Here is a 56,232-nt window from a genome sequence, read left to right on the forward strand (position 1 = left end):
GCGCGCGACCATTTAAGCCATGATCGCGCGCATGGTCCGCCGGGGCTAGGAGGCGGACCGGCCGTTCGGCTGCGCGGCCGCCGGGGCGGCGGGCGCCGCCGTGCTGGCAGGCGGCGGCGGGGGCGGCGGCATGTCGTCCGCCGCCATGTCCGGGCCGCCGGGGCCGCCGCGATCGTCGCGCGGGCCGTGATGGCCGTGAGGCGGCCCGTGCGGCCCGCCGAGCGGACCCAGCGCCGTCACCGCGCCGCCCGGCGCGACGAGGAAGGCGGCGTGGATGAAGCCGTCGTCGTAGCGGCCCTGCACCGTCACCGCCTCGCCCGGCTTCACCAGACCGCCCTCACCCTCTCGGCCCGTGTCCACCAGCGCGCGGCCGGTGCCGTCGGCCAGGATGAACTTGTTGCCGTATATCTCGGCCACCTGCCCGCGCACCGTCACGATGCCCTCGCTGGCCAGCGTGCGGATCGCCACCGGCGTGGCGGGCGCCATCGTCACGCTCGGCCGGCTCGTCTGCACCGCCACGGCACCCGCGGCGCCGCCCACCGCCAGCAGGCCGGCCGCCGCCGCGATTAGCAGGGTGCGGCGCGGGCGCTGCGGGGTCGTCTCGTCGATCATGTCGGTCATCTATCGTCTCCTCTTGTGCGATGAGCCCTTCTACCGATTCGTCCGCGATCCACGCTGAACCATGCCGTTCAGTTTCGGTTCTGGCTGAGGGGCTAGGCGCTCCGGCGGAGGAACCAGCATGCGCATATTGCTCGTGGAGGACGACACCCGGCTGGCGGAAGGCATCGCGCGCGCGCTGCGCGCCGAGAATTTCGCCGTGGATGTGGCCGACAATGGCGAGGATGGCGGCCATCTGGGCGCCACCGAACGCTACGACGCCGCCATCCTCGATCTCGGCCTGCCCAAGCGGGACGGCATCGCCGTGCTGCGCGGCTGGCGGGCCGAGGGGCGGGATCTGCCGGTGCTGATCCTCACCGCGCGCGACGGCTGGTCGCAGAAGGTGGAGGGCTTCAAGGCCGGCGCCGACGATTATCTGGTCAAGCCGTTCCGCATCGAGGAGGTGGTGATGCGGCTGCGCGCGCTCGTCCGCCGCGCCGCCGGCCACGCCGCCGCGCGCATCGCCTGCGGCCCGCTGGTGTTCGATGCGCAGCTCGGCACGTTCGAGCTGGACGGTCTGCCGCTGAAGCTGACCGCGTTCGAGTGGCGCGTGCTCTCCGCCCTGATGCTGCGGCGGGAAGTGGTGATCGAGCGCGCCGACCTGATCGAGCGGGTCTACGAAGGCGATGCCGACGTCGATTCGAACTCGATCGAGGTCATCGTCGGGCGGCTGCGCCGGAAGCTCGGCGCCGAGATGATCGAGACGGTGCGCGGCCGCGGCTACCGGCTGACGGCGGATGCCGTGAAGGTCGCGCGGTGAGGCTCTGGCCGGCCTCGCTGTTCGGCCGGCTGCTGGCGATCGGCCTCGCCTCCACCCTCGCCGCCCTGCTGTTCGCCGGCTTCGCCATCGGCCATGTGCTCGAACGCTTCGTGCTGCGCGGGATGGACGAGCGGCTGGATGCGCAGGTGGCGGTGCTCGCCCGCGCGATCGGGCCGGACGGGCGGCTGGACGAGCGGCGGGTTGTCGACCTTCCGGGCTTCGACGAGGCGGGGACGGACTGGACGTGGCAGGTCGCCGGCCCCGGCGGCAGCCTGCGCGCCAGCACGCCGAACGCCGCCGCGATCGCGGTGCGCGCGCCGGAGCCGCCGCCGCCCGACCGGTCGGATCGCCACCTTCGCCAGCACCGCCCGGCCCCTGGCGACGGATACGGCAGGCGCGGCGAGCCGCTGCACGCGCGCACCCTCTCGGTCGAGACGGCGGCCGGGCCGGTCACGATCACCGCCACCGGCCCGCGCCGCATCGTCGCCGCGCCGGTACGCGAGGCGATGATGCCGCTGCTGGGCTCGCTGGGGCTGATCGGCCTCGGCCTGGCGGGGGCCACCCTGCTGCAGCTCCGCCTCGGCCTGCGTCCGCTGCGCGCACTGCGCGACGGGCTGGCGGAGGTGCGTGCCGGCCGCGCCCGCGCGGTGCCCGGCGGCCAGCCGCGCGAACTGGCGCCGCTGGTCGAGGAACTCAACGCGCTGATCGCGCAGAACGAGGCGGGCCTCGCTTATGCCCGCCAGCACGTCGCCAACCTCGCCCACGGGCTCAAGACGCCGCTCGCCGCTCTCGCCCTGCGGCTGGCGGAGGGGGATCGCGATCCGGACGGCAGCCTCGGCGAGGCGGTGCGCCAGATCGACAGCCGGGTGCGCCACCATCTCGGCCGTGCCCGCGCGGCGGCGCCAGGCGGCGGCCGCGTCCACACGCCGCTGGCCGTGGCCACGCTCGATCTGGTCGCCGTGCTGCGACGGGTGCACGCCGATCGCGGCATCGCGGCATCGGTGGCGATCGCCGCCGGTCTCGCCGTCGCGATCGATCCGCAGGATCTCGACGAGATGCTCGGCAACCTGCTGGACAATGCGTGGCGCCACGCGCGCCAGGCGATCCGCGTCGAGGCGGAGGCGCGAGGTCCGGTGGTGGCGCTGACGATCGAGGATGACGGGCCGGGGCTGGACGCGGCGGCGATGGCCGAGGCGATGCTGCCCGGCCGCCGGCTGGACGAGCGTGGCGATGGCCACGGCTTCGGCCTGCCGATCGCGCGCGAGCTGGCGGAGCTGAACGGCGGCAGCCTGCGTCTGGCGCGGTCGACCGCGTGCGGCGGCCTGCTGGCGGAGCTTATCCTGCCGGCGTGAGGGCGGCGATCGCGCCGGCCCGCCGGGGCGGCGCATCGGCCAGCAGCTCCCCGGCCAGCGCCGCCCAGCGATCGAGATTGGCGGCCAGATCGAAGGCGGCGGCACGATCGCCGGGGCGGATCGCGGTGGCGGGGCGGAGCTGGAGCGCCAGCGCATCCGCCAGCGCCTGCGGATCGGCCGGATCGACCAGCCGGCCGTAGCGGCCGTGATCCAGTATCTCGGCGGCGTTGCCGGCGGTGCGGGAGGCGACCACCGGCACGCCCGTGGCGATCGCCTCCAGCAGCACGTTGGGCGATCCCTCCCACCAGGATGGCAGGGCGAACACGTCCGCCCGCGCCATCCAGGCGAACACGTTGGCGACGGTGCCGGGCAGCGCCACGCGATCGCCCACGCCCAGCCGCGCGGCCTGCGCCGCCAGCGCCTCGCGCGCGCCGTCGCGGCTGCCGCCCAGGATCAGCAGCCGCGCCGGCACCTGCCGCTGCAGCAGCGCCGTCGCCGCGATCAGGGTCGCGAAATTCTTCTGCCGGTTGAGCCGGCCCACCGCCACGATCAGCGGCGCCTCCCCGTCGAACCAGGGATGGTCCGGCGGCGCCTGCGCCGCGATGCGCGCGCCCGCGACATCCACGCCGTTGGCGATGATCGTGCCGCGTCCGTCGGCGATCGCGCGGGCGTAGCACGGCCGCGCGGCAAGCGTGGCCGATACGAGCACCAGCCGCGCGGCGTCGCGCGCGATCAGCCCGGCCATCGCGGCGCGCAGCGACCGGCCGATCGGCGTGCCCGGCGCGTGCGTGCCGGCGCGCACCGTATCGTTGCTGATCCGGTAGATGCGGCGCGGTCGCGCCAGGCCGCGCGTCGCCGCCCACACGGTCGCGTGGCCGTGATTGCCCGCCGAGACGATGATCGCCGCCTCCCCGCCCGCAAGATGCCGGCGCAGCGCCGCCACCGCCAGCAGCTGCTCGGCCGCGCGGGATCGGCGCGCGGGCGCCAGCAGCACGGTGTGACGCACGCCGGGGGGCACCGCCTCATGCCCCCCCGGCAGGGCGGTGACGAGGTCCACGCCATGCCCCTCCCGCGCCAGCCGCCCGGCGATGGCGAGGGCGTTGCGCACGACGCCGGTCGCGGCGATCTCGTGGACGTAGATGGCGATCATCGCGCGTGCCGTGGCTCGCGCTCGATCGGCCGGGCGGCGCGCCACCGTGCCGCTGGCAGGCGCGCCAGATGGTGGCGGTAGAGCGCGCCCAGCCGCGTCCGCCCGAGCCCACGGCCGGCGACCAGCTGCACCACGTCGGTTCCGGGGTTCCAATTGCCCTCGATCAGCACCGGCCCGCCCTCGGCCAGGCCGATGTCCCAGCCGATCACGGTGAAACCGTTGCGGAACACCGCGTGCGCCGCGACCGCCAGATCGATCGCGGCGGCGAGATCGGGCACCCTGCGCCCCACGATTTCCGCGCCCGTCGCCGGGTGGTGCGTCACCGTCTCGATCGCGGCGCCGGCGCGGATGAAGGCCGGCCCCAGCCGCCCGTCATCCCCTACTGCCGCCACCAGATTGCCGGCGTTGAAATTGTCCACCGGCGCGCGGCCCGCCCCCAGCCGCAGCAGCACGCCGCACTGCTCCACCGCGCCTTGCTCGTCCAGGCAGGTCATGATCCGCAAGGTCGGCAGCGCGCCCGGCGATAGCGCGGCGAGATCGGCGTGCCCGGCGAGGCATGTCTGGATCACGCCGCCCCGCCCCAGCCGCGCGACCAGCGCCTCCGTCGCAAGCGCCCGCGTGCCGTCGTGCCAGCCGCCGTCCGCACGCAGGTAGCGGACGATCCCCTGCCCCTTGGAGCTGTAATTGGGCTTGGCGATGATCGCCGCCTGCCGCGCCAGCCACGCCGGCAGCGCGGCGGCGTCGCCATCATCGGCGAACGTGTCGGGCACCGGCAGGCCGGCCGCGCGGCAGCGGGTGGCGAACAGGCGCTTGTTCTTCAGCGGGTTGGCGGCACGGGGAAAGGCGCCCGGGTTCAGCAGCCGGTGCACGCCCTTGCGCGCCGCCATGCCGAGATGCGCCTCCCCGCCGGTCGCCCCGCGCACCAGCCGCTGCTCGCGCGCCCCCCAGCCGTTGCGCCACGGCGCCGCCCCGCCGCCCCCGATCGGCCAGCGCGCGGCGGACACGGCGGCGAGGATGATGGCGAGCGCCCGATCCGTCATTCGCCAGTGACACCAGAGCTGGCCGAAATAATATCCGGCCAGATCGCCCCGGTCATCGCTCCGGTCATCGCCCCGGTCATCGCCTGCGCCGTCGCCCGCGCCCGGCGCGGTGCGCGCCAGCATGCGCGGCGGCGCGATACGCAAGGTCAGCATCGCGGCCGGCCAAGGCGGCTCATTCGGCGGGTCTCACTCGGCGGCGATCGACCATTGGTCGCGCCCGCGCAGCAGCCCTTCGGCCACGCCCAGCGTGCGCGCATTGTCCACGTCGATCGCGACCGCGCCGTCCGCCAGGATCACGGGCGCGATGGCCAGGCCGAAGCGGCGCGAGAAACGGCGGAACGCCGCCTCCAGCGTGCCGATGCCGTAGCGGAAGCGGATCAGGTTAACGAGGCCGAACGCCCGCACGATGCGCCACGGATGCTTGGCGAACTGGCCGCCGCGGCGGAACACCTCGGCCGCCGCCAGCGCGCCCGGCCGGCCGATCCAGTAACTGTTGCAATTGGAATAGGCATCGTCGGCGAAGCGATAGAAGCGTCGCTGCCCGTCCGGGTGGGCCGCCAGCACCGATGCGCGGCGGGTGAACGCCACCGCCACGTCCGCGTCCGCCGCCCGCGCATCCCGCGCGATCGCCGCGATCGAATCCGGGCCGAGCAGCACGTTGTCGGCCGTCGTCACCAGCACCGGGAAGCGCGCATCCGCCAGGCCCGCGGTGACGCTGTCGACCAGATTGGCGTGGGCCGGGACGATATCTAGCCGCCCCTGCGCGATCAGCGCCCGCACCTCCGGCACGGCGGCCACGGCCGCGCCGTCGTTGGTGGAAACGATGATGCGGCCGATCAGCGGGGCCGCCGCCAGCGCCTCAAGCACATGCACGATCATCGGCCGCCCGGCGACGGGCACCAGGCATTTCAGCGCGGTGCCGGCGGCGGCGGCCAGCGGATCGAGCGCGCCGTCGCGCCGCCCGGCGAGCACCAGCGCCGTCGCCGTGCCGATGGCCGGCGTCACGCTCATGCCGCGAGCCTTGCCACGCCCGCGTCGAGCAGCCCCTGCCGCCCCATGCTGTGCGCGACGATCGATTCGACGAGCGACGCGTGATCGATGCCGAGCGACGCCGCGGACCGCGAGATCGTCTTCTGCGACCAGAGATTGCACGACAGGTTCACCTCCATGAAGTGGAGCGCTCCGGTCGCCGGATCGAAGCGGAACTCGATGCGGCCATAGTCGAACGGCCACAGCTCGCGGACCAGCGCCCGCGCATGCTGCTCCAGCCGCGCGACGAGGGCGGGGTCCTCCACCGGCACCAGCGGATCCGGCCCGCTCGCCACGAGGCTACGCTTCTCCTCGTAGGAGCGGGGGCCGCCCAGCGCATCGGGCAGATAGGCCATCGGCGGCAGCAGCCACGGCTCCGCCGCCGCGCCGCCGATCACCGGCACGGCGATGTCGAGCAGCGGGGCGTACCGCTCCACGATCACGTCGTGGCCGGCCTGCTGCAGCGCCTCCACATGGTCGCGCGCCTCGGCCCAGGCGGAGACGATCCGCACCCCCCACGATGCGGAGGAGGCGTTCGGCTTCACCACCAGCCGCTCGGCGCGGAAGGGCGGCGGCAGGATGGCGCCGGTGCCGCGACGATAGACCTGCCAGTCCATCGTCGGCACGCCCTGCGCGCGCGCCGCCACCTTCGCCAGATGCTTATCGTCGGCCAGCCCGCGCACGATCGCGCTGGCGCCCAGGCATGGCAGGCCGTGGCGGGCGAACAGCAGCGGCGCCAGCATCTCGCTGTTCTGGAAGCCGGCGCGGTTCAGCAGCGGGATCGCGAAATCGGCGTCCGGCCGGTCCAAGATCGCCGCGTAATCGTCGCGCGGGATCACGTGCAGGCCGATCCGCTCCAAGGTGGTGCGCAGTTCGTGATGGTAGACGGCGTGGTTGCCGTCCGTCGCATCCGGCCGGCCGTCGCCGCAGGCATGCTTGGCCAGGAACAGGATGCGCAGCCGCGCCTTGGCCGCCGGCGGGATCGTCGCACACTCGAAGCGGGGAAGCTCTGGCATCCCCGCTTCGTAGCCCGCCCGCGCTACCCGGCGGCGACATGTCGGTTGCAGCTTGACGAACGGACGGTTGCAGCTCGGCGAAGCCCAGGTTGCGCCTCGATTACAGCGACCAGTGCGGGAAGACATCGTTCATGCGCAGTCAATCTGTCACAATGCCGATCTATCGCGCCCCGATTACTGGGGGATCATCAATGAAAACGTCTTCGCGCCTGCTGGCCGCCGCCGTCCTGCTCGGCTCCACCACGTCCGCCTTCGCGCAATCGCGCAGCTACACCACGCCCAACATCACCACCCAGGCGGGCGCCGCCTCGGCCACTCTGGGCGGGCAGACCTTCGTCAATCAGGGTCTCGTCGGCGTCGGCCGGCTCAGCGCCAACACTCGCGACTTCGCCGGCGAGACGCTCGGCTCCTTCTCCGGCATGGCGCTGGATCTCGCCTCGTGGCGGCGCAACGCGGACGGCACCTACAGCGGCAAGATGCGCACCACGCCGGATCGCGGGCCGAACGACGTCGGCCCGTTCGTCGGCTCCACCGACTATCGCAACCGCGTCCACATCTCCACGCTCACTCTCGCGCCCTATACCGGCACGGCCAATCTGCCGCAGGCGACGTCGTCGCAGAACCAGCTGACGATCACGCCCGCCGGCGGCTTCTTCCTGACAGACGCCAGCGGCGCGCCGATGACGGGCAAGGATCCCGGCACCGGCGTGGTCGTGCAGAACGGCGTCTCGCTGCCCAGCCCGCGCAGCGGCGAGGGCGCCGGCCGCATCAGCCTGGATGCGGAAGGCATCGCCTACGCGCCGGACGGCACCTTCTACGTCTCCGACGAATATGCCGCCGGCCTCTATCACTATGATGCAAGCGGCAAGCTGATCGGCGCGATCCAGACGGTGCCGGCGCTGCTGCCGCGCACAGCGGGCGCGATCAACTTCAACAGCGTCAACCCGCCCACCACCGGCCGCCGCAACAATCAGGGGCTGGAGGCGGTGTCGATCACGCCGGATGGCACCCGCCTCGTCACCATCCTCCAGTCGGCCACCGTGCAGGACACCGCCGGCAGCAACCAGGCGACGCGCAACAACACCCGCGTGCTGGTGTACGACATCAGCGGCAACGCCACCCCGGCCAACCCGATCGGCCACTACGTGCTGCAGCTGCCGATCTTCACCCAGGCCGGCAACGGCGCCGCGCCCGATCGCACGGCCGCCCAGTCCGAGATGCTGGCGCTCAACGACAGCCAGTTCCTCGTGCTGGCGCGGGACGGCATCGGTCGCGGCGCGGGCGCGTCGGCGACGAACTCGGCCGTGTTCAAGAGCGTGCTGCTGATCGACACCACCGGCGCCACCAACCTCGCCGGCACCACCTACGAGACGAGCACCACGCCGATCGCGACCAACGGCACGCTCGCCAGCGGCATCGTGCCGGTGCAGCAGGTGGAACTCGTCAACATGCTGAACCCGGTGCAGCTCGGCCGCTTCGGCATGAACCTGAACACCGCTCCCTCCTCCGCCACCTCCCTGTCCGAGAAGCAGGAGGCGATGGGGCTGGCGCCGGTGCTGCTCGATTCCGCGCCGCAGGATTTCTTCCTGCTGATCGGCAACGACAATGATTTCCAGGCGAGCGAGGGGTTCATCAACGGCCAGCCGTACAATGCCTCGCTCAGCGGCGCCGGCGGCACGGGCGTGAACGACAGCGTGGTGCTCGTCTACCGGCTGACCCTGCCGACCTACATCGATCCCACCGCGCTCGCCGCGATGAAGGTCGGCGCGCCGATCGTGCTGAACACCGCCCGCACGATCGCCAGCGACATCGGCACCGTCGCCGCCACCCCGGCGATGGAGCGGCTGGGCAGCCTGCGCCGCCTCTCCGATGCCGGCGGCTTCGGCACCGGCATCTCGCTCTGGGCGCAGACGGCGTGGCAGCGGATCAACACCACCACCCGCCGCGGCGTCGATCTCTCCCGCGCGGACGGCCTCGCCATCGCCGGCGGCGTCGATTACGGCTTCGGCCCGGCGCGGGTCGGCGTGGCGGTGGGCCACCAGTCGGCCGACGACAATGGCGGCCCGCTCGCCATCGACGCCAAGGGCACCAGCGTGGCCGTGTACGGCGGCGTGTCGCTGCCGTCCGGCCTCTACGCGCAGGCCGCCGCCGCCAAGACGGTGCAGCTGGATCTGGACAGGCTCGATCGCGCCGGCGCCTACGGCCTCACCGGCCGCGGCCGCACCGGCGGCGACGTGTCGACCGCGTCCGGCGAGATCGGCTGGCTGGTGGATCTCGGGCCGGCGCGCGTCGGCCCGTTCGGTGCGGCCGACTATGTCGATACCGAGGTGGACGGCTATACCGAGACGGGCGCGGCACTCGGCAACGTGGCCTATCAGGATCTCGATTATCGCCGCCTGCGGCTGACGGCCGGCGGTGAGGCGCGGGCGCACCTGTCCGACATGTTCATCCCCTCCGTCCGCGTCGGCTATACCTGGGAGGACGAGCGCGGCGATCGCGCGGCGATCGTGAAGCTCGCCTCCGCCCAGCACAGCCTGGCGACGCAGACGGTGGCGCTCGCCTCCACCGAGCGCGACCATGTCGTCGCCGGCTTCGGCGTGCAGGGGTCGCAGGGACGGCTCGGCTACCGCTTCGGCGCCGAGGGCCGCTTCGCCCGCGGCGAGGACGATGCGCGGGTGAGCATCGGCATCGGCTTCGCCCTGTAGCTGTAGCTATAGCTACGATCGGCGGCTCAGGACGGGCGGCCGGCCGGGCCGCCCGCAAGCGCCGCCGCGCCGCCCCGCGCGCGGGCGATCACCGCCGCCACCGGCACGCCGTCCACCATGCGCCGCGCGATCAGGCTGGTGAAATGCTGCGTCGTGTCGCCGATGGTCACGCTGGCGGTGACGCGGAACAGGCTGGAGGTGAAGCCCGCCTGCTGCGGCACGGCGACATGCGCGTCGGCGAAGTCCTGCGGCGTCAGATAGGTCTGGCGGGTCCGCACCGCGATCAGCTCGTGCGCCTTCATCGGATCGTCGAGCAGGATCGCGAGCAGCGGCTCGCCGACGGCGTTCAGGTTGATCTTGCCCTCGTGGGGCAGCGCCGTGATCATCGTCGAGAGCCGCGCCGCCACCGTCGGATCGAGGCCGGCCCGCGCCAGCGGCCGCAGATCGGCGATCGGCCCGGCCAGCCGGATCAGCTCGATCGCGCGGGCGATCTGCTCCGGCGTGAGGCCGGCCGAGAGGCCGATGCGGGAGAGCAGCTCGATCGGCCCCGCCTCGCCCGAGATCACCGCATTGACGTTGAAGCGATCCTGCGCGTCGGCGATCGCGAGGGAGAAGGTGCCGCCATCGATCGCCACGCCGCGATCGCCGGCGGCCCAGCGCTCGCCGGCATTGTCGCTGTCAGGCCCGGTCAGCAGGTCGCGCCGCAGCGCCACCACCGCCGATGTCTCGCCGCCGCGCGCGATGGCCTGCGCCCGCGCCGCCTCGCGCATCCGCCCGGCCCGTTGCAGCGCGCCGTCCTCGCCCGAGATCATCAGCATCACGATGCCGCTGGCGATCGCCACGAACAGCAGCACGTTGACCAGGATCATGCCCCGCTCGCCGGCATCTGCGCCCCGGCTCACGCCGCGCCCCCGCTCACGGCCGCGCCGGCAGCAGCACGACGCGTCGCAGCGTGCCGCTCGGCCCGGGCAGGCCGCCGGCCACCACCATCTCGCCGGCGATGGCGACGGGCCACTCCTTCGCGCGGGTGGGATCGGGCGGCCAGCGATCGATCCAGCCGGCGCCGCGTTCGTAGAAGCGCCAGCGCAGCGCCGCCACGCCGCCGAGCAGCCGCTGCGGCAACCCGCCGACCTCGCGCCCGAACATGCCGGCGACCACGCCGTAGCGCACGGGCACGGCGGCCCCGCCGATCAGCGGCGCGGTGCGGCGGAAGGCGAGCGTCGCGCCGTCGCCCGTCACCGGGCCGTCGGCGATCTGGTCCAGGTCGCTCGTCAGCACGAACATCGCCCGCTGCATGTCGGCCAGCCGCGTCAGCCGCCCGTCGGTGCGGCTCTGGATGCCGAGCAGCCCGTCCACCATCGCCAGCCCGGCGACCGCGATCAAGCCGAACAGGGCAAGCGAGATCATCAGCTCGATCAGGGTGAAGCCCGCTTCGCCGATGGGCAGGCGCGCCGCCATCATGCCCCCGTCAGGCGATCGACCACCTCATACCCGTCCCGCCCGGCGACGAGGATCGCGAGGTCGCGCGCGGCGCTGCCGTCGGAACGGAAGCGCAGCGCCCCGGCCACGCCCTCGAAGCGCGGCTGCGCCAGAATGGCGGCGCGGTCGATCGGCCCGGCGGCACGCAGCGTCTCGGCGATCGCCATGCCGTCCCGCGCCAGCGCCGCGATCAGGCCGGGCGTGCCGCCATGGGCCGAAGCGAACGCCTCGGCGAAGCCGCCGAACGCCGCCGGATCGGGGGCGGCGATCCACGCGCCGGCGATCGCCGCCGGTGCCGCATCGTTGGCGGCTAGGCCCAGCAGCTGCACGCCGCCCGGCCCCTGACCCTGACCCTGACCCTGACCCTGACCCAGCGCCGCCGCCGCGCGCACCAGCGCGTCGCCGCCTTGCGGCACCAGCACCGCATCGGCGGCGACCGCGCCGTCCGCCGGCACCGCACCCGCCAGCGTGACGATCTCGATCCCCAGCGACGCCTGCAGCGCCTGCGCCGCCGCCAGCGCCTGCCGCCCCTGATCGTCCGTCGCGGCCGGCATCGCCACCCGGCGGATGCCGCGCTTGCGGGCATATTGCAGGATCGCCGAAGTGGTCTGCGCCGCCGTCAGCCCCAGCAGGAAGGCGCCGCTCTCTCGCAGCGCCGCATCGTTGCTGAAGGCCAGCACCGGCACGCGCCCGGCCACCGCCGCCACCACGGGGCGGACATCGGCGGCGAACAGCGGCCCCAGGATCAGCCGCGCGCCGCGCTTCGCCGCCGTCCGCGCCGCCGCCGCCGCGCCGTCGGCGGTGTCGATCGCCAGCGGCGGATCGGCGCTTTGCACGAGCATGGTCGCACGCTGCATGCTAAGCCCCAGCGCCGCCGATGGGCCGGTGAGCGGCACCAGCAGCGCGACCGGCTGCCGCTTCGCGCGGGCGGCCGATGCCATTGGGGGAAAGAGCGACGATGCAGCGGATAGCGAGAGGGTGGAGCCCAGCAGCCGCAGCAGGGCCCGCCGGTCCGCCAGCCAGTCCCGTTCTCGCTCAGAGCGTTCCCGCTCAGCGGCCATGGCGCAGGCCCTCCCGGCGGATCGGGCGCTTCGTCGCGCTCGGGATCGTGACGTACGGGATCGCGCTGCTCGCCACCTTACCGGCCTCGCTGGTGGTGCCGGCCGGCGCGCCGGTGGAGGCGATCGGCGGCACCGTGTGGCGCGGCGACGTGGCGCTGCCCGGCGGCAACCGGGTGGCGTGGGCGTGGGCGCCGCTGCGCTCGCTCGGCCGGCTCGGTTTCGCCGTGGATCTCGCCGTCACGGGGCCACGGACGGCGCTGGGCGGGAGGGCGCTGCTGCGGCCGGGCGCCGTGCAGCTGGACAATGTGGCGGGTCGGGCGGACGGGGCGCTGCTGGCGGCCGCGCTGCCCGGCCTGCCCTTCTCCTGCGATCTGGCGCTGGCGGTTGACGTGCCGCACGCGGCGATCGGCGGCGAGGCGCCGGCGTTTCTCGGCCGCGTGCGCGGCGATCCGGGTACCTGCCGGCCGAAGGCGGGCGGCGCCGCCACCGCCACCCCGGCGCTGATCGCGACCGGCCGGCAGGAGGGCGCGGACGCACGCATCACCGTGTCGCCGCAGGGGCAGACCCGCACCCGCTTCGTCGAGGTGCTGCTGGCGCCCGGCGGCGCGCTGAACGTGACGGTGACGGCGGAGGGTGCGCGGGCGCTGCCGTTCGCGGCGCCGGCGGGCGGGATGAGCGTCTCCACCGAACTCTGAGGCATCGTCACATCGCCACCAGATTGTTGAGGTTGATGATCGGCAGCAGGATGGCCAGCACCATCAGCAGCACCAGCCCGCCCATCATCAGCAGCACCCCGGGCTCGACGAGGCCGACGATCGTCGCCACCAGCGCCTCCAGCTCGCGCTCCAGCTCGGCGGCGGCGCGGGCGAGCGCGGGGCCGAGCCGGCCGCTGCTCTCCCCGCTCGCCACGATCGCCACCAGCATGGAGGGGAAGATCGCCGCCTCCGCCATCGCCGCCTGCAGGCTCGCCCCCTCGCGCACGCGGGCCGCCACCGCCAGGCAGCGCGCGCGGATGCGGCGGTTGGGCACCACGGCGGCGGCGGCGGCCAGCGCCTCCACCAGCGGCACGGCGCTCTGCACCAGGGTGGCCAGGCTGCCGGCGAAGCGCGCCGCATTGTGCTGGCGGCTGAACCGGGCGAACGGCCAGCGCGTGGCGAGCACCTCGTCCGCCCGCAGCCGGTTCGCCGGCACCGTCAGCCAACGCCGCGCGACGAGGCCGCCCACCAGCAGCGCGATCAGCATGACGAGGCCGTAGCGCTGCAACCCGGCGCTAAGGCCGATCAGCGCGCGGGTGAGGAACGGCAGCGTCGCCCCGCGCGAGATGAACACGCGGACGATATCCGGCACGACGTAGACAAGCAGCAGCCCCATCATCGCCATCGATACGACGGCCAGCAGCGCCGGGTACAGCAGAGCCAGCTGCACCTTCTGCTGGTTGCGGTGGCGCCCCTCGACGAAGTCGGCGAGGTGCGCCAGCACGTCGGCCAGCCGGCCGGAATGCTCACCCGCCGCCACAGAGGCGCGATAATATTCGGGAAAGGTGCCGGGGTGCAGCGCCAGCGCGCCGGCGAAGCTGCGTCCGTCCAATATGGCGCCGCGGATGTCCACCAGCAGCGCGTTCAGCGCGGGCGCATCGCCCTGCTGGGCGGTGAGGCGCAGCGCCTCCTCGATATTGATGTCGCTGCTGACCAGGGTGGAGATCTGCCGCGTGACGGTGGCGAGCGCGCGCGCGCCGATCCGCCCGCCGCGCCGCCGGAACAGCGGCCGCGCCGTGGCGGAGCCGGCGCCGCCGCCGGTCGACGTCGCCTCCACCGAGAGCGGCAGCAGCGCCCGTTCGCGCAGCGCGGCGCGCGCGGCGGGCGCGCTCGACGCCTCCAGCACGCCGCGCCGGGCGATCCCGGCCGCATCCACGGCGCGCCACGCGAAGGCCGGCATCAGTTGTCCTCGCGCACGACGCGGGCGACTTCCTCTACGGAGGTCAGCCCCTCGCGCAGCTTGGCGAGGCCGTCGTCGAGCAGGCTCGGCCCGCCGCCGCGCGCCGCCCGCGTCAGCTCGGCCTCGGATGCGCCGTCGTGGATCAGCGCCTGGAAGCGATCGTCGGCGACGACCACCTCGTAGAGGCCGAGGCGGCCGCGATAGCCCTCGCGATGGCAGTGATCGCAGCCCGCCGCGCGCCACACCGGCTCGCCCACCGCCAGCGCGCGGCCGAGCAGCAGGCTGTCCGTCTCGCTCGCCACGTCCTCCCGCCGGCAGTGGCCGCAGAGCCGGCGCACCAGCCGCTGGGCGATCAGCCCCACCACCATCGGCGCCAGCAGATACCGCTCCACCCCCATGTCGATCAGCCGGGTGACGCTGCCGACGGCGCTGTTGGTGTGCAGCGTGGAGAGCACGAAATGCCCGGTCATCGACGATCGCACCGCCACCTGCGCCGTCTCCTGGTCGCGTATCTCGCCCACCATGATGACGTCGGGGTCCTGCCGCAGGATGGCGCGCAGGCCGCGTGCGAAGGTGAGCTCCGTCTTCGGGTTCACCTGCGTCTGGCCGATGCCCTCCAGCTCATATTCGATCGGGTCTTCCACCGTCATGATGTTGCGGCGGCGATCGTTGAGGCGGGTGAGCGCCGCGTAGAGCGTCGTCGTCTTGCCCGAGCCGGTCGGCCCGGTGACGAGGACGATGCCGTGCGGTCGTTCCAGCAGCCCGGCGAAGGTCGCCACGTCGCGCAGGCTCATGCCCAGCCCCGCCAGGTCCGGCTGGGTCGATCCGCGATCGAGCAGGCGCAGCACCACCCGCTCGCCATGCTGCGTCGGTATGGTGGAGACGCGCGCGTCGATATCGTAGCCGCCGATGCGCAGGGTGACGCGGCCGTCCTGCGGCACGCGCTTCTCGGCGATGTCCAGCCGCGCCATCACCTTGATGCGGCTGACGAGCAGCGGCGCCAGCGCGCGCTTGGGCTCCACGATGTCGCGCAGCACGCCGTCCACGCGGAAGCGGACGATCAGATGCTTCTCCTGCGTCTCGACGTGGATGTCGGACGCGCCCTCCTTCACCGCCTCCAGCAGCAGCGCGTTGATGAGGCGGATCACGGGCGAATCGTCGCGCTGGTCGAGCAGGTCGTCCACTGCCGCCGCGCTGTCTGCCAGGCTGGCGATGTCGCCCTCGGCGGCGGCGAAGTCGGCAGCCTCGCTGGCGCTGTCGCGATAGGCGCCGCGCAGCGCGGTGTCGAACGCGGCATCCTCAACCGCGACGAAGGCCAGGCCCGCGCCGGCTATGCGCTGCGCCTCCACCAGCGCCTCCACCGGCGTGGCGGCGCGGTGCAGGCAGCGCGGCCCGGCCGGATCGGCCGTGACGATCAGGCCGTTGCGCTTGGCAAAGGCGTAGGGCAGCACGCTCATCCGGCCAGCTCCGCCGTGGCGGTCACGAGGCCGGGCACCGGCCGCCGCTCCACCCGCAAGGTGCGCACGCGCAGGCCGCTGGTCGCCTCGATATCGCCGAGAAAGCGGACCAGCGCGTCATAGGGCACGTCGGCCGCCGTCACGCCCTGCGCCGCCCCCGCCGGTGCGATCTGCACGGTGAGGCCGGCGGCGGCGGCGCTGGCGCCGATGATCTCGGCCGGGGCGCCGGCGCGGCGCGGCGCCTGCCGGCCGAGCGCCGGCCCGGCGGCGCGCAGCCGCGCGTTCAGCGCATCCAGCGCGCGGATGTCGTTGCGCGCGGAGAGGTTGGCGGCCAGCAGCGGGCGGAACAGCAGCTGCACGGCGGCTGTCGCCAGCAGCAGCGCGGCGAACACCGCGATCAGCACCCGCTCCCGCTCGCTGCGCCCGGCCCAGAACAAGGCGAGCCGCGCCCGCCACGGCGCGATCACGATCACGACGCGCCTCACGAGAGCGGCCCGCCGCGCACCGCCAGCAGCGCATGGACGCGGCCGCCCTCCGCGACCGGCACCGGCGCGGCCGCGCCGAGCGCGCGGGCGGCGCGGGCGAGCGTGGCCGCGTCGCGCGCCTCCAGATCGAGCGTCAGCGTCGCGGCGCCCGCATCGAACGCGATCGAGCGGACGGCGAGCGCCGGCATCAGCGGCGCGAGGCCGGCCGACGCGCGCGCCAGCAGCGGCATCAGCGGCCCGGCGCCGCGATCGGAGGCGGGCAGCAGGTCCATCGCCACCGTCATCACATCGTCCCCGCCCCACTGGCCGGGCGCGGCCCGGGCGATCAGGGCGCGCGTCTCGTCGCGGCGATCGTCGGCGATGCGGCGCAGCGCCAGCGTGTCGGCCATCAGCAGGCCGAGATGGCCGCAGAGGCCGATCGCGATCACGATCGCCACCCGCCGCCACGGCCCCTCCAGCCGCCGCAGCGCGCGTGCGTAGATGCCCTGGCGCAGGTCGATCGTCGGGCCGGGCGGCGCTTCCGCCGGCGGATCGGCCGGCATGCCGAAGGCGGGCGCCAGCGCCTCGCCGACCGCGTGGCACGGCGGCCGCCCGGCGGCGCGCCACACCGCCTCCAGCTGCGCGGCCGGCAGGGCGAAGCCGGTGCCGTCCTCCCGCCGGACGAGCGCGCGGGCGCCGCGCAGATCGACCGTCCAGGTGGCGGGCGCGGGCATCGGCAGGGCCAGCACGTCCGGCACCAGCGCCGCCTGCGCGCCGCCATCGCCGGCGATCCAGCCCTGCATCGCGGCGTGACGCACGACGGCGACGAGATAGCGGCGCGACCCGATCTCGCCGCCGATCGCCAGGTGGACGGCCTCGATCGGGTCGGCGATGCGATCCTCGATCGCGAAGGGCAGCGCCTCCAGCCGGCGCGCGGCGGAGGCGAGCGGCAGGTCGACGGCGAGCAGCAGCACGTCCTCGCCGGGCACGAACAGCGTCCCGGCGGCGGGCGGCCGCGTGAAGGCAGGCACGCGGCGGGCCGCCGCGACTGTAACAATGGTTTCACGGAGCGTGCCCATAGGCGCGGGAATGCGCACAGTTCCAAAACAGTTTTGTGACGGTTCGATGAGTCGTGGCCGCGATCCCGAGGCGGGTCTGACCCTCGTCGAGATGATCGTGGTGCTGGCGATCATCGCGCTTGTGGCGGCGCTGATCGTGCCCAACGTGATCGGCCGGCCGGACCAGGCCCGCGTCACCGTGGCGCAGACCGATCTTAAGACGATCGCCGCCGCGCTGAAGATGTACCGGCTCGACAATGGCGACTACCCCACCAGCGCGCAGGGGCTGGCGGCGCTCGCCACCCGGCCGACCACCGCGCCGGAACCGCGCAGCTACGCGCCGGAAGGCTATCTGGCGCAGGTGCCGGTCGATCCCTGGGGCCACCCCTACGTGTATCGCAGCCCCGGCGAGACCGGCGGCTTCGACCTGCTCTCGCTCGGCAAGGACGGCAAGCCGGGGGGCGACGGGCTGGACGCGGACCTCTCGGACAATCGCCGCTGATGCGGGCGGCCGGGCGCCACGAACGCGGCATGACGCTCGTCGAGATGCTGGTGGTGCTGGCGATCATCGGCGTGATGGCGGGCGCGACGGTGCTGGGCATGGGCAGCGCGGCGCGCGGCGCCAATATTGAAAGCGAGGCGCGGCGGCTGGCCGATCGCGTGCAGCTGGCCGCCGACGACACGATGATCGGCGATCGCCCGCTGGCGCTGGCGTGGGATGCGAAGGGCTACGGCTTCCTGGCCTGGGACGGCGCCGGCTGGCGCGCCGGCGAAGGCGAGGCGTTCGCCCGGCACGCGCTGCCGGCCGGGATCACGCTGGCCCTGTCGGCGGCCGTCTCGGGGCCGGCGCGGGGGCCGGTGCCGCTGGGGCTGGATGGCGGCGGCATGCCGTTCGTCGCCCGGCTGGCGAGCGCCACGGCACGCTGGACGATCGCCTATGACGGCCTCACCGTCTCCGCTTCGCCGGCGCCGCGATCATGATGCGGGCCGAGGCGGGCTTCTCGCTGATCGAGGCGTTGGTGGCGCTGCTGGTGCTGGCGATCGCCGCGGTGGGGCTGGTGCGCGCATCCGAGGCGCACGTCGATTCCATCCGCGGGCTGGAGCGGCGGGGTGCGGCGATGTGGGTGGCGGAGAACCGTCTCGCCGAACTCGGCCTGCCGGGCGGCCCCGCCCTGCCGACGGCGGTGGAGATGCTGGGCCAGGGATGGACGGTGCGGACGGAGACGAAGCCGACCGACGATCCCGATCTGCGCGCGGTGACGATCCGCGTGGCGGCGGCGGGCGAGGCGCAGCCCCTCGCCACCCTCGACGGCTTCGTCGATGCGGGCACGACGACGCCGTGATCGCCGCCCTCGCCACCCCGCGCCGCATCGCCTTCGGCGTCGATCTGCTCACGGCGGTGGTGATCGTCAGCCTGGCCGTCGCCGCCGCCGGGCTCACCTGGCGGCTGACCGGCGAGAGCGGCCAGCCGGCCGCCGCGATGGCCGCCGCCACGCCAGCCGCCGGCGCCGGCCAGGTGGATCCCGGCCCGGTGGATCTCGGCCCGATTCTCGCCCTCGCGCCGTTCGGCCGCGCCGCCGCCGGCGATGCGCCCGCGACGAGCCTCGGCATCGCGCTGAAGGGCGTGATGGCGACGCAGCCGGCCAGCCGGTCCTCCGCCCTGATCGCGATCGGCACGGCGCCGCCGAAGGCGTTCACCGTCGGCCAGTCGGTCGCCGGCGCCACGATCGAGGCGATCGAGCGGGATCGCGTGCTGCTGCGGGTGAACGGACGCGCCGAATCGCTCGCCTTCCCCCGCGCGCCCGCGCCGACGATGCCGGCCGCGCCCGCCACCGCCCCGGTGACGGCCGAGCCGCCGGCCGGTACGCCGCCGCCGGCCGCGCCGTCCGCCGGCGGATCGCTGATCGACGCGCTGGGCGCCGCGCGCACCGATCAGGGCTACCGCGTCGGCACCAGCCCGCCCCCGGCGCTCACCCGCGCCGGCCTGATCCCCGGCGACGTGATCGAGCGGATCAACGATGTCGCGGTGGGCGATGCCGATCACGATCGCCAGATGCTGCTGGCCGCCGCCGCCGGCGGGCCGATGCGCGTCACGATGCTGCGCGGCGGCAAGCGCCTCACCGTTTCCGTTTCCCTGCGCTGAAAGGCACCCTGACGTTGCGCCGCATCGATCGTTTCCCGCTGATCCTCGCGGCGCTCGCCCTCCCCGCCCCCGCTTTGCCGCAGGCGGCGCAGCCGGTGGCGGACGTGGTGGTCAACATGCGCGCGGTGGAGATCGCCGACGTGGCGGAGCAGATCAGCCGCATCACCGGCCGCACCCTGATCCTCGATCCCAACGTAAAGGGCGTCGTCAACGTCACCTCCGCCGATCCGCTGACGGTGGACGGGGTGTGGGATCTGTTCCAGTCGGTGCTGCGCGTCCACGGCTTCGCGGCGGTGAAGAGCGGGCGGGCGTGGCGCATCATCCCCGCCGCCAACGCCATCCGCGATACCGGATCGGGCACCGGGCGCGTTTCCGGTCAGGAGGTCGTGACGCGGCTGATCCGCTTGCGCAACGTGCCGGGCGACGCTGCCGCGCGCGTGTTCCGCCCGCTGGTCGCGCAGTTCGGCAACATCGAATCGCTGCCCAGCCCCAACGCGATCGTCGTGACCGACTATGCCGAGAATGTCCGCCGCATCGAGCGGCTGGCGCTAGCGCTGGACGGCGGCGGCGGCGCATCCTTCGAGAGCATCCGGCTGGAACATGCGACGGCGCGCGACGTGGCGGCGGCGATCCAGGGCGTGATGGGCGATCCCGGCGCCAGCGGCGGGCCGCGGGTGGCGGCGGACGAGCGCAGCAACACGGTGCTGGTGCGCGGCGAGCCGGCGATGATCGCGCAGGCGCGGCGCATCGCCGTGGTGCTCGATCGGCCGGGCGGCGCGACGCCGATCACGCGCATGATCCGGCTGAGCAACAGCGACGCCGAATCGGTGACGGAGGTGCTGCGCGGCATCATGGGCGCGCCGGAACAGGCGAACACCGCCGTCGGCCGCAGCCTCTCCACCGGCCGCCAGCGCCTGCCGCTGTCGGTCGGCGGGCTCAACCGGCTGGATGGGGCGAGCGCCGGCAACGCGGTGGCGGCGCTGACCGGCGAAGGCGGCGGCGGGATCGGCGGCGGCTCGCTCGGGGCCGGCTCCCTCGGCGGCGGATCGCTGGGGGGTGCCGGCGGCACGTTCGGCGGCGGCGCGCTGTCGCCGGCGCGCGGCTCCGCCACGGCGGCACGCGGCTTCTCCACCGACGACCTCACCGTGCAGCCCGCGCCGGAGCTGAACGCCATCGTGCTGCGCGGCGCGCCGGCGGCCATCGCCGCCATCGAGCCGCTGATCACCGAGCTGGACGTGCGCCGGCCGCAGGTGATGATCGAGGCGGCGATCGTGGAGATCACCGGCGACAATGCCGAGGCGCTGGGCATCCAGCTCGGCCTGGGCGCGGCGGCGGTGAACCGGGCGGACGGCGGCGCCACCTCGTTCAGCACCCTGGGCCTGCCGCTGCGCAGCGTGCTGGCGGCGATCGGCGCGCCGGCGGCGGCCGGCATCCTGACAGACGGCGTCTCCGGCAATGTCGGCATCGGCGACAATTTCAGCATCCTCGTGCAGGCGCTCGGCCAGTCGACCAAGGCGAACCTGCTCTCCACGCCGAGCCTGACGACGCTGGACAACGAACCGGCCGAGATCGTCGTCGGCCAGAACGTGCCGTTCCGCACCGGCAGCTTCGCGACGGACGGCAACACGATCAACCCGTTCACCACCATCGAGCGGCAGGACGTGGGCATCACCCTGCGCGTGGTGCCGCGCATCCACCAGGGCGACGTGGTGCGGCTGGAGGTGAGCCAGGAGGTGTCATCGCTGGTCAACGCCACCGTATCGGGCGCCGCCGACCTCATCACCAACCGCCGCAGCATCCAGACCACGGTGCTGGCCGACAATCGCGAGACGATCGTGCTCGGCGGCCTCATCACCGACGACCGGATGAGCACGCGCAGCCAGGTGCCGGTGCTGGGCGACATCCCGGTGGTGGGCGAACTGTTCAAGGCGCGACGCGAGAGCCAGACGAAGCGCACCCTGTTCGTGTTCCTGCGGCCGACGGTGCTGCGCGACCGCATCTCCGCCCGTGCCGCGACCGACGGCAAATATGCCCGCCTGCGCGGCGAGGAGGAGGCGCTGGACCATCGCCGCAGCCTGCTGCTCGATCCGCCGAAGCCGCGCCTGACGGTGGAGCTGCCCGGCATCTACTGATCCGGGATCGCTCCCGATTCGCGGCTCTACTGGGCGGGATCGGGCGCGGCCTCGGCCGGCAGGCCGACGCGCAGCCGCTCCGCGCCGCGCACGAACAGCGCCGCATCGGGCGAGAGCGCGGCGAGCCGCCAGCCCTCCACCTGCCCGCCGATCGCCACCATCTGCGTGCCGCCATTGCCGCCGCGCACCAGCGCCACGGCATCGTCCGGCAGGCGGCCGACTATGCCGACCAGGTCGGGGCCGGCGGCCGGCGGCGATCCGGCCTCCGGAAGCAGCGGATCGGCCGGCGCGGCCGAGAACAGGGGACGCGCCGGAGCTTCGCCGACGGCCGGCGCCGGCTCGATCGCGCGGGGCGGCGGCAGCGAGGGCGCCGCCACCGGCGCCCGCCCCCGCTCGGTCGTGTCGCGCAGCAGCCAGAGCGGCGTCGCCAGCACGATCAGCCCCGCGGCGATCGCGCCGGCGGCCGGTGCGGGGAGCCGCGCGATCATCGCGTTCGCCGCAGCGCCACGGCGCGCGCATCCAGCCGGACCAGCCCGGCGCCCGCCCCTTCCAGCCGCCAGCCGGCGAAGCGGATCAGCGGCGCGCCCGCCTCCATCGCGCGGGCGAAGCGCAGCACCGCCGCCTCCGGCCCCGAGGCGACGATTCGGGCCGCCACCAGCGGCGCGGGCCCGGGCAGCGGCGCCAGCCGCTCGACCAGCAGGCCGCCGCGCGCCGCCTCCCCGCGCAGGCGGGTGGCGAGGAGAGCCGCCGCCGCGTCCGAATCGGCCGCCGGGATCAGGGCGGCCTCCGGCAGCAGCGGCACGGGCGCCGGCGGCCGCGAGGTCGCCTCAACGGCGAGGCCTGCCGTCTCCTGCCGCGCCGCCGCCAGATCGGCGAGCGCGGTGCGCGCGTGGACGAACAGGAAGGGCGCCAGCACCAGCCCCGCCAGCGGCAGGATCGCGGAGAGCCGCGCCGTCGCGATCATCGCGCCGGCCGCGTCAGCGTGATCCGCATGCGGCCGTCGGCGCCGACCGCCTGATCCGTCTCGCGGAAGCCGGTGAGCGGCGCCCGGCCGCGCAGGGCGGCGCGCAACGCATCGGGGTCGGGCGCGGCGAGCGTCATGGCGGCCGCGCCATTCTCCGCCATCGTCAGGCTCAGCAGCTCGGCATCGGGCGGCAGCGCCTCGGCAAGCGCGCGGGTGGCCGCGCCGATCGTCGGCACGGCAAAGGCGGGCGCGATCGCGGCGCGCGCGGCGCGGTCCGCCCGCGCCTGCCGGATCGCCGCCAGCGCCGGCGCGGAGTCCGCCCGGATCGCGGCGGCGCGACGCCCCTCCTGCACCGTCAGCAGCGCCGCCCCCGCCCACAGCAGCGCCGGCGGCACGATGATCAGGCCGAACAGCAGCGGCCCGAACCACGGCGCGATCCTCACCGATCGCGCGGTGCGGACCAGCCCGATACCGCGCCGGAGATGCGCGGCCGCTACCGGGCGCGCGCGCCCCGCGCCCGCCCGCGCCGCCGCCGAAATGCCGGTGCCCAGCCGCTCGGCCAGGCTCGGCCCGCGCGCCATTTCCGTTCCTGCGTCCATGGGCGGCGGCTTAGGCGGCGAGTGTGACAGTGTAACGAAAACGTAAGCGCCCCGGAACAAATGTTACGCGCGATCCGGGTAGCGGAGCCCCACGAACATGGAAGGGGCATGAACAATGGCTGACATCGCGGACATCGCCGGATACACCGACGGCGATATCGACACGAACCGCTCGGACAATCCGAGCCTCGAGGACATCGTCGCAGCGCGCTACTCGCGCCGGCAGACGATGCTCGGCGGCGTCACCGCGCTGACCACGGCGGTGTTCGGCGGCAGCCTGCTCTCCGCATGCGGCGGCGAGAATAACGACGCGCCGGTGGTGACGGCGGGGCAGACCGCGCAGTCCGCCTCGGGCCGCATCGTCACGCTGGCCGGCACGGCGACCGACGACAAGGCCGTCTCCAGCGTCGCGTGGACGCAGATCTCCGGCCCGACGGTGACGCTCACCGGCGCCGCCACCAACAACGCCACCTTCCTCGCCCCCAGCGTCAGCGCCTCGACCCCGCTCGTCTTCCGCTTCAGCGCGATGGACGAGAAGGGCAAGATGGCCACCGCCGACACCACGGTGACGGTGGATCCCGCCACCCTGGGCTTCACCGCCCTGCCCAAGAGCCTCGACGACATCGTCAAGGTGCCGTCGGGCTACACGGTGACGGTGCTCTACCGCCTCGGCGATCCGATCAACACGACGACCCCGGCCTTCGTCAACGACGGCACCGACACCACCTTCTCGGCCCGCGCCGGCGATCATCATGACGGCATGTCGTTCTTCGGCCTCGCCGCCACCGGCAGCACGCCCGATCTGTCCAGCAGCACGCGCGGCGTTCTGGTGCTGAACCACGAGAACATCACCCAGCGCTACCTGCACCCGAACGGCCCGACGACGCTGGCGGGCGGCGCCCGCCCCGAGGGCGAGGCGCTGAAGGAGATGGAGTGCCACGGCGTGAGCGCCATCGAGGTGACGCGCGCCACCAGCGGCGCGTGGAGCTACGTCAACAGCTCCACCCTCAACCGCCGCATCACGCCGCTGACGCCCACCGTGTTCAACGGCCCGGTGCGCGGCAACGGCGCGATCCGCACGCGCTTCTCGCCGGACGGCACCGCCGGCCGGGGCACGATCAACAACTGCGCCAACGGCTACATGCCCTGGGGCACCTACGCCACCAACGAGGAGAATTGGGCCGGCTACTTCCGCCGCGACACCGGCGATGCCGCCGCCCGCGGCGGCGTGTCGGCCAAAGCCAGCGCCTCCCTCATCCGCTACGGCATCACCGAGGGCCGCGCCGGCAATTACGGCTGGGCCACGGTGACGCCGGCCGATGCCAGCAGCACGATCTACTCGCGCTGGAACATCACCGCCACGGCGGCGCTGCCGGCCGACGGCACCGGCGACTTCCGCAACGAGGCGTTCCAGTTCGGCTGGGTGGTGGAGATCGACCCGTTCGACCCGACCAAAGCGCCGCGCAAGCGCACCGCGCTTGGCCGCATGAACCATGAGGGCTGCTGGCCGTCCAACGTCGTCGTCGGCCGCAAGCCGGCCTTCTACATGGGCGACGACGCGCAGAACGAGTATCTCTACAAGTTCGTCTCGAACACCGCCTGGGTGGCGGCGGACGCGACGGCCACGGACCGCCTGGCGATCGGCGACAAGTATCTCGATGCCGGCACGCTCTACGTCGCCCGCTTCAACCAGGACGGCACCGGCACGTGGCTGCCGCTGGTCTTCGGCCAGAACGGGCTGACCACGGCGAGCAACATCTACCCCTTCGCCGACCAGGGCGACGTGCTGATCAACGCCCGCTTCGCCGCCGATGCGCTGGGCGCGACGAAGATGGACCGGCCGGAGTGGACCGCCGTGAACCCCAAGTCGGGCGAGATGTACCTGACGCTGACCAACAATTCGTCGCGCACCTTCGCCGGCACGGATGCGGCCAACCCGCGCTACTATAACGATCCGAAGGGCACGACGGCGCAGCGCGGCAACCCCAACGGCCACGTCATCCGCCTGCGCGAGACGGGCGACACGTCGGAGGCCGTGACCTTCACCTGGGACATCTACGCCTTCGGCGCGGGCTCCGACCTGGACGCGACCAACATCAACGTCTCCGGGCTGACGGCGGACAACGACTTCTCCAGCCCGGACGGCCTGTGGTTCGCCCGGCCGAGCAACGCCTCCGGCCTCGTCAACCCGCTGCTGTGGATCGAGACGGACGACGGCGCCTATACCGACCAGACGAACTGCATGCTGCTGGCGGCGGTGCCGGGCACCGTGGGCGACGGCGGCGCGCGGACGATCACCAACACCTCGCAGGACGGCACCGCCACGCGCACGCAGGCCACCTTCGTCGGCAAGGCGCCGGGCACCAATCTGCGCCGCTTCCTCGTCGGCCCGAAGGAGTGCGAGATCACCGGCATCGACACCACGCCGGACGGCCGCTCGCTGTTCGTCAACATCCAGCATCCGGGCGAGAATGGCAGCCCGGCGGCGATCAGCAGCAACTGGCCGGCCAACCAGGGCGGCACCGCGGCACCCACCGCGCGGCCGCGTTCCGCCACCATCGTCATCACCAAGAATGACGGCGGCATCGTCGGCCTCTGACGCATGATCCGGAGTGGGGGCGGGCGACCGCCCGCCTCCACTCCACCGTGCGCCGGGCCGGCGATCCGCTCCGATCCCGCGCTTACCTGCCCGCACCTGTCGCCCTGCCGGTTGACATGGCGCCGGTACGCACGAAGGAGAGGGCATGGCCCGCCCCTTCCAACTGATCGACGTGTTCGGCGTCGCGCCGTTCAGCGGCAACCCGCTGGCCGTGGTCGCGGCGGCGGAGGACCTCGATACGGAGGCGATGCAGCGCATCACGCGCTGGCTCAACCTGTCCGAGACCACCTTCCTGCTGCCGCCCCGCCATGCGGAGGCCGACTATCGCGTCCGCATCTTCACCCTGGCGCACGAACTGCCATTCGCCGGGCACCCGACGCTCGGCACGTGCCACGCGTGGCTGGCGGGCGGCGGGCAACCGCGCGATCCGGGGCGGATCGTGCAGGAGTGCGGCGCGGGGCTGATCCCGATCCGCCGCGACGGCGACGACGGCGACGGCGATCGTCTGGCCTTTGCCGCGCCGCCGCTCGTCCGCTCCGGTCCGGTCGATGACGCCACGCTGGCGGAAGCGGCGGCGGTGCTGCGGATCGATCCCGCGACGATCGTGGAGGCGCAGTGGGCGGATAACGGCCCCGGCTGGCTCGCGGTGATGCTCGCCTCGGCGGAGGCGGTGCTGGCGCTGGAGCCGGCGCGCGCGCACGATCGTCGCGTCGATATCGGCGTCGTCGGCCCACACGCGCCCGGCGGCGAGGCGGCGTGGGAGATCCGCGCCTTGTTCAGCGGCGCCCATGGCGAGATCATGGAGGATCCGGTGACGGGCAGCCTCAACGCCTCGATCGCCCAGTGGCTGTTCGCCAGCGGCCGCGCGACGGATCGCTACGTGGCGGCGCAGGGCACCCGCCTTGGCCGTACCGGCCGCGTCCATGTCGAGCGGGACGCGGCGGGCACGATCTGGATCGGCGGGCGCACCGCCACGCTGTTCTCCGGCACGATGGCCGATTAGCCGTAGCGGAACCGCTTGGGATCGCGCGATCGCTCGGGCATGAGGATGGCGCAGACATGGAGCCCGGCCGATGATCGATCGCCTGTTCCTCGCCCATCCGCGCAGCGTGGACGAGAGCTATACGCAGCATTTCTCGGTCGCCGCGCGGGTGGGCGCGACGATGGTCGTCGTCGGCATGGCGGTGCTGGTGCACGCGGTTGTGCCGGGGCTGTTCGTCCGCACCGGCCGCCGCACGATCCTGCGGCTGTACGAAGAGATCGGCGGCCGCGGCGACACCCCGCCCGGTGCCTGAGGCGGGCCACTCAACTCCGAGCCGACATTTGTAAATTATTTACAAAACGACATTCTAGCGTCACCCGGTGTAAGACGGCGTGACCCGTTTCAGGCGGGAAAACCGGCGATCTTCGCCGGCCACGTCTGTATCGATCCTTGCAACTTTCAGCGAGTGAGGATCGACCGTGACGTACCAGGACCAGATCGCAGAGACCAGCCAGCTCATCCGGAGCTACAACGGCACCTGGGACGGGATCGACGCGGAGGCCGTGGCGCGCATGCGGCTGCAGAACCGCTTCCGCACCGGGCTGGACATCGCCCGCTACACCGCCGCGATCATGCGCAAGGACATGGCCGCCTACGATGCCGATCCGGCGAACTACACCCAGTCGCTCGGCTGCTGGCACGGCTTCATCGGCCAGCAGAAGATGATCTCGATCAAGAAGCATTTCGGCACCACCAAGGGCCGCTACCTCTATCTCTCCGGCTGGATGATCGCGGCGCTGCGCTCCGACTTCGGCCCGCTGCCCGACCAGTCGATGCACGAGAAGACGAGCGTGCCGGCGCTGATCGAGGAGCTCTACACCTTCCTGCGCCAGGCCGACGCGCGCGAGCTGGGCATGATGTTCCGCGAGCTGGATCACGCCCGCGATGCCGGCAACGAGATCGAGGCGCAGCGCCTGATGCACGCGATCGAGACGCACGAGACCCATGTCGTGCCGATCATCGCCGATATCGACGCCGGCTTCGGCAATGCCGAGGCGACCTATCTGCTCGCCCGCAAGATGATCGAGGCCGGCGCCTGCGCGCTCCAGATCGAGAATCAGGTCTCCGACGAGAAGCAGTGCGGCCATCAGGACGGCAAGGTCACGGTGCCGCACGAGGACTTTCTCGCCAAGGTCCGCGCCTGCCGCTACGCCTTTCTGGAGCTGGGCGTGGAGGACGGGATCATCGTGACCCGCACCGACTCGCTGGGGGCGGGTCTCACCAAGCAGATCGCCTTCTCGCGCGAGCCGGGCGACCTTGGCGACCAGTATAACGCCTTCCTCGACTGCGAGGAGATCACCGACATCTCGCAGGCGAATGGCGACGTCATCATCAATCGCGGCGGCAAGCTGATGAAGCCCAAGCGCCTGCCCTCCAACCTCTACCAGTTCCGCGCCGGATCGGGCGAGGATCGCTGCGTGCTCGACTGCATCACCTCGCTGCAACACGGCGCCGACCTGCTGTGGATCGAGACGGAGAAGCCGCACATCGCCCAGATCGCCGGCATGGTCGACCGCATCCGGGAGGTGATCCCGAACGCCAAGCTCGTCTACAACAATTCGCCGAGCTTCAACTGGACGCTGAACTTCCGCCAGCAGGTGTTCGATGCGTGGGAGAAGGACGGCAAGGACGTCTCCGCCTACGACCGCGCCCGCCTGATGAGCGTGGACTATGACGGCACGCCGCTGGCCGACGAGGCCGACGAGCGGATCCGCACCTTCCAGAAGGATGCGGCGGCGCGGGCCGGCATCTTCCACCATCTCATCACCCTGCCGACCTACCACACGGCGGCGCTGAGCACGGACAATCTGGCGAAGGAGTATTTCGGCGAGGCGGGGATGCTGGGCTACGTCAAGAACGTGCAGCGTGCCGAGATCCGCCAGGGTATCGCCTGCGTGAAGCACCAGAACATGTCCGGGTCGGACATCGGCGACGATCACAAGGAATATTTCGCCGGCGAGGCCGCGCTGAAGGCCGGCGGCGCGCACAACACGATGAACCAGTTCGCCGCCTGAGCCATCGGCGTCGTGCAAGAAAGGCCCGGAGCGATGCTCCGGGCCTTTCGCCGTTCAGGCGCCTTGCACCGCGGTTCCGTCCGACAGATCGCTCCGGATCGGACAAACGCCGCACCGGAGCGTGTGCGGCCGGATCATGGACGGTGGCCTATCGCATCGCCCAGAGGATCAGCAGCCACCCCGCAATGCTTGTGCCGACCAGGAACAGGGCGGCCCACAGCAACTGGCACCGCGTTGCGCGAACCGAATGCGGACGCTGCTGCTGCCTGATCGCCATCCTCTTCGCCTCTGCACCCACCCCTGTTCGCACCGTCTATCAGACTATACGGTTCCGCGACAGCCGCGCAGCCGATCGCCGGACCGTTCGCAAACACGCGACTTCAACACGGCGGCACGTCGACAACGCTTCGATGCATGTCCTCGCCGCGCGCGGCGTTCCCACTTGATCGGAAATGGACGCACAAGCGGCCGCACGCCTTTCCGCATTGCAGCATCAGCCGCTAGACCAACCGCTCCGGCAGGTGCGAGGATGAACGGCATGAATGCGTCGAACGGCACGATGGTCGCCGCCCTGTTGCTGGGCGCGTCCGTGGCGCTGGGCGGGTGCGCGGCCACCCCGCCGCCGCTCTCCGCCGCCGCCGCCACGCGGGATGCTTATGCCCTCGGCCCCGGCGACAAGCTGCGCATCACCGTCTATAACGAGCCGGCGCTGACCGGCGAATATACCGTCACCCCGTCCAGCACGATCGCCTTTCCGCTGGTGGGCGACGTGCCGGTGACGGAGCGGACGATCGATACGCTGCGGCAGGCGATCACCACCCGGCTGGCGGACGGCTACGTCAACGATCCGCGCGTGAGCGTGGAGGTGATGACCTTCCGGACTTATTACATCCTGGGCGAGGTCAACAAGCCGGGCGAATATCCCTATTCCGTGGGGCTGACGCTGGAGCAGGCGGTGGCGACCGCCGGGGGCTATACCTACCGCGCCAACAAGCGCCGGATCTTCCTGCGCCGCGCCCGCGCCGAGGAGCGGTCGGTCGATCTGCGCGGCACCGCCGTAAGCGTACTGCCCGGCGACACCGTGCGCGTGGGCGAACGCTACTTCTGATCGCGTTCGAGGCACCGGCCGCGCGGCACGCGGTGGCGAGGCGGGCGCCCGATCCCGCCCTCCGTCAGCGGCACGAGAGCGCGTTCGGCCCGTCCGCGCGCGTCTCCACCGATCCGTCTTCGCGCAGCGTCAGCACGTGCGTGATCGGCAGGCCTGCCGCCAGGCGGTGGGCGATCAGGATCACCGTCGCGTCGCCGGCGGCGTCGATCAGGCGGGCGAGGATGGCGTCCTCCGCCTCCGCATCCAGCGCGCTGGTCGCCTCGTCGAGGATCAGCAGACGCGGCCGGCGCAGCAGCGCGCGGGCCAGCCCCAGCCGCTGCCGCTGCCCGCCCGAGAGATTGAGGCCGCGCTCGCCGATCCGCGTCTCACCGCCGGCGGTCAGCTCGGCGAGCAGCGCGTCGAGGCCGCTCAGCCACACAACGCGCGCCACCTCGGCATCGTCCGCCTCGGGCCGGCCGAGCCGGACATTGTCGAGGATGGTGCCGTCGATCAGCTCGACATCCTGCCCCGCCACCGCGATGCCGGCGAGCCACTGCTCGCGATCGATCCCGACCAGCGGCAGCCCATCCACCAGGATCGCGCCCGCCTGCGGATCGTAGAGGCGCAGCAGCAGGTTGACGATCGTCGACTTGCCGGCCCCGCTCTCGCCGCGCAGCAGCGTCCAGCGGCCGGCCGGGATGTCGAAGGATGCGCCGTGAAGACAGGGTTGGCGCTGGCCGGGATAGGCGAAGCGCACGCCCTCGAACGAGAGGCAGGCGCGGACCGGCATAGCATCCGTGCCCCCGCCGGCGTCGATCGGCCGGCCGAGCGCGACCAGCTCGTCGATCGCGCGCACCGGCGCGAGCAAGGTGGCGAGGTGCAGCCGCTGCGCCTCGAACTCGCTGGCATAAGGCTGCATCCGGTACAGCAGCGCCACCGCCGCCAGCACCTGTTCGTAGGAGAGCCGGTTGCGCACGGCGACCACCGCGATCAGCGCGACGATGCCGAGATAGGCGGCGTGGCTCAGCGGCTCGGCCATGCCGGAGGTGAGATCGCTGCGGATCGATCCGCGCCGCAGCCGGCCCGATTCGGCGGCAAAGGCGGCGGCCTGCGCCCGCGTCTGGCCGAAGATGCGGATCGTGCGCGCGGCCTGCAGCACCCGCATCGCCCGTGCGCTCACCGCCCGCGCGTTCACCGCCGCCGTCTCGCCGGCGCGCTCGGCAGGTCCGTCGATCAGGCGCAGCGCCAAGTTGAGCAGCAAGGTGCCGGCCAGCGCCATGCCGGCGATCAGCGGCGAGAGCAGGAACAGCAGCAGGCCGATGATCCCGGCGACGCAGCCGTTCAGCATCATCCCGGCGAAGCCGTCCGTCGCTTCCGCCACGGCCCAGCTGTGGCGGTTCAGCACGGTGAGCATGTCGCCCCAGGATCGGCGGCCGGTCTCCTCGAACGGCATCGTCAGGAAGCTGCGGAACAGGGCGCGGCGCACCCGATCGCTGATCCCGGCCTCGGCGATCGTGGCGATCAGGCGGTGCAGCGTCACGCTGGCGACGCGCAGCAGCAGCAGCGCGAAGGCCAGGGTCGCGATCGTGCGCAGGTCGCCGCCGGTCACGGCGACGATGTGGCCGATCGCGCGATCGACGAGGCCGTCGTCGAAGTCCAGCGCACCGGCCCGCCCGCGGATCACGATCGAGAGCAGCAGGATGATCACGCCGATGCCGGCCGCCTCGGCCAGCGATGCCACCACGCCGATCGCCAGGATCACCGGCGCCAGCCACAGGCGCCCGCGCCAATAGGGGCGAACGAGGCGGAACACGGAGACGAGCGCCGCCGCGCTGGGGCGCGGCGCGGCGTAATCCAGCCGATCGATGTCCGCCGGGTCGTCGTGCGGGTCTGCGCCGCCGGTCATGCGGCGGGGCGCGGCCTGCCGGTTTCCGCGTCCGTCCGCCGCAGCGCATCGACGAAGCCGTCGAGGTCGCCGAAGCCGCTCACCTCGATGCGCGGCATGTGCATCGGATCGGAGAGCAGGGTGGCGATGCCGGGGGTGGTGCCCAGGCCGAGGCCGTAGCCGGCGAGCGCGGCCGCCCGCGCGGCGAGCGGATCGTAGGCGCCATAGGGGTAGATGATCGTGTCCGGCTCCCGCCCCAGCGCCTGCCCGATCGCCAGGCGGGATCGGAACGCCTCGCGCAGCACCGCCTCGCCAGAGAGGGCCGGAAGGGCGGCGTGGCTGGCCGAGTGGCTGGCGATCACCGCGCCCTCGCGGGCGACGCGGCGCAGCGCCTCCCAGTCGATCAGCGGCGCGGGCGGGCCGTAGGCGACATCCCAGTCGGCCCTGCCGCCGACCTTGTCGGTGACGATGCCGACGGTGGCGGCCATGCCGTAATGCTGGAGCAGCGGCCAGGCGGCGGTGGCGAAATCGCAATAGCCGTCGTCGAAGGTGAGCATCACCGGCCGCCCTTCCAGCGGCTGGTCGCGCGCCAGGGCGGCGATCCACTCGGCCGGGGTGACGCCGCGATAGCCGTGGCGCCGCAGCCAGCGCAGCTGCGCCTCGAAATCGGCCGGGGACAGGCGATATTGCGCGAGCGCCGCCGGCCCGTCGTCCCGCTCGGCGATGCGATGGTACATCAGGATGGGCAGCGCCACGGCGCGCGCGCGGGCGGCCTCGCTGCGCGTCACGGTCGCGCCGCCCCACACCACATAGGCGCCATATTCCGGCAGCGGCGGCGCCTTGATCGGTCGCGTGGTCAGCTTCGGCACGATCGCCGCGTCCGTCTTGCGGAAGCGGTGGATGCGGTAGAGCTCGGTCTCGATCTGCGCCTCCAGCGCCAGACCCCCGACCGCGCCGAACACCTCGGCGATGGTCCGTGCGCCGAACACGCCATCCCAGTCGAAGCCGCTGCGGGCGCGCTCCTCCGATGCCTCGATCACATGCGCCATCACCAGCGCGCCGCCGGGCTTCAGGCGATCGGCGATGCGCCGCGCGATCGTGCGCAGCTTCGGCAGCGATCCACACTCGTACAGCACCTCGCTGCACGTGATCAGATCGTAGTCGCCGGCGATGTCGCCGTCGAAGAAATCGAGCTGGGCATAGTCGACATTGGCCTGCCCGGCGCATCGCTCGGCGGCGCGGCCGATCGCGATCGTGGAGATGTCGGTCGCCAGCAGGTGGCCGACGCGGGCGGCCAGCTGCACGGTGAAGTGGCCCTCGGCGCAGGCCAGTTCCAGCGCGGCGGCGGGCCGGTCCGGGCCGATCAGGTCGAGCGTATATTCATACTTGGTCTGCTCGTACACGCTGTCATAGGCCCAGGGATTCTCCTGCTCGAACACCTGGTCCCAGTAAGCCGGGCTGTTCGCCGCCACCTCCCGCCAGGCCGGCGCGTCCGCCGCGGCGCCCGCCGTTCCCGCGGCGGCCTGTTCGCCGGCCAGCCGCCCGGCTTCCTGCCGGCCTACGGCGGCGATGGCCTCGCGGTAGGCGGCGTCGGTGCCGCCGTAGCGCAGCCGCCCGCCGATGCTGCGGCCGAGCGTGCGGGCGAGCGCCGCGCGCACGCGCAGCGGGGCGGCGCCGGCGATGCGCCCCGGCTGGGCGATGCGCGCCTTGATGCCCCAGCCGCGCGATCGCGACATCGCGGCGGCGGCGTGCAGCCAGAAGAGCGGCCGCGCCGCGCCGACTGATCGCATGATCCGCCGGCGCTCCGGCCAGGTCGGCGCCGCCGCCACGATCGCCTCGCGCAGCGCGGCCGGCGGGATCAGCCCCAGCGCCGGCAGGTGGACGAGGCCCAGCGCCCCCTCCCCCTCCACCACCTGCACGATCACGGCGTCGCAGCCGCGCGGATCGATCACCGGCAGCGGCTGCGCGATATCGACGCGGCGGACATGCACGCCGGACGAGGCGAACGGGCGATCGAACGCCGCCGGCCCCAGCACGCGCAGGCGGGCGAGGGCGCGACACGTATCGATCGCCCGCGTCTGACCGATGCGCGCGCCGAGCGCCTGCCAGAAGCGATCGACCTGCGGCTCCAGCCCGTCCCACCCGTCCGCCAGCGACGCGCTGTCCGTGCAGCGGCCGAAGGCGAGGCCGCCGACGAAGGTCGCCACGCCATGCTCCGCGATCAGCACAGCGCCGGCATAGTCGCCGATCATGTCGAGATAGGGAAGAGGATCCTCGCCCAAGGCGATGGCGTTGGCCGCGCACATCAGGATCCAGTCCAGCTTCAGCGGCAGCCGGTCCTCGTCCGGCAGGCCATCGGCGTAGCGCGGATCGCGCGCGGGCACGGCCGGGTCGGCGCGGCAGACGCGATCGATCACCGCCAGCCCGTCCGTAGCCAGCGACAGCGGCCGGCGCGAGAGCGACTGCGGGCGGCAGTAATAGAAAGCCAGCATCTCCCGCACGCCGCGGAACGGCGCGCCGAGCCGGGCGATGCGCTGCCACAGATCCCAGTCCTCGTTCAGCGCCAGCGTCTCGTCGAACGGGCCGGCGGCGCGCATGATCCCGGCGCGGGTCAGCGCGCAGTGCACCGAGAGCACGCAGCTGCGCGCGAGCGTGCCGAACGGGTCCGACAGATCCGGCACGCGCTGCTCCTCAAGGATCCGTCCGTCCCGGTCGACGAGGGCGAAGTCGCAGTAGACGGTGCCGGCCTGCGGATGATCCCGCGCGAGATCGGTCAGCGTCTTCAGGAAGGCGGGGTGGAACCAGTCATCCGCGTCGAGGAAGCCGATCCACTCGCCGCGCGCCTCGCGCAGGCCGTGGTTGCGCGCGGCGGACGCGCCGAGATTGGGCTGGCGGAAGGCGCGGATGCGCGGATCGCCGGCGGCGCGGCTGGCGATCACCGCCGCCGTCACGTCGGTCGATCCGTCGTCCACCACGATCGCCTCCCAATCGGCGAAGGTCTGCTGGACGAGGCTGTCCAGCGCGCGATCCAGGGTCGCCGCCGCCTGATAGGCGGGGATGACGATAGACACGCGGGGCGCGCCATCGTCCGCCACGGGCGGCCCCGCCGCGATCGGCTGGACCTGCCGGTTCACCACGCCCCGATCCGGCGCGGCAGCGCGCCGCCGGACGCGGGCGGGCGACGATAGGCGAGGTGCGCGCGCAGGCGGTTGATCGGCGCCTCCACCCAGTGCCAGGACAAAGCCGCCACCGCCGCCGAGAGCAGGAACAGCTTCACCGTCAGCCACGCATCATAATGGAGCGCGCCCAGGCCGAGCTGGCGCGACGCGCGCTCCATCAGCGCGAGGATGAACTGGTGGTAGACGTAGATGCCGTAGCTGATCAGGCCGATGTAGCGCAGCGGCCGCAGCTCCAGCAGCGCGCCGGTGCGGCCGCCGAACCCGCTCGCGGCGCGCCACGTGATCGCGGCGAAGGCCAGGTTCATGCCCTCGTGCGCCGGCATGGCCAGCCATCCGCCGACGCGGCCGTGGCCCGCCATCAGCAGGGCCACCTGCACGGCGAACATGCCGGCGCCGATCCACCCCGCCCACGCCAGCCAGCCGAGCGGCCGGCGGCGATGCGCGGCGAGCGCCAGAGCGGCGCCGAACGCCAGCGAGTCGATCGACTGGAGAATGTTCGTCCGCTCGATCACCGGGTCCAGCGGCACGATCGGCGCCCAGCTATAGGCGCCGGCCGCCGCCATCGCGCCGATCGCCCACGGCAGCGCCCGCCCCGGCAGCAGGAACAGTGCGAGCGGCCAGACGAGGTAGAATTGCCACTCGACCGTCAGGCTCCACAGATGGCCGGCGGCGGAGGTATCCTCGGCATTCTGGTCCAGCGCGAACAGGATGTCGGACAGTTGCAGCAGGTGCCAGTGCAGCTCGGCTCGGATGTTCGGCAGCGCCAGCATCGCCGCCACGGCGAGCGCCAGATAGTAGGCCGGGAACAGCCGCAGCATCCGCTTGGCGTAGAAGCGCGCCAGCGGCCGGCCGATCCCGTCTCCCCACGCGCGCCGCCTGTCCTGCGTGGCGAGCAGCTGGCCGGTGATCAGATAGCCGCTCAGGACGAAGAACATCGTGACGCCGTAGGCGCCGAACTCGAAGAACTCATACTCGCCGACGCGATACGCCTCGGAGATGGTGTGCGAGAACAGCACCGCGATCACGCACAGCGCGCGGATCGCATCGAGCTGGCCGGCGCGCCGTTGTGCGTGATCCGCATCCAATCCGAGGCACTCCGTCGAGACGATGATGCCGGCGGTAATATTCGTGTTGCGCGGCAGCAAATTCGATCCGGTCCGATTCGCTCTGCTTTCTCGCGCGAAGATGCGGATCGCGCCTTGGGCGAACTGGCGCACAGCTCCCGCAATAGCGGTCGCACCGGGAGATAGAACCAAGATCAACCCGATCGCGATTGCCCGCAGGGCGTTCCCGCCATAGCCCGCTGCGTCACAGGATGGTGGACGACTTGGACGATTTCGGTTTGTGCAGTGCAACCGGCACGATCGCGGGCGCGCGATGATGACGCGGCGCGACTTCGCCGCCGCGCTCACCGCCGGCGCGGGCCTGCTGGCGCGCGCATCCAACCAGATCGCCACCGTGGTCGTCACGCTGGTGGCGACGCGCTATCTGGCGCCGGCGGAGTTCGGCGTGTTCGCGCTGGCATCGATCGCCATCACCCTGATCCGCACCCTGCTCTACAGCGGGGCGTTCGAATATCTGCTGAAGGCGCGCGATGCGGGCGATTGCTCCAGCGAGAGCCTGGCCGTCAACCTCGCGCTGGCGGTGGGGCTGGGCGTGCTGCTGGGCGCGATCGCGCTGATCGCCGGCCGGCTGTTCGCGGCCGATGCGATCGCGCTCGCCCTGCTGGCTATGCTGCCCTCCAACCTCGTCTCGGCGGTGGCGGCGTGGCGCGAATCGCTGCTGCTGCGCACCGGCCGGCTGCGGCTCTATTACGCGCTCACCACCCTGGCGGAACTGGCCGCGATGGTGCTGGCGATCGCGCTGCTGTTCGCCGGCTTCAAGGTGGCGGCGCTGATCTGGCAGCTCTACGCGCGTAACCTGGCCACGCTGATCCTCTACATGCTGGCCTCGCCTGCGATCTACTCGCGCCGTTTCTCGCGCGCGCGCTTCGTGGCGGTGCTGCGCTGGTCGACGAGCCGCTACGCCGCGATGCTCGTCGGTTTCGGCGCCACCTACAGCGCCGATCTGTTCCTCGGCATCTTCCTGTCGCCGGCCGCCACCGGCCTGTTCCGCGCCAGCAGCCGCATCGTCACGGCGGTGACGGACATGTTCAACCAGCCCGCCCGCACCTTCGCCATGACGATCTTCTCCCAGCGCGCGGCCGCGGCCCAGCGATCGGACACGATGTGGCCGGTCTTCTTCGTCATGGCGGCGGCGGTCGGCTGGGCCGCGCTGGTGGGTCTGGCGGCGGTGGCGACGGCCGTCGTGCCCGTACTGCTCGGCCCGCAGTGGCAGGCGGCGACGGCGCTGGTGCCGCTGCTGTGCCTGGCCCGCGCCTTCTCGCTGTTCGATACCGTCGCCAGCACCGTGCTGGTCGCCTATGACGAGCAGCGCCCGCTCTTCTACATCCAGTGCACGAACGCCGCCGTGGGCGTGGCGCTGATCGCCCTGTCCGCGCCGTTCGGCCTGGTCGCGGTGACGATCTCCACCGCCGTCTCCACCTGCCTCGGCTCGACCATCCTCGCCGTCGTCGCGCTGCGGCGCCTGCCGGGATCGCAGGCGATGCTGCGGCAGACCATGCCGGCGCTGATCCCGCCGCTGGTGGCGACGGCGGCCGGCGCGATGGCCGGGCGCGCGATGGCGACCGGCCTCGGTCTCGGCACGGCGCAGGCGGCGGTGCTGGCGATCGCGAGTGGCATCGTCGCCTGGCTGCTCGCGCTGATCGCCATCCGCCACCGGCTGCTGGACATGATCCTGCACCTGCGCGGCGATCCGCCCCACCCGGCCACGGCGCTGGCGGACTGACCTGCGCCGGAGACACCGCTACGCACGCCGGCCCGCACCGGGGTATTCCGCCACGGCGGCAAGGCGGCGTGCCGATCACGCCACAGGCCGCACCACTTGGAACCAAGTACGCGTTCTGCGAAGCGGTCTCCTCGCCTATACTGGGGTAGACCATAATCACGCTCTAATCTGTTCGATCCGGTTCAACTCCAATACGGAGTATTCATGATGCATGACGAGACGGGGTTCGAACTCGTCATCAACGGCCGCTTCCTCAGCCAGCGGATGACGGGCGTGCAGCGCGTCGCGCGGGAGTTCGTCGGCGCGCTCGATCGGCGGCTGGTGGAGGGTCGCTATCCCGGGCTGCGGGTGCGGCTGGTGGCGCAGCGCGACGCCGTGCTCGCCGGGCCGGCGCTCCGCGCCATCGCGGTCGAGCGGGTCGGCGGCGGCAGCGGCCATCGGTGGGAGCAGCTCGCCCTGCCCGGCCATGTCGGCGCGGCGGCCCTGCTGTGCCTCGGCAACAGCGCGCCGGTGCTGTCGCTGCTCGGCCGCCGCCCGGTCGCGGTGATGCTGCACGATCTGGCCTACCGGCTGTTTCCCGGCGACTATCCGCTCGCCTACCGGCTGCTGCACCGCGCGATCGACATGGTGCTGCTGAAGCGCGCGCGCCCGCTCGTCACCGTCTCCGCGGCGGAGCGCAGCGTGATCGGCGGGCTGCACCCGTCGGCCGGGCCGCGCATCCTCGTCGCCGCGAACGGCGGCTTCGCCAACGATGCGCCGCCCGCCGCGCGATGGCGGCCGCGCCGGGGGGACGGCGCCTACGGCCTCTATGTCGGCGCGCTCTCCGATCGGAAGAACGGCGCGGGCATCGTACAGGCGGCAATCGATCTGGCGCGGGCGACCGGCGCGGGCTTCAAGCTGGCCGGGCCGGCGGCCAAGGCGGCGCACGCCATACCGGAGGATGTGCGGACGCTGATCGAGTTCTGCGGCTATGTCGACGATGCCGCGCTGCTCGATCTCTACGCCGGCGCCTCCTTCTTCCTGTTCCCCTCCTTCTACGAAGCGTCCGGCCTGCCGCCGGTGGAGGCGATGACGGTCGGCTGCCCGGTGATCGTCTCCGACATCCCGGTGATGCGCGAGCGGTGCGGCGATGCGGCGCTCTACTGCGATCCGCACGACCGCCACTCGATCCTGCGCGCCTGCCGCGACCTGATCGAGCAGCCGGCGCTGGCCGAGCGGATGAGCGCGCTCGGTCGCGCCCAGGCGGCGACCTTCACGTGGGAGAAGCAGGTCGATCGCGTGATCGGCGCGATCGCGGCCGAGATGCGGCGCGACCGCGCCGCCGGATGACGTCGCCGGACCATGCCCGCTTCGACGTCAGCCTGATCGTCGCGACGCTCGGCCGCACCATCCCGAACCGGCGGCTGCTGACGAGTCTCGCCAAGCAGCGCGCCGTCTCGTTCGAGGTGATCGTCGTCGACCAGAATGACGAGGACATATTGGCGCCGTACCTGCACGGCGACTGGCCCTTTCCCGTCACCCACATGCGCCGCCCCGGCGAACGCGGCGCCAGCCGCGCGCGCAACTGCGGCTGGCCGGTCGCGCGGGCGCCGGTGCTGCTCTTCCCGGACGACGATTCCTGGTATCCCACCGATTTCCTCGCGCGCGGCCTCACCCAGATGGCGGACCGGCGCGTCGACATCCTCACCGGGCGATCCACCGACGAGACCGGGCTGACGATCAACGACCGCTACGCCCGCCGGCCGGGCCGCATCGGGCGGCACGGCGTGTGGACGCGGCAGATCGAGTGGATCACCTTCTTCCGCCGCGACGTGGTGCAGCGCGCCGGCGGCTTCGACGAGACGATCGGGCTCGGCGCGCCGACCCCGTGGCAGGCGGGCGAAGGGCCGGATCTCATTCTGCGCGCGATCGCGAACGGCGCCACCGCCTGGTACGATCCGGGCCTCACCGCCTTTCACGACGAACTGCCCACCCGCAATCCGGATGCGGCGATGATGCGCAAGGGCCGCGCTTATGCGCGCGGCATGGGCCGGGTGCTGCGGCGACGGCGCTTCCCGGTCGGCACCCTGCTCTACTGGTGCGGGCGGGCGCTGCTGGCGATGCTGCGATCGGCCTTCGCGCTGGATTGGCGGCGCGCCCGCTACTTCTTCCTCGTCTTCCTCGGGCGCCTGGAAGGTTACGCCGGCCGCGTCTGGCGCGGCTAGGTTTGCAGGTCCAGCGTGGCGAGCCGCCGCAGCCGCCCATCGAACGGCGGACCGAAGCGCGGGGCGCACTCGTCTTCCGGCACCATCTGGTCGAACGGCACGCGTGCCGCCGGCATCGCCCGGTGCCACCGGTTGCGCAGCCGCCGCGCGAGATCGGCGAGCGTCGCCGCCGGATCGCACGCCAGCGCGCGGGTGCCGAGCGCGAGCGCGGCCGGCCAGTGGCCGCCCAGCAGCAGCCGCGCCGCCGCCGCGCGATCGGCGTCGGCGCCCGCCCAGCGCAGCACCGGCAGCGGCGACGGCATCGCGTGCAGGGCGGTGGCGATCGCCCGCCGTCGCGCCGCGCCCATGCGCGGCATGTCGGCCGAGAGGCTGTCGGGCACACGCCGGTAGCCGACCAGCCGGCGCGGCACGCAGGCGATCGGCGCACGCGCGGCAACGCGCAACTGCAACAGATAATCCTCCGCTCCCCGCCAGCCCCACGTCACCGCATCATAGCCGCCGGCCGCCAGCAGCGCCGCGCGCCGGAACACCGCCGCGCTGCCGCAGCCGACGAAGTTGGTCAGCAGGTGGCGGTGATAGCCGTGGCCCGCCACCAGCGGCAGCGGCGGGGTGGCGATCACATGGCCGGCCGCATCGATCACATGATGCAGCGCGTAGGCGAAGCCCGCGGTCGGCTGCCGCTGAAGCGCGGCGATCGTTTCCGCAAGGTAGAGCGGATGCCACACGTCGTCGGCATCCAGCGGCGCGACATGATCCGCCGTCGACGCGGCGATCGCGCGGTTGCGGGCGGCGATCGGCCCGGCATGCGGCTGGCGGATCAGGCGGATGCGCGGATCGGCGGCGGCGGCGGCAGCGACGAGCGCGGCGGTCATGTCGGTCGATCCGTCGTCCACCACGACGATCTCGACATCAGCCACCGTCTGCCGCCGCGCCGAGGCGAGTGCTGCGACAATCGTGCCGGCGGCGTTGCGCGCCGGCATGATGACGGCGGCGCGCGGACGATCGCTCATCCCTCGCCCCGCCCCGCCAGCCGGTCGCCCAGCAGGCGGCGGATCGCGCCGCCGCTCAGCCCGTCGCCGAGATCGGCCTCCACCATCAGCAGCGATCGCGGGCGGACGAACGGCACCTTGGCGACCAGGCGCTCCACGCCCGCCACCGGCGCGATGCCGCGCACAAGATGATGCGGCGCCAGCATCACGCCCAGGCTGCGGCCGGCCCGCGCCGCCGTGGCGAAGCGCGCCATGCGGATCACCTCGCGCTCGATCCTCCGCGCAAGCGACGGGCCGGGCGGCGGCCCGCAGCGGCCTTCCACCTCCGCCAGCAAGGCTTCCACGCGCGGGCCGAACCGCTCCCACGCGGGCAGCAGATCGCGATAGGGGCGGCCCGCGCCCAGCATCAGCCCCTCGGCCAGCGCGGCGATCGCCCGCGCCGGATCGGACGGGTGGCGCAGGCCGGGCAGCAGCGCCGGCAGCGCCAGCCCGCTCCCCCCGCCGCCGATCGCCATGCCGGCATTCCACATCAGCGCATCGAACGCGGCCTGCGCGGAGACCGGCACGCCGCCGTCGTCGGCAATGCGGCCCAGCATCGCCAGCGTGTCGCGCAGCATGGCCGCGCCGTCGCGGGTCAGCGAGGCGGGCGCGGACCGATAATGCGCCAGCGCGCGGTGCTCGATAGCGAAGCGGGCGCCGGCGCGCGCCAGCCGCCGCCACAGATCCCAATCCTCGTTGGTCGCCAGACGCGTGTCGAACCCGCCGAGATCGCGCAGAAGCGTCGTGCGGCAGACGATCGCGTGGATCGCCGTCGGCGGCCGCAGATCGCACAGGCCGATAGGATCGCGGTCAAGCCGCGGCGCGGGCGTGCGCGCCAGCCGCGTGCCGTCCGCCGACGGCCGCACATGGCCGCAGGCGATGGCATCCGCCTTGCCGCTGCGGCCCAGCCCGCGCAGCATCACGGCCAGATAGGCCGGATCGATCGTGTCGTCCGCGTCCAGGAACAGCGTCCACGCGCCGCGCGCCGCCGCCAGCCCGCGATTGCGCGCGGCGGCGGCGCCGGCGTTCGGCTGGCGCAGCAGGCGGATGCGCGGATCGGCGGCAGCCCACCGCGCCACGATCGCGGCGGTGGCGTCGCCCGATCCGTCGTCGACGACGATCGCCTCCCAGTCCGCCCGGCGCTGCGCCGTCAGGCTGGCCAGGGTGCGCCCGATCGTGCCCGCCGCCTGGAAGGCGGGCACCACGACGCTGACGGCCGGATCATCGCGCAAGGCGCAGGATGTGCGCCAGCAGGCCGCGCCCCGCGTCCGCCCAGCGGAAGGTCCGCGCCCGCTCCCGCGCCGCCGTCACCTTCGCGGCGCGCAATACGGGATCGGTCGCGTAGCCCAGGATGGCGTCGGCCCACTCCCCCGGCGCATCGGTGCCGGCGTAGAGCACGGCATCGACGCACACCTCCGGAATGGCGCCGGCGGGTGCCACGACGGACGGGCAGCCGCTGAGCGCCGCCTCGATCGGCGGCAGCCCGAACCCCTCGGTGCGGGAGGGAAAAGCGAGGCACAGCGCCTCCGCATAGAGCGTGCGCAGCGCATCGTCCGCCACCTTGCCGACGAAGCGGGCGCCGGCCGGCGGATGCAGCCCGGCCGCGCGCAGCGCCGCCTCCGCCATGCCCACCACCACCAGGACGAGATCGGCGAGGCGCGGGTCGGCGAACGCCTCGAACACCACGCGCACGTTCTTGTAGCTCTTGGCGCTGCCGAACAGCAGCACATAGCCGCCGGGCGCCAGGCCGAAGCGGCTGGCGCCGTCCGGCGCGGCCGGCCCGTCGATCAGATGGTCGGCGCCGTTGGGCAGCACCGCCGTCCGTTCCAGCGGGGCCACGCCAGTCAGGTCCATCAGCCGGCGCGAATATTCCGATACGGTCAGCACCTGCGCGCTGGTGCGGGCCATCAGCGGCGTGAGAAAGCGGTAGCCCAGCCGCTGGCGCGCCGGATAGGAATTGTCGGAAAAGAGGAACTGCACGTCGTGCAGCAGCAGGATCTTGCGAGCGTGGGCGATCGGCGCAAGGTTGCACAGATTCACCAGCACTGCGCCCGCCGCGCGCCGCGGCAGCACCGCCTGCTCCCACGCCTGGGTGCCGGCGCCGCGTTCCCGCACCACGCGGATCGTCGACAGCTCCGGGATCCAGCTTGCCCCCAGCGGCAGGATCACGCGCGCGTCCGGCCGCCCGTTCGCCGGCATCGCGCCGAGTTCGTCGTCCACCGCGCGGATCAGCCGATCGGCCACGCGGTGCACGCCGTTCAGGCTGCCGCCGTAGAACTTGCCGTTGAACACGATCGGCCGCACGCCCTACTCCAGTTCGAGGATGCGACGGGGGTGGAGCCGGCCGCGCGCCAGATCGGCCAGCGCGCGCAGGTTGCCGCGCAGCCGGCCGCCGCGATCGACCCACGGCTCCGGCCGCAGGCTGCGGCCGACATTGGCGAGCAGGTTGTTGCGCATCATCCGCCAGGCCAGCGCGCGCGGGATGGTGCGCTTGCGCAGCATGTGGACGGGGTTGGCGATCTGCGAGTAGCCGAAGCGCCGGCCGGAGGTGCGGCCGCGCTTGATGCCCATGTGCACGCCGCGCATCGCCGCCGCGCCGACCAGCCGCCCGCGCCGGCCGACGCGGTAGGTGAAATCGATATCCTCCAGCCAGCCGTAGAGCGGCAGATCCTCGTCGAAGCGGATATCGCCGGTGGCGGAGAGGCGCACCGCCATGTTGCAGCCGTACATCGCCTCGGTGGGCCAGGTGGGCGGCTGATCCGCCGGCGGCACGTCGCGCGCCAGCATGTCGCGCGCCTGCTCGAAGCTGAAGCCCGGCCCGTCGATGCCGTCGGCGACGATGCGGCCGGTGGCGCCGGCGATGTCCGGGTTCCGCTCCAGCAGCATTTCCAGTTCGGCGATGTAGCGTTCGTCGGCCACGAAATCGTCGTCCAGGAACAGCAGCACGTCGGCCCTGTCGCGCAGCGCCTCGATGCCGGCGTTGCGCTGCCGGCAGGATCCCTTCTCGCTCAGCAGCAGCGTCACGGCGAAGCGGTCGGAGGCGATGCCGGGCGCATCCTCCGCCCGCACCGCGGCGATCAGCACGCCGTCCGGCGGGCGGGTCTGCCGCTCCAGGTGCAGCACGGTCTGGCGCACCGTCTCCGGCCGGCTGAGCGTGGCGACGACGACGAATATCCTCACCGGGCGATCTCCATGCCGTCCATGCCCCGTACGATCGGGGTCGCCTCGCGCAGCGCCACGCCGGCACTTCGCCGCGCCGATGCGCGCAATGCCAGCGCCGCGCCGGCGAAGATCGCGAAGTCGGTGCCCAGATCGCAGCTGGGCAGCACCACGCTGTACGGCACCAGCAGCATCAGCGCCGCCCACCCGGCCGCCGCCCCCACGGCGATGCGCCCGTCCGCGACGGGCAGGTAGGTGGAGGCGCGCAACGGCTTCAGCACGCGCGCCACGTGGATCGCGGCCAGCGCCATGCCGATCACGCCGACCGAGCCCAGGATCGCCGTGACCAGGCTGGACGAGCGGAAGCTGCCCGGCCCGATGCCCAGGCCGTGCGAGACCGAGAAGGCCTCCAGCCCCTTGCGTGCCCAGAAGGCGCGCTGCAGGCCGGACGCGGACTGGCCCTTGGCCACCGTCATATATTGCAGCATGTCGGCGAAGGCGGCGGTGGCGGCCGGCAGCGCCACGATCATCAGGCAGGCCGCGATGCCGGCCACGACGAGCGCCACCAGCATCGCGACCAGCTTGTCGGACCGGAGGGCGCCCGGAAGCAGCAGCCGCGCGGCGATCACCGCGCCGTGAGCCGCCAGGCCGACATAGGCGCTGGACGAGGTGCTGGCGACGAGGATGCCCAGCAGCGCCAGCGCCAGCGTGCCGGTGCGGCGCGGCATCACGTCGCGCATCCAGCATTCGAGCATGAAGACGAACCAGCCGAAGCTGTAGGTCGCATAGTTCGACGCTTCCGGGAACAGGCCGGAGAGGCGGACGAAGCCGCCATATTGCTGGTCGAGCATCGCGTAGCTGCCGTTGCGGAACAGCGCGAACACGTCGCCCAGCGGCGTCTCCCGGCTGGCGGCGACGAGGACGCCGAGCACCACGTTGATCCACGCGACGGCCACGCCGGTGCGCACCAGCGTGGCCGGACCGCGCCGCCCGCCGCACGCGACATAGGCGACGATCGCGCACATCGCGGTGCCGATCAGGTAGATCGCGGTGGTCAGGTTCTGCGGCGTGGGCACGAGCGGATCGACGGCATAGAGGTACGCCGTCAGCCGCGATCGCAGCAGCGGCACCGCGATCTCGCCCCGGAACAGGCGGGGGCCGGCGATCGCCATCGTCAGGCCGAACAGCGTATAGAGGATCAGCGCCCAGTTCGCCTCCACGGCGTGACGCACCCGCCGCACCTGCCCCGATCCCGCCGGGAAGATGCGGATGCCCGCCAGCAGCAGCGCGAACTGGATCGGCGGGATGGACGAGCCGCCGAGCGCCGGCAGGTTGATCGCCGAGGCGCCGCCCAGGATGGTGCAGCCGATCAGCAGCGCCAGCAGCGCCTCCACCCGGCCGAACAGCGCCACCGGCAGGCCGATCAGCAGCAGCAGCACGCCGATGAAGGTCAGCGTCACGCCAGCACCTCAGGCTCGCGCACGGGCGCCTGCCATTCGCGGGCCGTAGTCTCCGCCTGGCCGGCGGCCGCGCCGATCACCCGCATCATCCCCTCGTCGAACCGTTCGGGGGCGAAGCGGCGGGCGTGGGCGACGGCGGCGAGCGGATCGAAGTGCGGCAGCCATTGCTCCAGCGCCTCCACCGCATCGACCAGGCAATCGGCCGTCTGCGCGTCGAAGAAGCGGCCGGTGACGTCCGCCACCACCGAATCGCGCGCGCCGCCGCGCCCATAGGCCAGCACCGGCGTGCCCGATGCCATCGCCTCCACCGGCACGATGCCGAAATCCTCCTCGGCGGTGAAGATCAGCGCCCGGCTGCGGGCATAGGCGCGAGTCAGCCCGGCAAGGTCGACGCGCGGCAGGATCGTCACGTTCGGGCGGGCGCGGCGGCGCAGCGTCTCCAGCATCTCGCCCTCGCCGATCATCAGCAGCGGCAGGCCCAGCCGGTTGAACGTCTCCAGCGCCACGTCCGCGCGCTTGTAGGGCGTCATCTGGCCGACCCAGAGGTAATGCGCGTCGCGCTGCGCCGCCGGGGCGAACAGGTCCACCGCCACCGGCGGGTGGACGATATCGGCATCGCGCCGCCACGCCCGGGCGATGCGCTGGCGGATGAAGCCGGAATTGGCGACGAAGCGATCGACCCGCGCCGCCGACGTCACGTCCCAGCCGCGCAGCCGGTGGAACATCCACGGCATCGCCGCGCGGGCGAGGCCGCCGGCGCTCTCGCGATAATCGTGATAGTGATCCCACAGATACCGCATCGGCGAGTGGCAGTAGCAGACGTGCAGCGCGTCCGGCGCCGCGATCACGCCCTTGGCCGGGCCGGATTCGCTGCTGATGACCAGATCGTAGCCGCGCAGGTCCAGCTGCTCCAGCGCCATCGGCATCAGCGGCAGATACTTCTGGTAGTGCCGGGCGGCGCCCGGCAGCCGCTGGATGAAGCTGGTCCGCACCGGCCGCGCGCGGATGGCGGCGGAGACGCGCTCCGGCACGTAGACGTGGGTAAAGATGTCCGCCTGCGGGAACAGGTGGATCAGTCGCTCCAGCACCCGCTCGCCGCCGCGCATGCCGACGAGCCAGTAGTGGACGATGGCGACGCGGCGCGGCGCCCTCATCGCGCCCGCTCCGCCGTGCGAGCCGGCTCAGGCATAATATTCCTTATACTGGTCGTAGTAGGAGGCGGCGTCGCCATGGCCGAAGCGCTGCTGCTTGCGCATGTCGATCTGGGTGAGGACGATGCCGGCCAGGCGGACATGGTTGGGCGGCAGCAGCCGCAGCGCGGCGCGTACCGCGTGATCGGCCGTGCGCAGCCAGCGCACCACCAGCAGCGCCGCATCGGCCTTCGCCGCGACCAGCCGGCCATAGGCGATCGGCAGCACCGGCGGGGCATCGAACAGGATCAGGCCGTAGCGGGCCTTCAGCGCATCGATCAGCCGGTCGACGCCCTCGGCCTGGACGAGATCGCCGCCGTCCGCCACGGCACGCGGCACCAGCAGCACGTGCGCGCCGGATGCCTCGTCCACGCCGATCGCCTCGTCCGGCGTCGCCTCGCCGCGCAGCACCTCGGCCAGCCCCGGCCCGTCGCTGCGGCTGCCGCCCAGCGCCACGCTGGTGCCGCGGCGGCGGAGGTCGAAATCCACGAGCAGCACCTTCTCGCCCGCCATCGCCGCCACGCGGGCGAGGCAGATGGAGAGCGTCGTCTTCCCCTCCTGCGGCAGAGCGGAGGTGATGGCGATCACCTGCACATGCCCCGGCACGGCGTAGGGCAAGGCCGTGCGCAGCGTGCGGAACGCCTCCGCGAAGCCGGACTGCGGCATCTGCACCACGGCGGCGATCGGCGCCGGCGCCGCCTTGGCGACGCTGGCCAGCAGCGGGATGCCGGTGAGATAGCGCACGCGCAGGCGCCCCTCCACCTCCTCACCCGTCGTCAGCCCCTGGAACATGCCTTCCGCCACCAGCGCGGCGAGGATGCCCAGGCCGCCGCCCAGCACCGCGCCGATCAGCGCGTGCAGCGGCACGTTGGGGCTGCTCGGCTCGTCCGGCACCTCGGCCAGCGAGAGGATGCGCGCGTCCGGCCGCTCGGCGCCTTCCTGCGCGCTCGTCTCCTTGTAGCGGTTCAGGTAGCTCTCGTAGAGCGCCTGCGAGGCCTCCGCCCGGCGCTGGAGATCGTCGAGCGTCACCATCGCGCGGTTGTTCTGCGCCAGGGTGCCGCGCGCGCCGGCGAGGCTGCCGGCGATCGAGCCGAGCCGCTCGCGCGAGACGCGGGCCTTGGCGTCCAGATTGGAGATCACGCGCTTGATCTCCGCCTCGATCGTGCCGTCGATCTCGCCGAGCTCGCTCTGCGCCTTCAGCACGTCCGGGTGGCGTGGGCCGTAGCGCGCGCGCAGGTTGGCGAGCTGCGCCGCGGCATCGGCCTGGCGCGAGCGCAGCGCGCTCACCACGCCGGAGCCGAGCGCCTCGCCGACATCGTCGCCGGTCGATCCGCCGCGCAGCTGGGCGCGGGCCGTATCCAGCCGGGCCTTGTCCTCCACCGCCTGGGCGCGCGCCTCCGATACCGCCTGGTTGTAGGCCGATATCTCCTGCTCGGTCAGCGACGCGCCGGATGTGCTGAGGAGGTTGGAGGCGACGCGGTAGCGCTGCACCCGCTCATTGTCCGCATTGGCCTGGGCGCGCAGCTCGTCGAGCCGGCGGGCGAGGAAGATGCGGGTCTCCCGGTTCAGCCGCTGCTTGGAATCGAGCTGGCCCAGCGTGTAGCGGCGAGCATATTCGTTGGCGATCCGCGCGGCGAGGTCCGGCTGCTCGGTGGAGAACAGGATCGCAAAGGCCAGCGATGTGCCGATGCGGGTGACGGTGAGGCCACCCTGCAGGCGGTCCAGCACCGCCTCGCGATGCTCGGCGGCGGTCGGCGGGCCGCTCTCGGCCCCACTCAGGCCGAGGGCGCGGGCGACCCGCGCGCGCAGGCCGGGCCGATCGTCAAGCAGCGGGTTGAAGGCGGGATCGCGCTCCAGTTTCAGCGCATCGTCCACCTTCGCCGCCATCTCGCGTGAGGAGAGGACCTGGGTCTCGGTTTCCGCCACCGTATCGTTGGGCACGGCGCCGGGGTCGGAGCGGTCCGATCCGGTCGGCGCCACCCGCTCGATCGTGGTGTTCAGCGCCACCTGCGCCGCGGCCGAGTAGATCGGCTGCTTGCGCAGCGTGTAGAGCATCACCAGCGCGAACACCGCCAGCGCCACGGCGATCACCAGCTTCAGCCGCCGTCGCAGGGTGGTGAGGAAGGCGCGCAGATCGAGCCGATCGGCAGGTGCCGCGGCGGCCGGGGGCGTGACGGGCACCAGCGCGCGGGAGGCGCTGCGGCTCTGGTAGAGTTCAACCGGATTGTTCACCGTCATGGTCTCCCGCCCCAGGGGGCTGCTCGGTCAGCGATGCAGCGTCACGCCGATCGCCGCCCCGAACCCGTCGAAATCGCGCGCGCCGACGCCGGACGAGGTCTGGCGACGATAATTGACCGATGCCGTCAGCGAGAGCGTGCGGTTGACGAGGTAGCGCGCGCCTAGCTGCGCCCCGACATAGTCGTCGTCGCGATCGAGCCCGCGATAGCTCTCGCGCGTGTAGCTGACGTCGGAGGTCAGGATCAGCTGGCGCAGCAGCTCATATTGCACGCCAAGCGTGGCGTTGGTGGAGATGCCGCCGGCGGACCCGACGAACGGGCTGCGCTGCAGGCTGCGCGATCCGCGCAGCGAGACCGAGACGAGCGGCGTCGGGTTCCAGTTCAGCGCGACGTCATAGTCGATGCCGGAGATGTCGCCGTAAGCGGGATCGGCGAAATTCTCCCGCAGATAGCCGACGCCGACCGATCCGGTGACGAGGTTGCCGAGGCCCAGCTGCACGCCGGCCAGCACACTGAACCCCTTCGAGCTGCGGTCCAGCCCGTCGAACTTGGGATAGTCGCTCGCATCGAAGCCGCCGCGCACGAAGGCGGCGATGGCGGGGCCGACGGCGTAGGCGAGCCTGACATGGCCGCCGACCGAGCGGAAATCGCCAAAGTCCTGGCCGATCCTGGCGCCGTTGATCCGCACGGCGGCATAATCGTAGCGCTGCGCGCTGCCGCCCGCCTCTATGCCGAGGGCGCCGACGCCATGCGAGGCGCTGCCCTCGATCCGCAGCAGATGGTAGGTGATCGGATCGCCACCGACGAACAGGTCGCCGGCGGAGCCGCGCGGCTCCAGCCGGCGCTCGTAGCCGCCCGCCAGGCTCACCCGCGTGCCGGCGCCGATCTCGGCCGCGGCGTCGGCGGAGAGGCCGTACTGCTCCGAATTTTCGGTCTGGATGCTGGCATAGCGGCGCACCGTCGCATCGGCCTCGATCGCCACGGGATAGACTCGCGAGGGCGAAACGATGCGCACGCGCGGGCGCAGCTCGGCATAGCCGTCGTCGCGCTTCATCGTCGCCGTACGGTAGATATTGTCGTCATAGGCCGCACCCACCGCGACCTCCGGGAAGACGGTGAAGCCGCCGAGCGGTATGCCGACGGCGTCGTAGTCCGGCCGCGCCCGTTCGGCGACGGTATCGACCGGCGCAGTCACGGGGCGGCCCTGCGCCAGCGCGGCCCCGGCGCAGGGCAGCGCGGCGCACGGCACGCCGATCAGCATCGCGATCGCCCGCGTGGCGCGGATCGGGAAGGCGGCCGGTCGCGTCATCACCCCATCCCGCCTCGCCGCCCGCGCCTGCCATGGGCCGCATCGCCGCCGGCCCGGTTCAGCATGCCCCCGCCATCGCCAGCACGGCGCGCGGGGTGCGCAGCAGGATCTTGAGGTCGCCGTAGAGCGACCAGGTCTCGACATAATCGACGTCCAGCGCGACGCGCTCGGCATAGCCGATGTCGCTGCGCCCGCTGACCTGCCACAGGCCGGTGAGGCCCGGCGTCACCGCGAGATAGTGGCTGGCGCCGGCGCCGTAGCGCACCAGTTCCGCGCTGGTGATCGGGCGCGGGCCGACGAAGCTCATCTCGCCGCGCAGGATGTTGAACAGCTGCGGCAGCTCGTCCAGGCTGGTCGCGCGGATGAAGCGGCCCAAGGGGATGATGCGCGGATCGTCGCGCAGCTTGCGGTTGCTCTCCCACTCGCGCGCGGCGGCGGGATCCGTCTCGAGGATATGGCGCAGCATCTCGGCGGCGTTCGGCCGCATCGAGCGCAGCTTCAGGCAGCGGAACGTCCGCCCGTCACGCCCCACCCGCTCATGCGCGAAGAAGGGCCAGCCGAAGCTGACGCAGACGATCAGCGCCACCAGCAGCACCAGCGCCGGCAGCAGGAAGGCGAGCAGCGCCAGCGCCAGCGCGCGATCCGCCGCCAGCTTCACCAGCCAGTGCAGGCGACGCATCGCCCGCGGCGATGCTGCCGGGCGAACATTCTGCCCATCGCAGTCGAAACCATCCTTGATCGACGCCACAACATCCATGCCCGACCTCCATCAAGCATTGCGGCGCTATCCTACCGATTCACCTTGCACTGCACAACGATCTATTGCCGTTTTCGTCTTGTAGCGTCCCACCATAGGATTAAGTCCATTGTCGGTCTACTTGTCGCTCGTCTTTTGTATTGGTTGCTTCCGGATCATCTTTCATCCGTATCAGATCTATCCTGTGTTTCCGCCGCTCGAATGGCGAACCGCTCGAGATCGGGAGGTCGCTCTGTCACACGCGGCGAACCGACGGCGCCGATCCGCGAAGAGATGGTGCGATGTGGCGCAATCCCGGGTTGCGCGCCGTCATAAGGCGCATCCGGCGCGAACCGGCGGATTCGCGTGCCCACGCTGCAATGCCGCATCGACGCCGGCGGCGGCCGTGCCTAGCATGGCCGCGGGCTGGCAGGGGGAGCAGGGATGACGCGGCGGATTCGAGCACGGACCTTGCGGCTGGCCGGGCGGCTGGCGGCCATGCTGATCGGCGCTCTCGCGGCCGGTGCCGCGATCGCCGCGCCCGCGCCAAAGCGGCTGGTGCTGATCGACGACGACGTGATCGGGCTCAACGGCGTGCCCGCGCTGCTGCTGCAGGCGCCTGACGTGCAGGTGCTCGGCATCACCACCACCAGCGGCTCGGTGTGGCGCGACACGGCCACCGCCTACGCGTTGCGCACGCTGGAGATCATGCGCCGCAGCGACGTGCCGGTGGTGCCCGGCGCCGTGCTGCCGCTGCTCAACAGCCAGGAGGCGACGAAGCGGTGGGAGGGCCTGTACGGCCGCCTGGTCTTCAAGGGGCCGTGGACCGACTATTGGCCGGAAGGCACGCTCCAGTCCCATCCCGGCAAGGCCGCGCCGGAGGAGGTGCCGCCGCTGCCGATCGGCAATCCCGTCACCAGGCCCTCCGGCGAGATCGCCGCCGCCTTCCTCGTCCGCATGGTGCGCGCGCACCCGCACGAGATCACGCTGTTCGCCACCGGCCCGATGACGAACATCGCCATCGCCCAGAGCCTCGATCCGTCCTTCGCGGCCAACGTGAAGGAGCTGGTCTATATGGGCGGCAGCCTGCTGCCGCAGCGCATGCTCTCCAGCCCCTCGGCCGGGCAGTTCGCCCGCGAGTTCGTCAATTCGCCGCGGCGCGAGTTCAACATACGCTGGGATCCGGAGGCGGCCAGGATCATGGCGCACGCGCCGTGGCCGAAGGTGACGATGGTGCCGGTCGATCCCTCCACCGCCACCGAGTGGACCCGCGCCTATCTCGACAGCCTGGGTGACGGCACGCCGCTGACCGCGATGTTCCGCAAGGGGCTGGAGCCGGGCTTTCCGATGTGGGACGAGATCGCCGCGATGGTGTGGCTGATGCCGCAGATCGTCACCGCCAGCGAGACGCTCTACATCGATTTCGAGACGAGCCAGACGGCCGGCTACGGCGACACCCTCTCCTGGACGGCGGCCTACCGGCCCCATGCCGGCGAGCAGGCGCAGACGGTGATCCGCGCGATCGATCGGGAGAAAATGGAGGCGGCGATGCGCGCGCTATACCGCCGTCCGCTGCCCTGATGCCGCCGCACGCGATCACGTGACCCGCACGGGCTTGCCGGCGAAATCCTGGGCCACCACGGCATCGATCTGCCGGGCGATGCCGCGCGTGAGGGCGGCGGGCACCTCCACCGAGAAACCGCGCGAGACCAGACCCTCCACCGCGTAGCGCACGCAGTAATCGGCCGCCACGCCGATCACGATCGCGTGATCGACGCCCTGTTCGCGCAGGCGCGTGAAGAACAGGTCGCGCGGCAACGCCGGGGAAGCCGGGTCGCGCGCATCGCGCACGACCAGATCCTCCTCCTGCCACATGGCGAACACGCCCTTCTCCAGCCGGAACACCGGGATCGCGCGATCGACCGGATCGGCGGGCAGCATGGACTCCCAGCCAGGCGTATCGCGCACGCAGTGGACGGGGAACTCAGCCGCCTCCGCCGATCCGGCATAGATGTCCGGCAGGTGGGTGTCGAAGGTGAACAGCACGCCGGCCGTCTCGTCCGGGTCGAGCGCGCCGAGCCACGCCGCCATCGGCGCGATCAGCGCTTCCGCGCCGGCGACGGAGAGCGCCCCGTCCGCCGCCATGAAGTCCCGCTGCGCGTCCACGACGATGACGATGCTTCGCATTACACCCTCCTGCGTTACGCGGATTGACATAGACGCATATGGCACATAAGTAAAGCGCGTCCTGCATATAAGAGGGTGGAGTGACGACGCATCCCGCAGATCATCCGCGCCCGGCGCTGGCGGTGGACGTGGCGATCGTCGCGGTGATCGCGGGCGCGCTGCAAACCCTGCTCGTCCGCCGTGGGGAGGCGCCGTTCGCCGGCCACTGGTCGCTGCCGGGCGGCTTCGTCCGCATCGACGAGACGATCGAGGCCGCCGCCCTGCGCGTGCTGCGCGACAAGGCGGACGTCACCCGCGTGCATGTCGAGCAGCTCTACACCTTCGGCGCGGTCTCGCGCGATCCGCGCATGCGCGTCGTCAGCGTCGGCCATATCGCGCTGCTGCCGCCGGACAGGTTCGCCGCGATCGCCACCGGCGGCGATGTGGCGCAGGCGCGCGTCGCGCTTCCGGCGTCGGGTTCGGCCGTCGCGCTGTCGCCGGGTGGCGATCCGCTGCCGCTGGCCTTCGATCATGCGGAGATACTGGCCGCGACCGTGCAGCGGCTGGGCGGCAAGCTGGACTGGTCCGACGTCGGCTTCGCGCTGCTGCCGCCCGAATTCACCCTGCGGCAGCTGCAGGACGTGCACGAGGCGCTGGCCGGCCGCTCGCTCAACAAGCCCGCCTTCCGCCGCCGCATGATCGATCGCGGCTGGCTGGAGCCGACCGGCCGGCGCGAGGCGGAGGCCAGCCACCGCCCGGCCGAACTCTATCGCCACCGCCCCACCTGAACGGAGCTTACCCGCATGGCCCTCACCGATATCGCCACGCGCACCTACGATCATGGCTGGCGGCTGGATCCGATCGTGCGCAGCCTGCTCGACACGGATTTCTACAAGCTGCTGATGCTCCAGATGATCCGCCACCTGCATCCCGACACGCAGGTGACGTTCTCGCTCATCAATCGGACGAAGGCGGTGCGGCTGGCCGAGATCGTCGACGAGGGCGAACTGCGCGCGCAGCTCGATCATGCGCGCACGCTGCGCTTCGGCAAGAAGGAGCTGATCTGGCTCGCCGGCAACAGCTTCTACGGGGTCGAGCGGATGTTCTCGCCCGAGTTCATCGCCTGGCTCGCCGATTTCCGCCTGCCGGCCTATGATCTGCGCGTGGTCGACGGCCAGTATGAGCTGCGCTTCGACGGCCCGTGGACGCACACGACGATGTGGGAGATACCGGCCCTCGCCATCATCAACGAGCTGCGGTCCCGCGCGGCGCTGCGCGGCAGCGGCCGCTTCGCGCTGGACGTCACCTACGCTCGCGCCAAGGCGAAACTCTGGGAGAAGGTGGAGCGGCTGCGCGCCCTGCCCGATCTCGTCCTCTCGGACTTCGGCACGCGGCGGCGGCACGGCTTCCTGTGGCAGCGCTGGTGCGTGGAGGCGCTGAAGGAGGGGCTCGGCCGCCGCTTCATCGGCACCTCCAACGTGCTGCTGGCGATGGACAATGATCTGGAGGCGATCGGCACCAACGCGCACGAGCTGCCGATGGTGGCGGCGGCGCTGGCGCCGGACGAGGCCGGCATCGCCGCCGCCCCCTATCGCGTGCTGGAGGACTGGCGCGCCCATTATGGCGGCAACCTGCTGATCGCTTTGCCCGATGCGTTCGGCACCACCTCCTTCCTGGCGCACGCGCCCGCGTGGCTCGCCGAGTGGACCGGCTTCCGCCCGGACAGCGCCCCGCCCATCGCCGGCGGCGAGCAGATCATGCGCTGGTGGCGCGACCATGGCGTCGATCCGCGCACGAAGCTGCTGATCTTCTCGGACGGGATGGACGTCGACACGATCGTGGAGACCTACCGCCACTTCCACGGCCGCGTGCGTATCAGCATCGGCTGGGGCACGAACCTGACCAACGATTTCCGCGGCTGCGACCCGGACGGGCACCCGGGGCTGGAGCCCATATCGCTGGTCTGCAAGGTGACGAGCGCCGACGGCCGCCCGGCGGTGAAGCTCTCCGACAATCCCGCCAAGGCCACCGGCGATCCGGCCGAGGTGGCCCGCTACCTGCGCATCTTCGGCGGCGCGGACCGGGTGGCGGCCGACGTGACGGTGTGAGCGGCGGCGGCCGGCCTCACGTCGCCGCGTGGCCGCCGTCGATGTGCAGCGCGTCGCCATGCGTGTAGCGGGAGGCGGTGGAGGCGAGGAAGACGATCGTGTCGGCCACGTCGTCCGGCAGCACCAGCCGGCCCATCGGATGCCCCTTCAGCATCGCCGCGTGCAGGTCCGCGATCGGCGTGCCGCCGGTCAGCGCGGAGTAGCGCGCGATGATGCCGTCGATCATCTCCGACTCGACGGCGCCGGGATGGACGGAGTTCACCCGCACGGGATAGCCGAGCGCGGCGAACTCGATCGCCGCCGCCCGCGTCAGCATCGCGACCGCCGCCTTGCTGGCGCAGTAGGCGGCGCTGAACGCGGCCGGCTTGTCGGCGGCGCCGGAGGCCACGTTGATCATCGACGCACCGCCGGCGCGGTTCGCGCCCGATTCGCGCATCAGCGGCACCGCCGTCTTCAGCCCCAGGAAGATGCCGGCGACGTTGATGTCCTGCGTGCGCGTCCAGTCCGCCAGCGGCATGTCCTCCAGCCGGTCCATGATCGCGATGCCGGCATTGTTGACCAGGATGTCGAGCCGGCCGTGATCGGCGCGGATGCCGGCGATCAGATCGCGCCACTCGTTCTCGCGCGTCACGTCCAGGGTGCGCCACTCGTCCGCCGTGCCGCCGGTGCGCCCGGCAATATCGGTCGCGATCACGCGCACGCCCTCCCGCCGCAGGGCATCGCAGGTAGCGACGCCGATATTCCCGCTCGCGCCCGTCACCAGCGCGACGGCATTCTCAAGGCCAAGTTGCATGCTTCACTCCAGTAGAAGGCGGCCTCACCCGATGTGCGGGGCGTGGCGGTGGCCGGGGAACAGATCGTCCGCCAGGTTGATCGGCCCGGCATCGGAGGGCGGGCCGTCGTGGCTCTGGAACTGGTTGAGCATGAACAGCAGGCGCGTCATCCGCCACACGCCGCCGCGCCGCTCCATGCCGATCATG

At 72.5% G+C, this 56,232-nt stretch carries 50 protein-coding genes (1 of these 50 running past the window's edge); 20 read left to right on the top strand and 30 right to left on the bottom strand.

The window, feature by feature from the left end; all coding sequences use genetic code 11:
* Nucleotides 1-45: 45 nt before the first annotated feature.
* On the bottom strand, nt 46-621 hold the full coding sequence (locus GNT64_RS10385; RefSeq protein ID WP_231639445.1) for a hypothetical protein: 576 nt from the start codon (nt 619-621) through the stop codon (nt 46-48).
* Nucleotides 622-739: 118 nt separating this feature from the next.
* On the opposite strand from GNT64_RS10385, the gene GNT64_RS10390 reads away from it, so the two are divergent.
* Entirely contained in the window at nt 740-1,417 is a 678-nt protein-coding gene (locus tag GNT64_RS10390) for a response regulator (protein ID WP_156679466.1), read from the top strand.
* Nucleotides 1,414-2,769 (top strand): sensor histidine kinase, encoded by a 1,356-nt coding sequence (locus tag GNT64_RS10395; RefSeq protein WP_156679467.1) that lies wholly within the window; start codon nt 1,414-1,416, stop codon nt 2,767-2,769. Before GNT64_RS10390 ends, GNT64_RS10395 begins: the two co-directional genes overlap by 4 nt.
* On the opposite strand, the gene GNT64_RS10400 is transcribed toward GNT64_RS10395, so the two are convergent.
* Genes GNT64_RS10400 through GNT64_RS10415 form a run of 4 tightly spaced genes read right to left on the bottom strand, consistent with a single transcriptional unit; the run spans nt 2,753 to nt 7,004 of the window.
* Nucleotides 2,753-3,919, bottom strand: coding sequence for a glycosyltransferase (locus GNT64_RS10400; RefSeq protein ID WP_156679468.1), 1,167 nt, complete (start codon nt 3,917-3,919; stop codon nt 2,753-2,755). The two genes, GNT64_RS10395 and GNT64_RS10400, sit on opposite strands and share 17 nt — an antisense overlap.
* Entirely contained in the window at nt 3,916-5,112 is a 1,197-nt protein-coding gene (locus GNT64_RS10405) for a sugar-transfer associated ATP-grasp domain-containing protein (RefSeq protein ID WP_231639448.1), read from the bottom strand. Before GNT64_RS10405 ends, GNT64_RS10400 begins: the two co-directional genes overlap by 4 nt.
* A gap of 33 nt (nt 5,113-5,145) precedes the next feature.
* Nucleotides 5,146-5,970: an NTP transferase domain-containing protein gene (locus GNT64_RS10410; RefSeq protein WP_156679469.1), complete on the bottom strand. Its 825-nt coding sequence runs from the start codon at nt 5,968-5,970 to the stop codon at nt 5,146-5,148.
* Nucleotides 5,967-7,004: a D-alanine--D-alanine ligase family protein gene (locus GNT64_RS10415; protein ID WP_156679470.1), complete on the bottom strand. Its 1,038-nt coding sequence runs from the start codon at nt 7,002-7,004 to the stop codon at nt 5,967-5,969. Before GNT64_RS10415 ends, GNT64_RS10410 begins: the two co-directional genes overlap by 4 nt.
* Before the next feature lie 191 nt (nt 7,005-7,195).
* Here GNT64_RS10415 and GNT64_RS10420 point away from each other — a divergent pair, with 191 nt between their 5' ends.
* Complete coding sequence (locus tag GNT64_RS10420; RefSeq protein ID WP_156679471.1) at nt 7,196-9,709, top strand: esterase-like activity of phytase family protein; 2,514 nt, start codon at nt 7,196-7,198, stop codon at nt 9,707-9,709.
* Nucleotides 9,710-9,735: 26 nt separating this feature from the next.
* Here the strand turns inward: GNT64_RS10420 and GNT64_RS10425 are convergent, their stop codons facing one another.
* The 3 genes from GNT64_RS10425 to GNT64_RS10435 are packed head-to-tail and all read right to left on the bottom strand — an operon-like array spanning nt 9,736 to nt 12,249.
* A complete protein-coding gene (locus tag GNT64_RS10425; protein ID WP_231639450.1) occupies nt 9,736-10,611 on the bottom strand; it encodes a type II secretion system minor pseudopilin in 876 nt (291 codons plus the stop codon).
* Nucleotides 10,612-10,624: 13 nt separating this feature from the next.
* Nucleotides 10,625-11,170, bottom strand: a complete 546-nt coding sequence (locus GNT64_RS10430; protein ID WP_231639452.1) for a prepilin-type N-terminal cleavage/methylation domain-containing protein — start codon at nt 11,168-11,170, stop codon at nt 10,625-10,627.
* Nucleotides 11,167-12,249 carry a type 1 periplasmic-binding domain-containing protein gene (locus GNT64_RS10435; RefSeq protein ID WP_156679472.1) on the bottom strand — a complete coding sequence of 361 codons (1,083 nt, stop codon included), beginning with the start codon at nt 12,247-12,249 and terminating at the stop codon, nt 11,167-11,169. The genes GNT64_RS10430 and GNT64_RS10435 overlap by 4 nt, the downstream gene beginning before the upstream one ends.
* A gap of 47 nt (nt 12,250-12,296) precedes the next feature.
* On the opposite strand from GNT64_RS10435, the gene GNT64_RS10440 reads away from it, so the two are divergent.
* Nucleotides 12,297-12,944, top strand: coding sequence for a hypothetical protein (locus tag GNT64_RS10440; RefSeq protein WP_156679473.1), 648 nt, complete (start codon nt 12,297-12,299; stop codon nt 12,942-12,944).
* A 7-nt stretch (nt 12,945-12,951) separates the two neighbouring features.
* Here the strand turns inward: GNT64_RS10440 and GNT64_RS10445 are convergent, their stop codons facing one another.
* Genes GNT64_RS10445 through gspL form a run of 4 tightly spaced genes read right to left on the bottom strand, consistent with a single transcriptional unit; the run spans nt 12,952 to nt 17,136 of the window.
* The gene (locus tag GNT64_RS10445) at nt 12,952-14,184 is read right to left on the bottom strand and encodes a type II secretion system F family protein (RefSeq protein ID WP_156679474.1); all 1,233 of its coding nucleotides are present in this window, start codon (nt 14,182-14,184) and stop codon (nt 12,952-12,954) included.
* Nucleotides 14,184-15,641, bottom strand: coding sequence for a type II secretion system ATPase GspE (gene gspE / locus GNT64_RS10450; protein ID WP_156679475.1), 1,458 nt, complete (start codon nt 15,639-15,641; stop codon nt 14,184-14,186). Before gspE ends, GNT64_RS10445 begins: the two co-directional genes overlap by 1 nt.
* The gene (gene gspM / locus GNT64_RS10455) at nt 15,638-16,126 is read right to left on the bottom strand and encodes a type II secretion system protein GspM (RefSeq protein WP_156679476.1); all 489 of its coding nucleotides are present in this window, start codon (nt 16,124-16,126) and stop codon (nt 15,638-15,640) included. Before gspM ends, gspE begins: the two co-directional genes overlap by 4 nt.
* Entirely contained in the window at nt 16,123-17,136 is a 1,014-nt protein-coding gene (gene gspL / locus GNT64_RS10460; RefSeq protein WP_197277357.1) for a type II secretion system protein GspL, read from the bottom strand. Before gspL ends, gspM begins: the two co-directional genes overlap by 4 nt.
* Before the next feature lie 94 nt (nt 17,137-17,230).
* Here gspL and gspG point away from each other — a divergent pair, with 94 nt between their 5' ends.
* The 5 genes from gspG to gspD are packed head-to-tail and all read left to right on the top strand — an operon-like array spanning nt 17,231 to nt 21,438.
* A complete protein-coding gene (gene gspG, locus GNT64_RS10465) occupies nt 17,231-17,665 on the top strand; it encodes a type II secretion system major pseudopilin GspG (protein ID WP_197277358.1) in 435 nt (144 codons plus the stop codon).
* Nucleotides 17,665-18,144 (top strand): prepilin-type N-terminal cleavage/methylation domain-containing protein, encoded by a 480-nt coding sequence (locus GNT64_RS10470; protein ID WP_156679479.1) that lies wholly within the window; start codon nt 17,665-17,667, stop codon nt 18,142-18,144. Before gspG ends, GNT64_RS10470 begins: the two co-directional genes overlap by 1 nt.
* Complete coding sequence (gene gspI, locus GNT64_RS10475) at nt 18,141-18,506, top strand: type II secretion system minor pseudopilin GspI (RefSeq protein ID WP_197277359.1); 366 nt, start codon at nt 18,141-18,143, stop codon at nt 18,504-18,506. Before GNT64_RS10470 ends, gspI begins: the two co-directional genes overlap by 4 nt.
* Nucleotides 18,503-19,306, top strand: coding sequence for a type II secretion system protein N (locus GNT64_RS10480; RefSeq protein WP_231639454.1), 804 nt, complete (start codon nt 18,503-18,505; stop codon nt 19,304-19,306). The genes gspI and GNT64_RS10480 overlap by 4 nt, the downstream gene beginning before the upstream one ends.
* A 14-nt stretch (nt 19,307-19,320) precedes the next feature.
* On the top strand, nt 19,321-21,438 hold the full coding sequence (gene gspD / locus GNT64_RS10485) for a type II secretion system secretin GspD (RefSeq protein ID WP_231639455.1): 2,118 nt from the start codon (nt 19,321-19,323) through the stop codon (nt 21,436-21,438).
* A 26-nt stretch (nt 21,439-21,464) separates the two neighbouring features.
* Here gspD and GNT64_RS10490 read toward each other — a convergent pair whose 3' ends face one another.
* The 3 genes from GNT64_RS10490 to GNT64_RS10500 are packed head-to-tail and all read right to left on the bottom strand — an operon-like array spanning nt 21,465 to nt 23,001.
* Nucleotides 21,465-21,926 carry a hypothetical protein gene (locus tag GNT64_RS10490; protein ID WP_156679480.1) on the bottom strand — a complete coding sequence of 154 codons (462 nt, stop codon included), beginning with the start codon at nt 21,924-21,926 and terminating at the stop codon, nt 21,465-21,467.
* Entirely contained in the window at nt 21,923-22,402 is a 480-nt protein-coding gene (locus tag GNT64_RS10495; RefSeq protein WP_156679481.1) for a hypothetical protein, read from the bottom strand. The genes GNT64_RS10490 and GNT64_RS10495 overlap by 4 nt, the downstream gene beginning before the upstream one ends.
* Nucleotides 22,399-23,001 (bottom strand): hypothetical protein, encoded by a 603-nt coding sequence (locus tag GNT64_RS10500; RefSeq protein WP_156679482.1) that lies wholly within the window; start codon nt 22,999-23,001, stop codon nt 22,399-22,401. The genes GNT64_RS10495 and GNT64_RS10500 overlap by 4 nt, the downstream gene beginning before the upstream one ends.
* A 115-nt stretch (nt 23,002-23,116) precedes the next feature.
* On the opposite strand from GNT64_RS10500, the gene GNT64_RS10505 reads away from it, so the two are divergent.
* The 5 genes from GNT64_RS10505 to GNT64_RS10525 all read left to right on the top strand — a co-directional run bounded on the left by GNT64_RS10505 (nt 23,117) and on the right by GNT64_RS10525 (nt 29,765).
* Entirely contained in the window at nt 23,117-25,600 is a 2,484-nt protein-coding gene (locus tag GNT64_RS10505) for a PhoX family protein (RefSeq protein ID WP_156679483.1), read from the top strand.
* Nucleotides 25,601-25,745: 145 nt separating this feature from the next.
* Nucleotides 25,746-26,603 (top strand): PhzF family phenazine biosynthesis protein, encoded by an 858-nt coding sequence (locus GNT64_RS10510; protein ID WP_156679484.1) that lies wholly within the window; start codon nt 25,746-25,748, stop codon nt 26,601-26,603.
* A gap of 70 nt (nt 26,604-26,673) precedes the next feature.
* On the top strand, nt 26,674-26,895 hold the full coding sequence (locus GNT64_RS10515) for a DUF6356 family protein (protein ID WP_156679485.1): 222 nt from the start codon (nt 26,674-26,676) through the stop codon (nt 26,893-26,895).
* Nucleotides 26,896-27,061: 166 nt separating this feature from the next.
* On the top strand, nt 27,062-28,657 hold the full coding sequence (locus GNT64_RS10520) for an isocitrate lyase (protein WP_156679486.1): 1,596 nt from the start codon (nt 27,062-27,064) through the stop codon (nt 28,655-28,657).
* 538 nt (nt 28,658-29,195) lie between these two features.
* Nucleotides 29,196-29,765 carry a polysaccharide biosynthesis/export family protein gene (locus tag GNT64_RS10525; protein ID WP_156679487.1) on the top strand — a complete coding sequence of 190 codons (570 nt, stop codon included), beginning with the start codon at nt 29,196-29,198 and terminating at the stop codon, nt 29,763-29,765.
* 64 nt (nt 29,766-29,829) lie between these two features.
* On the opposite strand, the gene GNT64_RS10530 is transcribed toward GNT64_RS10525, so the two are convergent.
* Genes GNT64_RS10530 through GNT64_RS10540 form a run of 3 tightly spaced genes read right to left on the bottom strand, consistent with a single transcriptional unit; the run spans nt 29,830 to nt 35,953 of the window.
* A complete protein-coding gene (locus tag GNT64_RS10530; RefSeq protein WP_156679488.1) occupies nt 29,830-31,650 on the bottom strand; it encodes an ATP-binding cassette domain-containing protein in 1,821 nt (606 codons plus the stop codon).
* Nucleotides 31,647-34,763, bottom strand: coding sequence for a trifunctional glycosyltransferase/class I SAM-dependent methyltransferase/polysaccharide deacetylase (locus GNT64_RS10535; RefSeq protein ID WP_197277360.1), 3,117 nt, complete (start codon nt 34,761-34,763; stop codon nt 31,647-31,649). Before GNT64_RS10535 ends, GNT64_RS10530 begins: the two co-directional genes overlap by 4 nt.
* On the bottom strand, nt 34,760-35,953 hold the full coding sequence (locus GNT64_RS10540; protein ID WP_197277361.1) for an acyltransferase family protein: 1,194 nt from the start codon (nt 35,951-35,953) through the stop codon (nt 34,760-34,762). The genes GNT64_RS10535 and GNT64_RS10540 overlap by 4 nt, the downstream gene beginning before the upstream one ends.
* A gap of 232 nt (nt 35,954-36,185) precedes the next feature.
* Between GNT64_RS10540 and GNT64_RS10545 the strand changes: the two genes are divergently transcribed.
* The 3 genes from GNT64_RS10545 (at nt 36,186) to GNT64_RS10555 (ending at nt 39,859) form a co-directional block, all read left to right on the top strand.
* Nucleotides 36,186-37,655 (top strand): oligosaccharide flippase family protein, encoded by a 1,470-nt coding sequence (locus tag GNT64_RS10545; RefSeq protein WP_156679491.1) that lies wholly within the window; start codon nt 36,186-36,188, stop codon nt 37,653-37,655.
* 204 nt (nt 37,656-37,859) lie between these two features.
* Nucleotides 37,860-38,984 (top strand): glycosyltransferase family 4 protein, encoded by a 1,125-nt coding sequence (locus GNT64_RS10550; RefSeq protein ID WP_156679492.1) that lies wholly within the window; start codon nt 37,860-37,862, stop codon nt 38,982-38,984.
* Nucleotides 38,981-39,859, top strand: coding sequence for a glycosyltransferase family 2 protein (locus tag GNT64_RS10555; RefSeq protein ID WP_156679493.1), 879 nt, complete (start codon nt 38,981-38,983; stop codon nt 39,857-39,859). Before GNT64_RS10550 ends, GNT64_RS10555 begins: the two co-directional genes overlap by 4 nt.
* Here the strand turns inward: GNT64_RS10555 and GNT64_RS10560 are convergent.
* The 9 genes from GNT64_RS10560 to GNT64_RS10595 are packed head-to-tail and all read right to left on the bottom strand — an operon-like array spanning nt 39,856 to nt 50,999.
* Nucleotides 39,856-40,869, bottom strand: coding sequence for a glycosyltransferase family 2 protein (locus GNT64_RS10560; protein WP_156679494.1), 1,014 nt, complete (start codon nt 40,867-40,869; stop codon nt 39,856-39,858). The two genes, GNT64_RS10555 and GNT64_RS10560, sit on opposite strands and share 4 nt — an antisense overlap.
* Nucleotides 40,866-42,119: a glycosyltransferase family 2 protein gene (locus tag GNT64_RS10565; RefSeq protein ID WP_156679495.1), complete on the bottom strand. Its 1,254-nt coding sequence runs from the start codon at nt 42,117-42,119 to the stop codon at nt 40,866-40,868. Before GNT64_RS10565 ends, GNT64_RS10560 begins: the two co-directional genes overlap by 4 nt.
* Complete coding sequence (locus GNT64_RS10570) at nt 42,109-43,191, bottom strand: glycosyltransferase family 4 protein (protein ID WP_156679496.1); 1,083 nt, start codon at nt 43,189-43,191, stop codon at nt 42,109-42,111. Before GNT64_RS10570 ends, GNT64_RS10565 begins: the two co-directional genes overlap by 11 nt.
* 3 nt (nt 43,192-43,194) lie before the next feature.
* Nucleotides 43,195-44,067 carry a glycosyltransferase family 2 protein gene (locus tag GNT64_RS21865; RefSeq protein ID WP_231639457.1) on the bottom strand — a complete coding sequence of 291 codons (873 nt, stop codon included), beginning with the start codon at nt 44,065-44,067 and terminating at the stop codon, nt 43,195-43,197.
* Complete coding sequence (locus GNT64_RS21870; RefSeq protein WP_231639459.1) at nt 44,064-45,506, bottom strand: hypothetical protein; 1,443 nt, start codon at nt 45,504-45,506, stop codon at nt 44,064-44,066. The genes GNT64_RS21865 and GNT64_RS21870 overlap by 4 nt, the downstream gene beginning before the upstream one ends.
* Nucleotides 45,503-46,660, bottom strand: a complete 1,158-nt coding sequence (locus GNT64_RS10580; protein ID WP_156679497.1) for a glycosyltransferase — start codon at nt 46,658-46,660, stop codon at nt 45,503-45,505. The genes GNT64_RS21870 and GNT64_RS10580 overlap by 4 nt, the downstream gene beginning before the upstream one ends.
* Nucleotides 46,661-46,687: 27 nt before the next feature.
* Nucleotides 46,688-48,934: a GumC family protein gene (locus GNT64_RS10585; RefSeq protein ID WP_156679498.1), complete on the bottom strand. Its 2,247-nt coding sequence runs from the start codon at nt 48,932-48,934 to the stop codon at nt 46,688-46,690.
* Nucleotides 48,935-48,961: 27 nt separating this feature from the next.
* A complete protein-coding gene (locus GNT64_RS10590; protein ID WP_197277363.1) occupies nt 48,962-50,242 on the bottom strand; it encodes an outer membrane beta-barrel protein in 1,281 nt (426 codons plus the stop codon).
* Nucleotides 50,243-50,300: 58 nt separating this feature from the next.
* Nucleotides 50,301-50,999: a sugar transferase gene (locus GNT64_RS10595; protein ID WP_156679500.1), complete on the bottom strand. Its 699-nt coding sequence runs from the start codon at nt 50,997-50,999 to the stop codon at nt 50,301-50,303.
* Between the two features lie 423 nt (nt 51,000-51,422).
* On the opposite strand from GNT64_RS10595, the gene GNT64_RS10600 reads away from it, so the two are divergent.
* Nucleotides 51,423-52,559 carry a nucleoside hydrolase gene (locus GNT64_RS10600; protein WP_156679501.1) on the top strand — a complete coding sequence of 379 codons (1,137 nt, stop codon included), beginning with the start codon at nt 51,423-51,425 and terminating at the stop codon, nt 52,557-52,559.
* Nucleotides 52,560-52,574: 15 nt separating this feature from the next.
* Here the strand turns inward: GNT64_RS10600 and GNT64_RS10605 are convergent, their stop codons facing one another.
* Entirely contained in the window at nt 52,575-53,165 is a 591-nt protein-coding gene (locus GNT64_RS10605) for a cysteine hydrolase family protein (protein WP_156679502.1), read from the bottom strand.
* A gap of 80 nt (nt 53,166-53,245) precedes the next feature.
* On the opposite strand from GNT64_RS10605, the gene GNT64_RS10610 reads away from it, so the two are divergent.
* Together GNT64_RS10610 and pncB are read left to right on the top strand one after the other, a co-directional pair.
* Nucleotides 53,246-53,932 (top strand): NUDIX hydrolase, encoded by a 687-nt coding sequence (locus tag GNT64_RS10610; protein ID WP_156679503.1) that lies wholly within the window; start codon nt 53,246-53,248, stop codon nt 53,930-53,932.
* 15 nt (nt 53,933-53,947) lie between these two features.
* On the top strand, nt 53,948-55,252 hold the full coding sequence (gene pncB, locus GNT64_RS10615; RefSeq protein ID WP_156679504.1) for a nicotinate phosphoribosyltransferase: 1,305 nt from the start codon (nt 53,948-53,950) through the stop codon (nt 55,250-55,252).
* Between the two features lie 16 nt (nt 55,253-55,268).
* Here pncB and GNT64_RS10620 read toward each other — a convergent pair whose 3' ends face one another.
* Together GNT64_RS10620 and GNT64_RS10625 are read right to left on the bottom strand one after the other, a co-directional pair.
* Entirely contained in the window at nt 55,269-56,045 is a 777-nt protein-coding gene (locus tag GNT64_RS10620) for an SDR family NAD(P)-dependent oxidoreductase (protein ID WP_156679505.1), read from the bottom strand.
* Between the two features lie 24 nt (nt 56,046-56,069).
* Nucleotides 56,070-56,232, bottom strand: the 3' end of a protein-coding gene (locus GNT64_RS10625) for a nuclear transport factor 2 family protein (protein WP_156679506.1). 350 nt of this gene lie beyond the right edge of the window; the window shows 163 of its 513 coding nt (coding positions 351-513); its start codon lies beyond the right edge, outside the window; it ends in the stop codon at nt 56,070-56,072.

Source organism: Sphingomonas profundi (assembly GCF_009739515.1).
Lineage (GTDB): Bacteria > Pseudomonadota > Alphaproteobacteria > Sphingomonadales > Sphingomonadaceae > Alterirhizorhabdus > Alterirhizorhabdus profundi.

Excerpts from the sequence above, each read along its gene's own strand:
- GNT64_RS10385 (WP_231639445.1), bottom strand. The coding sequence starts at position 621 with ATGACCGACATGATCGACGAGACGACCCCGCAGCGCCCGCGCCGCACC.
- GNT64_RS10390 (WP_156679466.1), top strand. The coding sequence starts at position 740 with ATGCGCATATTGCTCGTGGAGGACGACACCCGGCTGGCGGAAGGCATC.
- GNT64_RS10400 (WP_156679468.1), bottom strand. The coding sequence starts at position 3,919 with ATGATCGCCATCTACGTCCACGAGATCGCCGCGACCGGCGTCGTGCGC.
- GNT64_RS10405 (WP_231639448.1), bottom strand. The coding sequence starts at position 5,112 with ATGCTGACCTTGCGTATCGCGCCGCCGCGCATGCTGGCGCGCACCGCG.
- GNT64_RS10410 (WP_156679469.1), bottom strand. The coding sequence starts at position 5,970 with ATGAGCGTGACGCCGGCCATCGGCACGGCGACGGCGCTGGTGCTCGCC.
- GNT64_RS10415 (WP_156679470.1), bottom strand. The coding sequence starts at position 7,004 with ATGCCAGAGCTTCCCCGCTTCGAGTGTGCGACGATCCCGCCGGCGGCC.
- GNT64_RS10420 (WP_156679471.1), top strand. The coding sequence starts at position 7,196 with ATGAAAACGTCTTCGCGCCTGCTGGCCGCCGCCGTCCTGCTCGGCTCC.
- GNT64_RS10430 (WP_231639452.1), bottom strand. The coding sequence starts at position 11,170 with ATGATGGCGGCGCGCCTGCCCATCGGCGAAGCGGGCTTCACCCTGATC.
- GNT64_RS10435 (WP_156679472.1), bottom strand. The coding sequence starts at position 12,249 with ATGGCCGCTGAGCGGGAACGCTCTGAGCGAGAACGGGACTGGCTGGCG.
- GNT64_RS10445 (WP_156679474.1), bottom strand. The coding sequence starts at position 14,184 with ATGCCGGCCTTCGCGTGGCGCGCCGTGGATGCGGCCGGGATCGCCCGG.
- gspE (WP_156679475.1), bottom strand. The coding sequence starts at position 15,641 with ATGAGCGTGCTGCCCTACGCCTTTGCCAAGCGCAACGGCCTGATCGTC.
- gspG (WP_197277358.1), top strand. The coding sequence starts at position 17,231 with ATGAGTCGTGGCCGCGATCCCGAGGCGGGTCTGACCCTCGTCGAGATG.
- GNT64_RS10470 (WP_156679479.1), top strand. The coding sequence starts at position 17,665 with ATGCGGGCGGCCGGGCGCCACGAACGCGGCATGACGCTCGTCGAGATG.
- gspI (WP_197277359.1), top strand. The coding sequence starts at position 18,141 with ATGATGCGGGCCGAGGCGGGCTTCTCGCTGATCGAGGCGTTGGTGGCG.
- GNT64_RS10490 (WP_156679480.1), bottom strand. The coding sequence starts at position 21,926 with ATGATCGCGCGGCTCCCCGCACCGGCCGCCGGCGCGATCGCCGCGGGG.
- GNT64_RS10495 (WP_156679481.1), bottom strand. The coding sequence starts at position 22,402 with ATGATCGCGACGGCGCGGCTCTCCGCGATCCTGCCGCTGGCGGGGCTG.
- GNT64_RS10500 (WP_156679482.1), bottom strand. The coding sequence starts at position 23,001 with ATGGACGCAGGAACGGAAATGGCGCGCGGGCCGAGCCTGGCCGAGCGG.
- GNT64_RS10505 (WP_156679483.1), top strand. The coding sequence starts at position 23,117 with ATGGCTGACATCGCGGACATCGCCGGATACACCGACGGCGATATCGAC.
- GNT64_RS10510 (WP_156679484.1), top strand. The coding sequence starts at position 25,746 with ATGGCCCGCCCCTTCCAACTGATCGACGTGTTCGGCGTCGCGCCGTTC.
- GNT64_RS10515 (WP_156679485.1), top strand. The coding sequence starts at position 26,674 with ATGATCGATCGCCTGTTCCTCGCCCATCCGCGCAGCGTGGACGAGAGC.
- GNT64_RS10525 (WP_156679487.1), top strand. The coding sequence starts at position 29,196 with ATGAATGCGTCGAACGGCACGATGGTCGCCGCCCTGTTGCTGGGCGCG.
- GNT64_RS10530 (WP_156679488.1), bottom strand. The coding sequence starts at position 31,650 with ATGACCGGCGGCGCAGACCCGCACGACGACCCGGCGGACATCGATCGG.
- GNT64_RS10545 (WP_156679491.1), top strand. The coding sequence starts at position 36,186 with ATGATGACGCGGCGCGACTTCGCCGCCGCGCTCACCGCCGGCGCGGGC.
- GNT64_RS10550 (WP_156679492.1), top strand. The coding sequence starts at position 37,860 with ATGATGCATGACGAGACGGGGTTCGAACTCGTCATCAACGGCCGCTTC.
- GNT64_RS10555 (WP_156679493.1), top strand. The coding sequence starts at position 38,981 with ATGACGTCGCCGGACCATGCCCGCTTCGACGTCAGCCTGATCGTCGCG.
- GNT64_RS10560 (WP_156679494.1), bottom strand. The coding sequence starts at position 40,869 with ATGAGCGATCGTCCGCGCGCCGCCGTCATCATGCCGGCGCGCAACGCC.
- GNT64_RS10580 (WP_156679497.1), bottom strand. The coding sequence starts at position 46,660 with ATGAGGGCGCCGCGCCGCGTCGCCATCGTCCACTACTGGCTCGTCGGC.
- GNT64_RS10585 (WP_156679498.1), bottom strand. The coding sequence starts at position 48,934 with ATGACGGTGAACAATCCGGTTGAACTCTACCAGAGCCGCAGCGCCTCC.
- GNT64_RS10590 (WP_197277363.1), bottom strand. The coding sequence starts at position 50,242 with ATGACGCGACCGGCCGCCTTCCCGATCCGCGCCACGCGGGCGATCGCG.
- GNT64_RS10595 (WP_156679500.1), bottom strand. The coding sequence starts at position 50,999 with ATGGATGTTGTGGCGTCGATCAAGGATGGTTTCGACTGCGATGGGCAG.
- GNT64_RS10600 (WP_156679501.1), top strand. The coding sequence starts at position 51,423 with ATGACGCGGCGGATTCGAGCACGGACCTTGCGGCTGGCCGGGCGGCTG.
- GNT64_RS10605 (WP_156679502.1), bottom strand. The coding sequence starts at position 53,165 with ATGCGAAGCATCGTCATCGTCGTGGACGCGCAGCGGGACTTCATGGCG.
- pncB (WP_156679504.1), top strand. The coding sequence starts at position 53,948 with ATGGCCCTCACCGATATCGCCACGCGCACCTACGATCATGGCTGGCGG.
- GNT64_RS10620 (WP_156679505.1), bottom strand. The coding sequence starts at position 56,045 with ATGCAACTTGGCCTTGAGAATGCCGTCGCGCTGGTGACGGGCGCGAGC.